This is a genomic window from Mucilaginibacter calamicampi (assembly GCF_042676765.1).
GTDB classification, from domain to species: Bacteria; Bacteroidota; Bacteroidia; order Sphingobacteriales; family Sphingobacteriaceae; genus Mucilaginibacter; species Mucilaginibacter calamicampi.
Map to the genome: position 1 here is coordinate 230,687 of NZ_JBHTHU010000021.1, position 57,671 is coordinate 288,357.

Sequence of the window (57,671 nt, forward strand, 5' to 3'; positions counted from 1 at the left end):
GGCTGTCAAGACGAGCAATATAGTTGACGCGTTGTATCAACAAAACATAGAACTGAAGTAAGGTTTAAGCCTTATCACAATTTAATTTTAGAAATCTCCGCAGGTTTAAATTCATTTAGAATTTAAGCTTGCGGGGATTTCTGTTTTATTGTTTAACGGTATTGTTATTAAGATTAATTTTATTACACCATGGGGGATGATCTTCGTACAACGCTCACACTAATATCAACACAGCTTGCTGCGATTATAAAAAGTGTAAACGATGAGCAGCTTAAAGCAGAGTTAGAAAGCGTTCTTGAAAATGCATTAATTGTGTTGGATAAGGTAAACGATTCTAATTTTGCTATAGTAAATGAACTGTGCTGCGGCGACAATGGGCCAACCTATGACCAGGAATTAATTGAACGCGCGCTTAAATTTGTAGATGATAATCTGCAGAATTCTTCCTACTCCGTTATGCAACTAAGTAAAGACATGAATATGGACCGGACCGGACTATATAGAAAATTAGTAGCGCTTACCGGCCATGCTCCAACAATGTTTATACGTTCCATTCGTCTTAAAAAGGCTGTTATGCTTTTAAACCAGAAAAGGTACAGCCAGGCCGAAATTGCCGAGAAGATAGGTTTTAGTAACGCCGCCTACTTTAGCAAGTGCTTTAAAGAAGAATATGGAGTAAGTCCATCAAATTATCAGCCTGATTAAACCCGGCATACGTTAGCCCGGTATCAAAACAAGCCTAAAAACTTTTTCCTTTTTTTCCTTTGCGGCTCGGGCGGGTTTTTTCTTGCATGCGCTGCTCTGGCCCTATCAATACTATCAAGCCGCGCTCTTATGGCGTGCTCACGCTCAGCCTTCATCATGCTATCAACATTATAAGGCTTAAAAAAGACATATGGCGATTGGTAACTATATGGATTTCCTCCTATGTGATCGTTAGCCGAGAAAACCTTATAAAGGAACAGCGACAGACATAGCCCTGCTATGGCAATTAGCCCCGTTATAGCTTTTTTAGGAACAATTGCCATTTTTGGGTCGCGCTCATAAACATCCTTGCTGTGATTGTAAAGCGTGCCGGCTGCGCCTTTAAACGAAGCCAATTGCTCAAGCAAACGGCTGTTCTCAGTTTCAAGGGCTACGGCACTTAAAGCTGCGCCCGGCCCGGCCGAGGCAGATATACTGCCGCTTATTATAGCATTGTGTAATTCAATGCCGTCTGCAAAGCGGTCTTCGGGCTTTTTTTGAAGGCATTTATAAAGTATTTCAGTAAACCATAACGGCACTTGCATCTCCAGTGCTTTTTTTTCTTCATTCCATTCAGCGGGCAGGTTGGCGCTGCGCAGGTTTAAAGCATCCGGAATTTCCTGCTCCATGTGGCTTAGCATCACCGCGTTGCGGCCGGTATCGCCATCACCGGCCAGCGCAAAAGGCACCTGTCCGGTAAGCAGTTCGTACAAAATAACGCCATAGCTGTAAATGTCAGTTTGCATCAGCATTTTACCTTCGTGCTGCTCCGGAGCCATAAATTCAATAGCCCCGGCATGGCGTATGCTGCTGCGGCGCTGTTCCTCGCTCATAATGGCCAGGCCAAAATCAAGCAATACATAATTGCCTGTATGTATGTTGTACTTTACGTTATTGCTTTTTATATCGCCATGTTTTACACCCACTTTATGGCAGTGGGCCAGCGCGAAGGCCAACTGGTCGGCAACTTTTATTAGTTCTTTAAGGGTAAATATTTTATCATGCGGCGGGTGCAGAAGCTCGGCAAGGTCAGGCCCCTCTATATATTCCATTTCTATAAAGGGGAATGAGCCGCTTTCGGTAATACCGGAGCTTAGTATCTTAACTACGTTAGGGTTAGGATTTTCATTAACCTTTTGAAGCTTGGTTACCTCATTTTGATAGTTGCGGTAGTTTTTATCGTCTTCGTTTTCGGTGTAAATAGGGGTGGGTATTAGTTTTACAGCAGAATAAATTGGTCCGTAGCGCCTGCCTTTGTAAACAGAACCCTGGCCGCCTGTGCGTAACGCGCCCAGGTTTTCCAAACCTTCAGCTATAGTAAATACCTTACTCATTTTTGAGGCTGATAGCTAAACTCAAGTACTGCCGATTCGCCTAAGATTATCTGGTCCCCTTCCTGCAATTGGTGGCCTATGTGAGTTGCATGCAGCTTGGTTATTTGCTCGCTGCTTTCTGACCTTACTTTAACTTTATTACGGGGCGGTACGCCTCCTTCGTCGGCAAATATCATAAAGCGGCCGGCATCATTGTTCCACTCAATGTGGGCATGCTGACGGCTGATAAATTTATTCTCTTTGCTTGCGCTGTCAGACGGGAAAGCAATATGGTTGGTACGGAAATAACCCTCGTCAGACTGCGCTTTTTTATCGCGGCCAATGTTGATCTTACTGCTGTCAGACTGTAGGGTGTATTCTGCTTCCAGCGTTTCGCCGCTTAGCGCTCTAATGTAAGCCGTTGCCGTTTGCTTTATAAAGTGCTTATCTGTTTTTACAAAAAAGGCCACATCAATATTGGGTGCGGCGGTGGCTTCTTCCGGTACTTTATCATCAAAACTCACATCAAGCGACCAGTTGGTTGGCAATTCAACCGCGTAATCGTCAGCAATACGTTGTATCTCGTCTTTTAGTTTTTGCGGTTCATCAGCATAAACGGCTGCTTCGTAAACATGTCTTTCTGCATCGTTGCTGGTAACGTACAGGCATACACCTTTTATGTTGCCGCCTTCGCCACCCTCGGCTTTTTGCAGTTGCTGCTTAACAAATAACAGCAGGGCATGCCGCACACCTTTAACATCAGCCGGACGCTCTTCGGCTTCGCTCTTAAAAAAATTTAATACCATGTCCGTTCAATGTTGACGAGATCTTCATCTGAATTATTTATTTAACCTTACTGCAATTCTTTTGTTTGCGATGTAATGTCTTTAATGTACCCTTTTTCTTTCAAATAGGGTATAACGTGCCTGCCCGCCAAATGCACCGCGTCCGAAGAGCCTTTAGTAGATTCTATCCGTATACAAACCACAATGTTGCCATTATATTTTGCCATAGGCGCAAAAAATACGTACCATCCATCATTTATCTGCTCTTTTTTCCAGATCCGCTCAGGCGTACCGGTTTTGCCCGCTACAGAAACGCCCAGCGTGTAGGCTTTGGGGGCGCTTTGTTCTATCATGTATTCGCGCAATAGTTTTGCATATTTAGGATCATTAGCCAGTTTTATTCCCGGGTTTACTTGAGCTAATGAATCGCTAACCTTTAACACATACCGATTACCTACCAACACGCCATTATTGGCTACGCTTGATACCAACCTGGCCACCGCCGCAGGCGAAGCTATTAACTCTCCCTGCCCCCATGCCATGCCCGATATACCCTTGGCGCGGGTACGCCTAATATTATTAGGGTTATAACGTGGCTTGGTATTAAATTCTGTTTTGCGCCAAAGTTCCTTCCATTTTTCTTCCTGCGCGGGGTTTTCATCGGGCTTGTTATAATAGTAACCGCCAACTCCATGTAAAAACATACCGCTTTTTAAATACAGATCGCCCATTTGCTCTTCCAGATGTTCCTGGTTAGCCAGTTTGATGAAGTATACGTTGTTTGATTTTACCAAACCGCGCCGCAGGTCTATCACACCTGTTTCGTCGGGCTCCAAACCTTTGGTGCGGATCCGCTCCCAGGAACTTACAGTGTAGTGTTTGTTAGCGGCTTCAACCCCCAATTTATTAAACGCTGCCATAGACGTTAACACTTTAGCAGTGGAACCGGGCTGAGTAAAGTGAGTAAAACCAAGATCAGAAGTTGTCATCCATTGCGAAAGCTGGTTTTGCTCTGCATAGCTCATGGTAAGTTTTTCCCAATTGTGTACGGGCGGCAGCGGGTAAACAGCTGATGTAAGCACATCGCCTGTATTGGCCTGCATAATTACTACAGAAACCCGGTTGTCATTTAACGATGTATCAGTAGCAATGGAGCGCTGTATACTTGTTTGCAGTCCTGCGTCCATCGTCAATTTAACATCCCGGTTGCGGCGTTTAAATGCTTCAACCTCCTGGCTGTTTATGCCAGCCAGCAGCAGTGGCGCAAGGGCCTTATAGTCCTTTTTTACCACGGTCATTTCTTTTACGCCGCGCGCCAGGTACCTGTTTTCGGCGTATCGCCTGGCTAAAACGGTAAACCGGGTTGTAGGCATGTTAAATCCGCGAAGCTCGGCGGCGTGCTCGTATTCGGCAAAATATCCGTTTACGCTGCCATTAAATACTCCCGTATTGGCATCACCCGTCCAAAAAAACATCTGGTCATCAAAAGGATAGTACCTGTCAACCCGTTTATGCATGGCAGAATCGAGATTGTAATTTTCAATTCCTGCTCCGTACAATTTAAAATGTTGCTTTTTAACTGTGGCGGCATCACTGGTTGCCAGCAGTACGCCATTACGGTCAAACAACGACCCCGCTTTAAGCTTATTCATTAAAATGGCAATACGCGGGTTATAGCTAAACATGCGTGCGCCGCTGCGGTCGGCTACGAGCGAGGGCTGTACAACCCAGGTTTTATTATTGAACAAATACCGGGATACGTTTACGGTTAACAGAATTATGCCCAAACACGCGGCAATTAAGGCCGGTACCAGGTTTTTATCGTGTTGTTTAGAGATGTAGCTCATTTGCACAGGTGTACCCTTTACGCACGATGCAGACATTAAAAACCCCGATGCCAGTAAATTGGCTACTAATGAAGAGCCGCCATAACTTTGAAATGGCAGCGAGACCCCCGACAGCGGTAGTGCCCCAGTTGATCCGCCCGCAATAAGCAAAAACTGCACAAATGTGGATATGCCGATACCGGCACAGAGGTAAAAGAGGAAAGGGGTGCCCGTTCGCCGGCCGATAATGATGGCGCGGTGCAGGTACAATAAAAACAAGACAAATATGGTTACAATACCCATCCACCCAAACTCTTCGCCCATTGATGGCAGTATCATGTCCGTATGCGCTTCGGGGATGGTTTTGGCATAGCCTTCGCCTACGCCCTGCCCGGTTATACCCCCGCCAGACATGGCCCACAAGCCATTAGCTACCTGGTCGCCGCCGTAAACCTCGTTGTTCCAGGCATCCTGCCAAATGGCTTTACGGTCAACCAGGCGTTGCACCGGACCGGGAAAAAGTTTGTCCAGATAGGGCACCTGGTCTATAGTTACAAAAGCAGCCATTATAACCAATACCATTATTGCCGATTCGCTTAGCTGCCTGCGTTGAAACACCATTAACAAGGCAACCGCGGCTAAAGTAGCTGCGGCAGATAGCCATACATTTTTAAGCACCCACGATGCTATTACATACAGCACCACAGCAATAACCATAAACATAAAGTCGCCGCGCGAAAAAGAGAATAAGGTTATAAATGTAAAGCACACCACCATTGCCGGACCTAAATCGCCCAACAGCAGAAATAACAGTAGCGTTACCAGGGTGGATACCAACGCGAATGAAAAGAATGACCAGCGCTTTTTCCAACTGGTGTATTCGCTGATGAGTTTTTCGTTGGCAGCGAAAAACCCTGCCAGGAAAAGTATAATAAGGTATTTTACTATCTCGCTGGGCTGAAAGCCAAACAGGTTAACCTTTACTCCGCTACCCTCGGGCCCGGTGCCAAATTTTATAGTTAAGGCTAAAAGGCCAATAGCCGTAATTACCCAGGGCCAGCCGTTGGCAGCAGATGGTACATTTTTAAATACCAGCATTCTGTATAACCGCGAGTCGGCATTGAACGTGCGCAATCTGATGAACAGCATAAGCAGCATAGCAGCAAAACCTATAGCCAGGTAAACCAAGCTGCCTTTCGCTAAAAATCTGTCACGCAGGGGGTCCTGCAAGCTTAACAGCGTTAAAAAGGAAAGCCCGGTAAGCAGCATAATAACAGGCAGGATAAATTGGTCGGCAGTACTGAACTTCCATGACAAGATAATGTGCATTACCACAAACGCGCCGATAAAGCTGCCCGCGATAATGAAAAACCATTGGTTAAACTCGTCCGGCGTGCGTATAATGAGGGATCTTTCCTTTTTTAGAATATTAAAGTCGCGGGTAGAGAACAGACGGATAGTGTGCGGCTTTTGTTGAAAATTGAACGAGGCGTCGTCGTCTAAATTTTGTACGCCTTGTGATGCGCCGAACTGATAACCCGGCTGCAAAGGCAAAACCTTAAAAGCTTTATTGGCAGGCAGGTTGGTAAATTCAAAATGCCCTGCTTCGTCAGTTCTGGCGTAAGCACTCAGTTCCTGTAAATGCTTTTTGCCCGCACTGTCTGGCATGTAAACGGTGGTAATACCCTTAGCAGTTGAGGTGATGAGTTTAATGTCTTCGGTTGGCTCATCATTATAAATGCTATCCTGCGGCAGCACCAATTGAAGCTTTACCAGCACACCCGGTACCGCTGCGTCTTTATTTAAAATGGTGCCGCTGATGCTATGGCTGCCCATATTCAGATCTGTAGTTTCAGGTAACTGTGGCGGGTTTTTCAGCTCCTGGTAGAAACGCAGAGAATCGTCTCCGGTATAACCTAATAACGAACGCGAAGCTTCAACGCGCGACTTAAAAGATTCACCGCCTTTTGCGTAAGCCTCATCGGCAGAAATATCAAAACGCCGTTTGTTCAATTCGCCAACGTTGTCAATTTGCTCGCCTGGTTTAAGAGCGCCTGCTACGGTAGCTTCTATCAGGTCAACGTCACGCTTATCATCAAAGTAATAGCCCTTTTCAAGCAGATCACGAACAGCCTTAGCCGGGTTCTTCGCGTTCAGGTTGATCATGGTGCCGTTCTTTAGCCGCGTATCCACGTCTGCAAACCGGAGCTGCAATACGGTATATAGCCTGAAAAAAAATAGCGAAAGCAGTACGGCTACAACTAATAAAAATACACGCTCAGTGTTTCTGGCTACAGTGGGAACAGAATTATCTTTTTCCATTTGCGGGCTTGGTGCGGGTAGTAACGGTATCAGCAGACATTAAAACAGGCACTCTGGCGGTAACATTGGTTTTTTTACCAAACGTGTACTTGTTTATTACAGGATTTACGCTGCCGTTAAAATGTGTGTTTTTTAAGACCAGCACGGAGTTATTAAGATAGATGGCCGTAGGAAAATCATTAAACTGCAGGCTGTCCAACAGCGTTATTTTTGCCGATGGCGATATTACTAATGCCGGGCCGTGATAGGCAGTATCGCGCTGTAAAATTATATTTCCTTTTGCCTTAACAAACAGACTATCGGCAGTAATAAATAAGGTATCTGTTATTACTACAGGGGTTTTAAATATACTGTCAGACAGTATTACGGTATCGCCTTTGGCATTGTTAAAAGCATCCTGCAATAAAATTTCCTGCTCGTTGCGTTGGGGTTTTGCGGTAATTACATTTTCAACCGGCTTATATTTTTGCCATTGCATAAAAAGCCACACTGTTGAAGCCAGCAACGCAAGGCAAACTATGCCTAATATCAATGTTAAGCTGCCTCCTTTTTTAACAGGCGCTGCAGATGTATTGTGTATGTGAGGGTTATTTTGCATTACAGGCTCAACTGGTTCAGTAGTTTTAGGGCTAGGACTTTTTTTTTCGGTGAATGCGGGCAGAGTGGCCTCGGCCATTTGCGGGGCTTTGTTGTTTTTTACCAATACAACGGTAATATTATCATTACCCCCGTTGTTGTTGGCAGTTTCAATCAACGCGGCTACTTTTTGTTGCAGTGTATCGTCGCCGGTTATTAAGTTGGTGATATCTTTTTTGTTTACCATGTCAGATAAACCGTCGCTGCATAACAGCAGCATATCACCGGGTAAAAACGGCGAGGCTCCCGTTTCAATGTAAGTATCATCCGTATCTATTTCTTCACTAAAACCCAGTGCCTTGTTTATCTCGTTACGTTTAGGGTGGTTCATGGCATCAGTTTCGGTAAGCCTGCCCGAGTCTTCCAGATACCCTACGAATGAATGATCTTTTGATATTTTTATCAACGAGCCATCGCGCAATAGGTATAGCCTGGTATCGCCTACATGCGCGTAGGTAAACTGATTGTTTTGTATGTCTGCAACCACCAACGTAGCCACACAGGCCATCTGGTCGTGCTCTTTATTATTCTGCCGTTCTTTGTAAATTTTAGCACTGGCTTGCTTCAATGCCGTTATCATTTCGGGTATCAGCTCACCATTACTTTTGCCCAGCACGGTCAATATTTCATCGCGCGCAATTTCTGCGGCAACTTCGCCACCGTGATAGCCTCCCACGCCATCAATTACGCAGGCCAGTATATACCGCTTGTTTAAAATAAATTGCGCAATAAAGGTATCCTCGTTATTGTCGCGAATTTTGCCGGTATCTGTCAGTCCGAAAAAGTTTTCAGCCATTTTGTTTGCCCGATTTTTTTATGTCGATAAAATGCGTTACCAATAAACCAACAACAAGCACTAATAAAGCTATTGATAAAATGTGCGACATGTTATGATTTAAAAAGATTAACACCAACTATTCCGTTTAACAACAGCCGCGAATTAACCGGTAGTTCTACCCAAACCGGTGCATTCACATCGCTGCGGTTAACAGTAACTTCGTTCATGGTAGTAACCTCGCCAAATGAGGCAAGGTAAAATTTGCCATCAGCCTTGTTGTATTTAATTTGCAGATGCGGCGCGTTAACCCAGTCTGATGGAATTACAAAAAGGTTAGCTTCTTCGCGCGTTTCATCGCTACCAGATATAATGATGTCGTTTTCCCGCATCAAATATTCTACCTTTTTACCGGCAAACTGCTTATCGGGTATGATAGTTTCAAGGCGTGCAATGATGTTATTATTACTATTTACGGCTTTATCATCAGTATACTCTAACTCTTCCTCGTAAGGAATCTCCATGTAGCCGTCGCTGTAATAGGTAAAGCCTTTTAAAATATCATTGTTAACATCAAAGGTTTGCGCGATACCCGTTTGCCGCGGAATAAAGGTTACCCGCAGGTTTTCTGTTTTTTGAGTGTTATTATTGTCAGGTAGTAATTTACCTATAAAGCCTTTATCGCCCCGCATATAGTCAGGGTGAGATACCAGCCTGAAAACCCATTTAGAGCCGGATGGCTCAACAGTTTTACCTGCCGCCCTGTGCTCCTTTAATATCTCGTAGAATTTTTTTACAGTTTCCTTAGCTATCAAACCAAAAATGCCTTGCTTGTTTTCAACAAAATCCCGGTAATCTTCGGCGTTAAAGCTGATGATAAACTCGTGGTAAAACACAACACGGTTACCAAAGGATAATTCCTTTACCGAGTCGGTAAATTTTTGAATAATATATTTATAAACAGCGTCAGGTGTAAGGGCAGGGGTTTTCCCGTTTATGCCCGATGTTTCGTCGGTTAAAAACCAATCCTGTATACCTAAGCGTTGCCAAAAATTTCCTTTAGTTTCCATTAAATATTAAAGTATGTGTACTGAACGTTTTACCGTTGCAGATGTTTTAGGTTGACTGTGTTGTTATTGACTCACCTGTGGCGCTAAACTTGTATCGGGCGTCAGATCTTCGCCGGTATCAGTATTTGCCGACTCCTCCTCCTCTTTAAGACGACGCCGCTCTTCCTGCGCGTCCCTGATAGAGTCTTGGTTACGGCGAAATGCCTGCTCTGTTAACTCGCGATCTTGTGCATTTGCCAAACTGTCTGCATTGGCTATACTATCTGCTTTAGCTGCATCCACATTCGCTGACGCATCCCTGATGAAAAGCAGGTAGCCCGACAGCAGCATAAATACGATCATCAGCGCAAACACCCCATTAAAAAATGCTTTAGATACAGGCGCGCCGGGCCTGTCAGATGATATTACCGTTTGCGGTTGTTCCGCCAAAGCCCGCTGCAACCTTTTGTTTTCTTCCTGCAAAGCAATTATTTCGGGCTGCATGCTGGCTAAAACATTCACCCCTACAGATACTGTCCCTCTTTCAATCGCCTGGTGCAGTTCTACACCACTATCATAACGATTTTCGGGAAGCTTTTGCAGGCATTTATTTAGCAGATCAAGCAGCCAGGCAGGCACCTGCATTTCTTCGTCTTTTTTTTCTTTGCTCCAGCTTTTAGGCAGATTGTCTTTTCTGAGGGTCATCACATCCGGAACGTCTTCTTCCAAATGCCCAACCATTACCGTGTTACGTCCGGTATCGCTACCATTATTTAAAGGGAAGGGTACCCTGCCACCAATTAACTCGTATAATATCACCCCGAAACTGTAAACGTCGGTTTGCAAAAGCATTTTTCCTTCATTCTGTTCAGGTGCCATAAACTCCACGGCACCGGCGTGGCGTATGCTGGTGCGGCGCTGCTCCTCGCTCATTATGGCCAGCCCAAAGTCAAGCAGTATATAATTGCCCGTGTTCGAATTGTATTTTATGTTATCGCTTTTTATATCGCCGTGCTTAACGCCCACTTTATGGCAATGAGCAAGCGCGCAGCCCAGCTGGTCGGCCAGCTTTAAAATTTCTTTTATGGTAAATATTTTCTCATTAGGAGGGGTAAGCAGTTCGCTAAGATCGGGCCCTTCAATGTATTCCATTTCTATGTAAGGGAACGAGCCGCTTTCGGTAACGCCCCAACTCAACATTTTAACCACATTGGGATTAGGGTTTTCATTTACCTTTTGCAGTTTAGCTACCTCATTTTGAAAATTGCGGTAGTTCTTATCCTTCGGGTCTTCGGTATGGATGGGGGTGGGTATAAGTTTTACCGCGGTATAGATAATGCCATTGCGTTTTCCTTTATATACAGAGCCTTGTCCGCCTGTGCGCAAAGCACCTAAATTTTCAAGTCCTTCTGCTATTGTAAATACTTTACTCATACTTAGTAAAATTACAGTTAATAGGGGTGTTTTGTTGTAAGGAAATAAAATTTCATTAAATCATAATCTTGTTTAATATGTTGTTGTGTTGATATTTTAAAATGCTATTAGTTAATTAAGTAAATTTGGTAACCGTTGCAGACATGCCTTTGAAAAAACTTATATACGCTGTTATATTTTTATTGTCGGTTAATATGGTGCGGGCGCAAGATTCAAAGCCCGATACCGTTATAGCCGGTGCCTACATCACCAGTATTCACGATATCGATTTTAAGGAAAAAGAATACTCGGTAAACCTATGGCTTTGGCTCAAGTACAAAAACAAAAAATACGACTTTGTGCAGAATTTAGAGATTCCGCAGGCAAAATCATTTACCAAATCGTATTCAACTATTGATAGTACCGGCGGGCGCATATACCTTTTAATGAAACTGCAATGTGTTATGAAGGATTCCTGGGCGATCGAGAATTTCCCTTTTGATAGTCAGAAACTGCGCTTCTCTATAGAAAACTCACAATTTGACTCACATGCGCTGGTTTTTTCGGCGGATACCCTGGGCAACCATTTTGATCCGCGTTTTACGTTGCGCGGATGGAACATTGACAGTATTAGTGTAACAACAGGTACCAAAGTGTACGAAACTGGGTTTGGCGATGAATCATTGGATAAACCGCATACCGAATACAGTAACTTTAAAGTGCTGCTGCGTATTAACCGCGATGCTACAGGCCTGTTCTGGAAAATGTTTTTGGGTATGTATACCGCATTTTTAATTGCCTACATGTGTTTTTATATCCATACAGATAGTATAGACTCCAGGTTTGGCTTAAGCGTTGGGGCGCTGTTTGCAGTTATTGGTAATAAATATATCGTTGATTCATCATTACCAGACTCAACTACATTTACACTTGTTGATACGCTGCATGGCCTTACGCTGCTGTTTATATTAACGGTTATAATAGCAACGGCCTACTCTTTAAGGTTGATTAAAAAGAACAAGGCTGCGAAAGCGCAAAAATTTGATTTTATTATAGCTCAGATCTTATTAGCAAGCTATGTAATATTAAACGCGTGGTTTATTTATAACGCAACCGCAGCAGCGTAGATTCTCTTTATGCCGCTAAATGCCGGTCTATTTTGCCATACAGTTGATCCAGATCAAATGGCTTGGCAATAAAATCGTCCGGTGCCCCCGGCAGATGTAAGGATTCCACCAGATCATGCGTGCCCGAGATCAGGATAACCGGTAACTCACGCGTCAAAGGGTCTGATTTAAGGCCCTTGCAGATCTCGCGGCCATCCATTTCACCCAGCATAACATCCATTAAAACCAGATGGGGTTGAAAATCACGGATGTCTTCAAAAATAGTTTCACCGTGATTTAATGCTTTAACCTCATAACCTCGTCCGGCGAGTAACAGGGTTACTATTTCCAGGATATCATTATCATCGTCCACAACCAGTATCTTATCACGTTTCATGTTACTCCCTTTCTATTAATATCCCCGGAATGGTAAAGCAAATGGTGGTGCCGGTGCCGGGCGTGCTTTCCACGTCTATCCTGCCGCCGTGCTGGGTAACAAAGTCGCTTACCAGCAAAAGGCCCAAGCCGCTGCCTTGTTCGTTATTGGTTCCTAACAATGACTTTTGCTCTGTATTATTGAATAACCGGGCCATGGTATCGGCGGCCATACCCACTCCCGAATCTGTTACAGAAATGCAGGCCATTTTCGCGTCCATTTTTGCGCTAAGCCGCACCAAACCGCCTTCGGGTGTGTACTTTATAGCGTTGGTAACCAGGTTTTGAACTATAGAACGCAGCATTAGCGGATCGGCCATTACCTCCATATCTTTTGGTATATGGTTTTCTAAGCTTATCTTTTTCTGTTGCGCGTTAGGTTTCAAAAGCTCCAGTGATTCTTCAGCACCATGGGCAAGCCTTACTTTTTGTGGGTTAAAACTGTTTTTTTGACTTTGCTTTTTGGCCCATTCTATCACCTCGTTCAATTGGTTGAGTAGTTTGTTTGATGTACGGTGAATGATCTGCGAAAGTTGTTTGATCTGGCCAGGGTTTAGATTTTCCGGATCTTCATTTAACTTACCCGACGAGGCCAGCAAGGCCGTGAGCGGGTTGCGCAGATCATGAGACATAACCGAAAGAAATTTATCTTTAGATATATTAAGCGCCTGGAGTTCCTGGTTGAGGTTTTCCAGCGCGAGTGTACGATCGAGCACCCGCTGTTCCAACTCTCTGTTTAAACGCAACAGATCAGCATTAATAGCCTGTAGCTTTTCTTCCTGTTTTGTTAAAAGTTGATTCTTGCGATAAAGCTCTGCAAAGACAGCCACTTTTGACCGTAACACATCCGCATTAAATGGTTTCCTGATAAAATCTACCGCTCCGGCCTGGTAGCCTTTAAACATGGCGGCCTCTTCATAATCGTGCGCGGTTATAAAAATAATGGGTATCTGCTTCAGCTTGTCGCGCTGGTAAATCAGTTCGGCCGTTTCGTAGCCGTCCATTATGGGCATTTTAACATCCAGCAGGATCAGAGAAAAATCTTCCTCATGCAGCAATATCCTTAAGGCCTCGCGACCCGAATTGGCGCGGAAAAAGAGATAGTCGCCTTTTTCCAGTGCCACTTCCATGGAAAGGAGGTTATTTTCGTTATCATCAACCAGTAATATCTTTATCGGCATCGGCTAAAATTTTATTTTATCAGCATCGGCTAAAATTATTTGATCAACCACACCCGCATCAGGGATAAAAGCTGATCGGTTTTAACCGGTTTGGTAATATAATCAGACGCGCCCGAGGCTATACATTTTTGCCTGTCGCCAATCATGGCTTTAGCAGTTACTGCTATAATAGGCAGATTTTTGTTGCGGGGTTCTTTTCGTATCATCTGTATCGTCTCGTATCCGTCCATTTCGGGCATCATAATATCCATCAGTACAATATCTACCTGCTTATCTTCATTGATGATATCCAGCGCCTCGCGGCCACTTTCGGCAGTAATAACTTCAATGTTTGATCTTTCAAAAACTGCCGTAAGCGCAAATAAATTACGTACGTCATCATCAACCACCAGCACTTTACGGCCATCCAGTATATCTTTGCTATCTCTAATCGTATCAATCATTTTAAGTTTGCTTTCGCTGATATATTTTTTATCGATATGCAGCAGCACCAATATTTCCTCCAATAAGCGCACATGCGAATCGGGGGTTTTGGTAATGATCTTGTGGTTCAACCGTTTCAAATGGATCAATTCGCCATGGGTAAAGTCACGCGCCGAATGCAGTATCATGGTAGTTTGCGGTTGTTTTAACAGGTTGATCCGGTTAATCAGATCAAGACCATTGGCATCAGGCAGTACAAAATCTACAATAATGCTGTCAAACACTTCTTTTTTTAATACCGATAACGCTTTTTTAGCTGTAACCGCGCCAAACACCTCTACCTTATCATTGGCTAACAATTCCGACAAACGTTGGAGTTCGTTCTCATTGTCCTCTATCACCAAAACCCTTTTTTTAGCGTGCTCGTGGAACCTCACTATTCCGCTGATCAGCTCATCTAACGAAGTATTTGACAATGGCTTCATGCTGAATGATCGCGCTCCCAGCTTAAGGGCTATGATCTTATTGTCTTCTCCGGAGATAACATGTACAGGGATATGACGCAGGTTGATATCGGTTTTTAACAGTTTGAGTATTTTCCAGCCATTTGATTCGGGCATGTTCACGTCCAAAGTAATGGCGATGGGATTATATTTGATGATACTGTCAAATATTTCCAGGTAGCTAATAGCTACCACAACTTTCACATCAAAATCATGGGCCTTGTCAATCAAGATCTTGGTAAACCTGAGGTCGTCCTCCACCACCAGCAGTACCTTGTCTTCTGCGGCAATACTGTGACGGTCGTCATCAATAACCAATTCCGAGCTATCAATTAGGGTATTAGACCTTAAATGCTGTGTAGGATAAGTTTCTTTAATTTTTACAGGTGCAGATTTCTCTTCCTTGTATTTTAAAGGTAAAAACAGGGTGAACACACTACCCTTGCCCAGCTCGCTGCCCACGGTAATGGTGCCGCCCAGCAACTCCGCAAAACCTTTACTGATGGATAAGCCCAGGCCCGTGCCGCCATATTTACGGCTGGTAGAACCCTCGGCTTGCTGGAAAGCCTCGAAGATGATACCCTGCGTGTTTTTAGAAATACCAATGCCCGAATCCTCAATAGCAAAGGCAATTACAGAATCCGTATCGCTCAGCGGGTTTTCCTGGCCCTGTAACGGTTTAAAGATGTGTAGTTTTACCTGCCCCTTTTCGGTAAACTTGAACGCGTTGGATAGCAGGTTTTTTAAGATCTGGTTTAGCCTTTGCATGTCGGTTTCCATCAATTCCGGCAAACCATCCTGAACTTCGATCTCGAATTTAAGGTTCTTGGCTTCCGATATTGGTTTAAATGTTGATTCGGCAAATGCTGTTATCTCCTTAAAGCTTACCGGCATAACATCTGCAGCAATTACGCCCGATTCGATCTTGGATAGATCCAGAATATCGTTGATCAACTGGATCAAGTCATCCCCGCAGGAGTGGATAGTTTTGGCAAACATCCGCTGCTTTTCTGTCAGGTTACCTTCAGGGTTTTCAAAAAGCTGTTGGGCCAGGATCAGCAAGCTATTTAAAGGCGTACGCAGCTCGTGCGACATGTTAGCCAAAAACTCTGATTTGTATTTAGAGGTCAGCGTTAGCTGCTCTGCTTTTTCCTCTAAAGAACGTCCCTTATCATGCAGCTCATCGTTAGCGCGTCTTAATTCTTCCTGTTGTGCAGAAAGCTCACCGGCCAATGATTGTGATTGCGATAACAGTTCTTCTGTACGGGTGTTTGTTTCAATATTATTTAGCACGATGCCGATACTTTCTGTCAATTGGTCCAAAAAGTCAATGTGCGTATCGCTAAAATTCTCAAAGCTGGCCAGTTCAATAACCGCCTTTACGTTATTTTCAAACAGTACAGGTAAGATCACCAGATCTATCGGGGCGGCATTGCCAATACCCGAACTGATCTGCAAATATTCGTTCGGTACATTAGCCAGCCTGATGCGTTCCTTATCAGTAGCGCACTGGCCAACCAAACCCTCGTTGAGCGAAAATTCCTGATCTATCAGCTTGCGGCTTTTTTGCGCGTAACCTGCAAATAGTTTTAATTTAGGTTCATCTGCAGATTCCGGCTGCTCCAAAATATAGAAAGCGCCATAACGCGCATTCACCAATTCGGCCAGTTCAGATAATACTTTGTTAGCTACCGCATTCCTGTCGCGTTGCCCCTGTAGCATTTGTGCAAACTTGGCCAGGTTTGATTTTAGCCAATCCTGCTCGTGGTTACGCAGCGTTGTGCCCTTTAAGTTGGCGATCATCTGGTTAATAGTATCCTTTAGGGCCTCTAACTCGCCTTTTGCTTCTACCCGGATTGTACGGGTAAGGTCACCCTTGGTTACGGCCGAGGCCACTTCAGATATGGAACGTACCTGCACAGTTAAGTTCTGCGCCAGCTGGTTTACGTTTTCCGTTAAATCCTTCCACGTTCCTGATGCGCCTGGTACACTTGCCTGGCCGCCTAATCGCCCTTGCACACCCACCTCACGCGCCACAGTAGTTACCTCATCGGCAAATACTGCCAGCGTGTCAATCATTTCGTTAATGGTATCTGTTAACTGCGCCACCTCGCCCAAAGCGTTAATAGACAAACGCTGTTTTAAGTTTCCTTTTGCAATGCCGGTTGCCACTTTAGCAATACCGCGGATCTGTCCCGTTAAGTTAGATGCCATCTGGTTTACAGAGTCGGTCAAATCCTTCCAGGTACCACCCACGCCTTTTACGTGCGCCTGGCCACCCAGTTTGCCTTCGGTACCCACCTCACGCGCCACCCGCGTTACTTCGGACGCGAAGGAGTTGAGCTGATCCACCATGGTATTGATGGTGTTCTTCAGGTCCATGATCTCGCCCTTAACGTCGATAATAACCGTTTTAGAAAGGTCACCGCTAGCTACCGCCTTGGTTACTTCGGCAATATTACGCACCTGCGATGTTAAGTTACTCGACATCTGGTTTACCGAGTCGGTTAAGTCCTTCCATGTCCCTGCAACACCCGGCACAAACGCCTGGCCGCCCAGGTTACCGTCTGTACCCACCTCACGTGCCACACGCGTTACTTCTGATGCGAAACCGCGCAGCTGGTCAACCATGGTATTAATGGTTTCCTTTAACTGCAGGATTTCGCCCCGGACGTCAACCGTGATCTTTTTAGATAAGTCGCCGTTGGCTATCGCGATGGATACATCGGCTATGTTTCTTAATTGGGCGGTTAGGTTACCGGCCATTTTATTCACTGAGTCTGTTAAATCCTTCCAGGTACCATCCACACCCGGCACATTGGCCTGGCCACCCAATTGCCCTTCCGAGCCCACCTCACGCGCCACACGCGTTACTTCTGATGCGAATGCCCGCAGTTGATCCACCATGGTATTGATGGTGTCTTTCAACTCCAATAGCTCGCCCTTGGCATTTACCGTGATCTTACGGGAAAGGTCGCCTTTTGCCACCGCCGTGGTCACCTCGGCAATGTTACGTACCTGCGATGTAAGGTTGTCCGCCATTTTATTTACGGAGTCGGTTAAATCCTTCCAGGTACCGCCTACACCCGGTACATTGGCCTGGCCACCCAACTGCCCTTCTGAACCCACCTCACGTGCCACACGCGTTACTTCCGAGCCGAATGAATTAAGCTGATCCACCATGGTATTGATGGTGATCTTCAGCTCCAGCATTTCGCCCTGAACGTCAACCGTAATTTTTTTAGATAAGTCGCCTTTAGCCACGGCCGTGGTTACTTCCGCTATATTACGCACCTGCCCGGTTAAGTTACCCGCCATTTGGTTTACCGAGTCTGTTAGATCCTTCCAGGTACCACCTACGCCCGGTACGTTGGCTTGCCCGCCCAACTGACCTTCCGAACCCACCTCACGCGCCACACGTGTTACTTCGGATGAGAAGGAGTTTAACTGGTCCACCATTGTATTGATGGTATTTTTAAGTTCCAATAACTCTCCCTTGGCATCTACCGTGATCTTTCGCGACAAGTCGCCTTTGGCCACCGCAGTTGTTACACCCGCTATATTACGCACCTGGTCGGTAAGGTTACTACCCATCTGGTTTACAGAGTCGGTCAGGTCTTTCCATACACCGCCCACACCTTTTACCCGCGCCTGGCCCCCTAGCTTACCTTCTGTACCTACCTCCAGCGCTACCCGCGTTACTTCGGAAGCGAAGGAGTTAAGCTGATCCACCATGGTGTTGATGGTCTTTTTCAGCTCCAGCATTTCACCTTTTACGTCAACCGTAATTTTTTTAGAAAGGTCGCCATTAGCCACCGCGGTAGTTACCCCGGCTATGTTACGCACCTGCGAGGTTAAGTTGCCCGCCATGCGATTCACCGAGTCTGTTAGGTCCTTCCAGGTTCCGGCTACGCCCGGCACTTTTGCCTGGCCACCCAATTTACCCTCGGTACCTACTTCCAGCGCCACCCGGGTTACTTCGGATGAAAAAGAGTTCAACTGATCCACCATCGTATTGATGGTGTTTTTTAATTCGAGTATTTCGCCCTTGGCCTCTACCGTTATCTTCCGGGAAAGGTCGCCTTTGGCCACCGCTGTGGTTACCGCCGCTACATTACGTACCTGCGCCGTAAGGTTACCCGCCATTTGGTTTACCGAATCTGTCAATTCGGCCCAAACGCCTGCCACACCTTTAATTTTTGCCTGCTCGCCCAGTTTACCTTCCGAGCCTACCTGCCTTGCTACCCGTGTCACTTCCATTGAAAACAATTGAAGCTTAGAAAGCATCTGGTTAGATTCTTTGGCAATACGAAGGAACTCGCCTTTAAGCGGGTGCCCTTTAATTTCCAGAGGTATATGTTTGGAAAGGTCGCCGTTAGCTACCGAGTTGATCATGCCCGCTATTTCTAACGTGGGCGAGGTAAGGTCCTCTATCAGGTTATTCAGTGAATTTATGCCACTGGCCCATTCGCCTTTGGCATCAGGCATTTCTATCCGCTTAGACAGGTTTCCTCTTTTTCCAATGGTGATCTCTGCCGATGATATCTCGGCCACCAGGCGCTCGTTCATTTCTATAATATCGTTCAGCACTTCGCATATGCGGCCATTTATGCCGGCCTGGGTAACCGGCATTCGGGCATTCAGTTTTCCGTTCTTTACAAGCGAAAGAACGTTCAAAAGTTCTTTTACATCAAGATCATCGGTATGCCCGTTAACCTGGCGTTCCTTTTTTTGTTTAGGTTCAAATAGAGCTTCTTCCATAGCTTTATAAGTTGTAATAAGTAACACGTTAGGTAGTAACCTGCGGCACCTGCCGAAAGCTTAATATATCTTTTATGAAATTATTTTTTTATGGATATGAACGGAAACGAAGAAACAAGGGAGGCAGCAAAATGTTTTGCCAAAAACAAAATTTTAAAACAAAATTAACGCGCAATGTACTGACCTAAAATAATGTTGGTAAAAATCCTGCACTTTAGTATCTTGTGTGTCCAAACCACCCTAATCATGAGAAGACCAATAGCTATACTTAAAGTATTCTTTTTTTTATTAATAAGCGGTTCTGTATTTGGCCAGGCAGGCACAGGTAACATCGTTATTAGTAAAGCTGATATTGAAAAGGCAGGGCGTTCCATCCCCGCTTCAGCAATCGGCGAGCCTGTTGGCTCGGTAGTACTTTATGAGCCCCGCTGGGTTGAGGCCGCAGGAACAACGCCTGCACATGGCATTGTTGAGGGTTCTATAATGCCCGTTGATCCTAAAAGCTGGCCCATTAATTTCAGGGTGATACTACCGGCAAGCTGGTCGGCAAGGGGTATGCAGCAGGGTGGTGGCGGAATGAACGGTTCACTTGGCGTAAGTGCCAGAGGTGCTGCATTGGGTAAAGGTTTTGCACTTTATGGCAGCGACGGCGGCCACCAGGCCGGCGGTATGGGGCCTGCCACCGGAGCCAACAAACCTTTGGCAACGGGCCCAAGCGGCGGAGACGACTGGGCAGTTAACGACGAAGCCATAAAAAATTTGGGCTACATGCAGATGAAAAAAACACATGATGCAGCCATAGTTATTATGGAGCGTGTTTATGGAAGAAAACCTGCATTCAACTATTATGTAGGGAGTTCGCAGGGAGGACGTGAAGCGTTAACTGTTGCGCAGCGTTACCCGGCAGATTATGATGGCATTATTGCCAATGTTCCTATCCTTAATAATTCAACCCTTATGCTGGCCCCTGTTTTGGTGCGTATACAGGAGAAAGCTGCAACCAACTGGGTAACACCTGCCAAAGTAAAAGCTATCACTGCTGAGTTTCTGAGACAGACCGATGCGCTTGATGGCGTTGCCGACGGTATGATAAATAACTACATGGCCGCCCGCGCCATATTTAACGTAAAAGACGGCATTGGGCCCAAGGATCCATGGAAGGCATTAAGATCACCAAACGGTATAGATCCAAACCCTGCAGATGCAACAGAGAACGCCAAACTTACCGACGGGCAAATAAAAACGCTTGAGTTTATGTACAGCCCGTATACATGGAAAACGCCTTTAGCCAATGGCGTTAAATCATTCGGCATGTGGTTGCCAAATACATCGCCGGCAGATTTTGGGCTTATTGCCAATGCCCGTTTTAAAGGACAGGAAGGGGCACCGGAAAATGCCCGCCCGTTCACTCACCTAGGTATAGCAGGTGCTACCGGAATGCTGATGCAGGACCTTAAAGCAAATTCGCTTGATTATGTGGAAGATGGCCAGTACGCAAAGCGCAGAACGGAGATCTCAACCTGGTTGGATGCTACCAATCCTGATCTTTCAGCATTTTATAAACGCGGCGGAAAAATGATCATTACAAGCGGTTTGATGGATAATTTGGCATCAGACGGGGCTCAGTTGGATTACTATCAGTCTGTGATTGATAAAATGGGAAGAGCCAAAGTAGACGAATTTGCCAGGTTATTTGTAGTGCCGCATGGCGGCCACGGTTTAAGTGGTAAAGGCTACGCTGTTAATGGTGAAGGAAAACCGGTAACCCCGAAAGCTATTGCCGGCCCCAATGGCGACGATAATTTAGATTTATTGGTATTATGGGTTGAGAAAAAGCAAGCGCCCGCTAAGACACTTGTTGTAGATGGTAAGGGCCGCATAGGCACAGATACAAAAGTGAAAGGATATCTGCTTTGTTCTTATCCAAATTATCCCAAATATACAAGCGGAGCTGTGGAAGATGCTTCCTCTTACGTTAGTACCACAGCCGACCTAAAATTGCTGAAGTAAGCAGCGCTATTTTTTTTAAATGAATAATAAAAAAATAGTGATTGCCGGTGGGGGTATCGGTGGATTAACTGCCGCCCTGAGTTTGCATAATGCGGGTTTTGACGTATCGGTATATGAATCTACCCCGGAGATAAAACCGTTGGGTGTAGGCATCAACCTTTTGCCGCATGCCGTGCGCGTGCTTACCAATTTAGGTTTGCAGGAAGCTATGGCTGATGTAGCCGTTGCTACCCGCGAACTCATCTACTTCAACAAGTTCGGACAGAAAATATGGGGCGAGCCACGGGGGATGTTCGCCGGTTATAATTGGCCGCAGTTTTCGGTGCATCGGGGCACGTTTCAAATGCTTTTGCTGCAAAAGGTAAAAGATGTAATTGGTGCTGATCAAGTTTTTACCGGCCACCATTTGCAGTTTTGCGAGAACACATCCAGAGGTATTTCTGCTGTTTTTACCGATAAAAGAAGCGATAGGCAGGTAACCGTTGAGGCAGATGCCCTGATAGGCGCAGATGGCATCCATTCGGTGGTGCGTAAACAGTTTTATCCGGTAGAGGGGATACCCAAATTTTCGGGTATCATTCTGCATAGAGGCACCACTATAGCAAAGCCTTTTCTTTCCGGATCTTCTATGATTATGGCGGGGAGCCGAAGTAAAAAGTTTGTAGCTTACCCCATAACAAAGCCGGATAAAGACGGAAATCAGCTTATTAACTGGATAGCCGATCTGCAGGTTGGCGAAGAGGAAAACATAATGGTACGCGATTGGAACAGGCGGGCGGATAAAGAAAAGCTGCTAAAGCAATTTCAATCATGGGAGTTTTCATGGTTAAATATTCCATCGCTGATAAATAATGCCGAAGCCGTTTACGAGTTTCCGATGTCGGATCGTGACCCTTTGCCGCGGTGGACGTTTGACCGGATCACCTTATTGGGCGATGCCGCGCATCCCATGTACCCTATTGGTTCCAACGGGGCTTCGCAGGCTATATTGGATGCGGAATGTTTAACAGAATGTCTTCATCGGAACGATGAAATTGAAACGGCATTAAAAGAATTTGAAGGCATCAGACTACCGGCAACCAGCAACATCGTATTGCAAAACCGCAAAATGGGCCCTGAAGAAGTAATGCAGATAGTTGAGGAAAGGGCGCCTGATGGTTTTGAAAATTTGTATGATATTATTTCGCAGGATGAACTTGACGCTGTAGCTGCACGGTACAAAAAAATAGCAGGATTTGAAATGGAAGCGTTAAATCAAAAACACTAAACCTACATAAACCCAACCAAGCCAATGCGCACGAATTACCGATACACCATACTGGGATTGCTTTTTCTGGCAACTACCATCAATTATATTGACAGGCAGATCATAGGTTTATTAAAGCCGATACTGGAAGGAGAATTTAAATGGACGGAGAAGGATTATGCCGATATCGTATTCTGGTTCCAGGCTATGTATGCGGTGGGTTTTGTTTTGTCGGGCAGATTTATTGATAGGGTAGGTGCCAAGATAGGTTATGGGCTTGCTGTTTTTGTATGGAGCCTTGCGGCTGTTTTTAATGGATTTGTAAAAACCACAACCGGCTTTATGTTTGCAAGGGGGGGCTTAGGTTTTGCCGAAGCGGCCAGTTTCCCGGCATCTAATAAAGCAATTGCAGAGTGGTTTCCCATAAAAGAACGCTCGCTGGCCACTGGTATTATGGTTAGCGGTTGTACGGTTGGGCCTTTATTGGCTCCTGCCTGCGTGCTTTGGATAGCCAATAATTACAGTTGGCAGGCAGCCTTCGCTGTTACCGGGTCGTTGGGTTTTATATGGGTTATAGCCTGGTATTTTTTATACAGCAAACCCCAGCAAAGCAGCCGTGTAAACAAAGAAGAACTCACCTTTATTACGGCCCACCAAACTGCTAATACAACAGTAGAAGAAGTGAAAGTATCTATACCCAAACTGCTTACAAAGAAAGCCACGTGGGGGTACTTTCTGGCTAACTTTTTAACAGACGCTGTATTTTGGTTCTACCTGTTCTGGATGCCTTCGTACCTTACCAGCAACGGCATGTCAAAAACAGAGATAGCTCTCCCTATTACCGTTGTTTATGCAATTACAGCCGTTCTTACCATTTCGGGCGGGTGGCTGTCTTCTTATTTTATAAAAAGAGGGCATACAATAAACAGCAGCCGCAAAACCACTATGTTTATTTGTGTGGCATTGGTGTTACCGGTAGTGCTTATTCAATATAGCCATGATGTATGGGTGAGTGTTTATATAGTTGCTTTTGCCGGAGGCGCGCATACGGTATGGAAAGGCGTTTTGCTAACCACTGTTTCAGATCAGTTCCCGAAAGCGGTAGTAGGTTCGGTATCAGGTATTGGCGGTTTTGGCGGCGCGGTAGGTGGTATGCTGGCAGCCAAGGGTGTAGGTATTTTGTTAGATGGTTACAAAGCAGCCAACAATTTGCAAGGTGGTTATAATCTTATTTTTATTTGCTGCGGGATGGCTTTTCTTACGGCAACGGTAGTGTTTCATCTGTTGTCACCAAAGCTTTCAAAAGTTGAATTTAGTATCAAGTAGATGCTATCTTCTTGATACTCATTTAAATAAATAAATCATGCAACCCTTACTTGAATTTTGTTTTCGCATTAGTGTAGATGTAACCGCAGGTATACAGGAAGTAGGGACGACCGCTAAAGGCATTCGTAAGATTGTGCCTATAACGGGCGGCAGTTTTGAAGGGCCCAATATAAAGGGCAAGGTAGTAGCTGGTGGTTACGACTGGCAGCTTCTTCGCTCTGATGAAGTAGTAGAAATTGAGGCGAGATATATGCTTCAAACCGATGATGGCGATTTGATCACTATAACGAATGCCGGTTTGCGCCATGGCCCACGGGAAGTAATGCAACGGTTGGCTAAAGGAGAAGAAGTAGATGTTTCTGAATATTACTTCCGTTCAATACCTGTGTTTGAAACAGGCAACCCGGAATACGCATGGTTAACACGGTCTGTTTTTATAGCAACGGGGACACGCAAACCAAAGCAAGTGTTAATTGATGTTTGGCGGATAGTATAATAAACCTGATTTGCGCGTAACCCGAACGTTTTATTGTAGATCTTATCTGGCTTTGTATGGGCGAAAAGTTGTTGTATCTTAGACATAGAAACTAAACTTAAATCACACATGCCACCAAAACGTATCATTACGTGTAGCGACGGTACCTGGGATAAACCAGGCGACAAAGACAAAGACGGAAAACCCCTGGATTCAAATGTATGTTTGCTGTATAATGCTATAGCGCCTGTAGGTAATGATGGCGTGCTTCAATTGAAAGCATACGAGACCGGGGTAGGTTCCAGCTATAGTTTGCGTGATAAGTTGCTGGGTGGCGGCATTGGCTTGGGGATAGATCAAAAGATCAAAAATCTTTATAGTTTCCTGGTGATGAGTTATGAACCTGGCGATGAACTTTATCTGTTTGGCTTCAGTCGGGGCGCTTATACGGCCCGTAGCCTGGCGGGATTTATTCGTACGTGTGGAATACTTAAGCCCAACAATTTGCACTTAGTAGACAGGGCCTATGAATTATATCGCGACCGTAATGATTATACCGAGCCACAGAGTGATCTGATGACGGCCTTCCGTCGCAATTATAGTCAGGAGGATATTACCCGCATAAAATTTATTGGCGTTTGGGACACGGTTGGGGCACTCGGTATCCCGCTGACTGCCTGGCGCGTCTACAATTTTGCCCGCTACCGGTTTCATGATGTTAAATTGAGCAGCACCATTGATTATGCCTACCATGCACTTGCCATTGACGAGCGTCGTAAACCTTTTGATGCCACCTTGTGGGAAGCCAGCACAAATACCACTGCTACCGTACGTACCAAAGATATGGAGCAGCGTTGGTTTGCGGGTGTGCATTGTGATGTTGGCGGAGGATATGAAGAGCGTGGTTTGAGCAACGGCCCGCTGCACTGGCTGGTACGGAAAGCAGTGGCGTGCGGCCTTGTATTCGACGAAAGCAAGCTTAGCGGCCTGGACCTCAATCCCCTGGGTGTTAAGCATAACTCTTTTATTTTTCTATATTGGTTTACCGGTAAGCTATGGCGTAAGATTGAAGATGCTAAATACCCCAACCAGGTAATAGACGAATCAGTTTTTGAACGCCTGGAAAAGGATAAAACTTACCGCCCTGCTAATTTGAAAAAATACTTCCCCCGCGGTTAGACCATTGCGCTGTTACTCCCTGCAATGTCTCGCCGAATGGTGCGTAGCATAAGTAAAAACCCGGCAAAAACACATCAGCACCAAACGCGTTGCCATAACCTTTGATGAATTAGCCGTATGTTAATAATGGCTATTACTCAGGCGAGCATCCTCTTCCCCACCAACACAATTGCAATAAATCATCAATAAATTGTTAGATATACATTTATTCAACAATTATTCAACATTAACTTAGGCACGCACATATCAATATGTTTTTTTTACAAAAGTGTTCTGCTATTTTTAGCAAGTATTGAAGAATATAGAGTATTTTTAGTTTATGTAATTTTGCATTAGTTTGTTGCCTAAAAGTTGCCTAAATTTCCGGGCTACTTATATCGTGATATCTTGAAAGCTAGCTGCCGGTTGATATGTATAAAGAGAAAGAGTTATGGGATCGTTTTTTAGGGGGTGATGAGGTTGCTTATGCTCAAATTCTCAAGCAGTATTCTGACAGGATGTTCGGCTACGGATGCCGTATGTGCTCTGACGAAGACCTGGTGAAAGACTGCATTCAGGAAATTTTCTTAACGCTGTGGAACAATAAAGCCAATTTAAGTTCAACTGATTCAATTACGTGGTATTTGTTAAAGTGTACAAAGACAAGCATCATCCGCGAACAGAAAAAATGGCTAAAGAACGAAGAGCTGGCAGATGAATATTTTTTCGATGTTGAATTTGATATCGAAACGAAAATAATTGCAGATCTGGATAACCTTAAAGTTGCCGATAAAATAAAGTCAATAATTAACCAACTGCCACCCCGGCAAAAGGAAATACTTTATTTAAGATTCTACGAGAATTTTACCTTAACAGAAATTGCAAAGCTGATGGATATCAGTTCTCAATCTGTTTATAATTTACTTCAAAAGGCTTACAAAAATTTTAGAGCAGAGTGGTTGCCACTGGTTGCGGTGCTCTTTAAATTTTTAAGTGTCTGATTAACAGTTATTTTTATTGAAAGTTCAACTATTTTACATTTTGTAGGGTAGATTTTCAGAAAAATTGTCTTTTACTGTTAAACCAATTATAATAAATGAATAGTTACCGGGATTTCGAGGTCGAAGACTTTGTTTGCGACGACTCTTTTATAGAATGGGTATTAAATCCGCAAAAAGAAAATTCTGATTTCTGGGATAAGTGGCAACGCGAAAACCCTGATAAGGTAACACGCTTACAAAATGCGCGGGCTATTTTAACGGCTATACGCGTTAAAGATAACAACAAGCATCTTACCGAAGATGACATATCTGATATTGTTAATTACGTTAACAAACACGCAACAGGTATGCCAGAGGCCGAGGTGGTACAAATGCCTCGCCGTTCTTATACCTGGCTAAAAGTTGCAGCAAGTATTGTTGTATTGTTTACTCTGGCAATTGGTTACAGATATATTATAAGCAACGTTAATAAAAAGGCAGATAACGTAACAGCTTTACCGGCACCCTTCGAAACCAATCTAACCAGGATAAAAAATCAGTCAAAAGAGAGTTTGGTTGTTGAACTTTCAGACGGTAGCGTAGTGGTTTTAAGTCCTAATTCAAACTTGGCATATCCAAAACATTTTTCAGCACCAACAAGAGAAGTAACTTTAGAAGGTAAAGGCTTTTTTGAGGTAAGAAAAAATCCCAACAAACCATTTTTTGTCCATACAAAATATCTTACTACAAAGGTTTTAGGTACAAGTTTCATTGTAAATGCAGCTGAAAATCAAGTAAGCACCGTTGTAGTAATCACCGGTAAAGTAATGGTTAACCGCACCGATGATCAGCAGGAAAGCAACTGGATTACTTTAACACCCAATACGCAGGTAGCCTACGCTCCGTCAACAGAAAAAATTAAAACAGATACAGTTGTTAATCATCCAACTTTATCTGCCGATGTGGCGTATAATGCATTCGTTTTTAAGGAAACTCCATTTTTTAATATTATTCAAAAACTGGAAGAGGCTTATCATATAACGATTGACTACAATAACGATAAATACGGAAAAACTTCGGTAACCGGAGACATTAGTAAGCTGTCTCTTGACGAGAAGATAAAGTTTATATGTAAAGCAGTAAACGCTAATTATCAAATAGAAGCGGGCCGTATTAGAATATATTAATTAGAAACCAATTAAAGCTATATAACCGATAACCCTAAATTTTGAAGATATGATTAGAAAAATTACTTAACAAAAAACGGCCGTATAAAATACCGCCGTTTAAAAATCCCACCAATAATGGCTTCTCACACACATTAAATCACCGCAAGGTGTTACGGGATTTTTTTTGACATGATCAATAAAACTTATTAACCATAAACCAAAAGTATGAAATTAAAACCTCTGCTAATAACTTTTATGAGGATTACTTTTTTACAGTTAGCGCTCATCTTAACAATGATAGGGTCTTCTCTCGCAAAGGATGGAAAGGCGCAAATTGCATTACAACAAATCGTCACTATAAACGAGTCTAACGTTCAGCTGATAAATGTATTATCGCAGCTGGAGAAGACATATAAAATCAGTTTTTTTTACAGCGATCAACAAGTAGACGTTAAACAAAAGGTAAATGTTTTTGCAAATCAAAAACAGCTTTCTTCTGTGTTGCTGGATCTTCTTGAGCCATTGAACTTAACTTTCGAAGCAACCGAAGGTGTTATAGTTTTAAATACCAAGGGCGACGCGCCGCCGCAATCAATACAAATTGCCGGTAAAGTTATCGACGAAAAAACCAAGACCCCTTTACCCGGGGTTACTGTAAAGGTTAAGGGAACTACCATAGCTGTTGCAACAGATGGCGAGGGATCTTACAAAATCAACGTGCCTAATTCGTCAAGCATATTGGTTTTTTCATCATTAGGCTATGATGAGATTGAAAGGGCCGTAGGCACCAACAGAACCATAAATGCTACACTTAAAGAAAAGCTAAGTAGCCTTGAAGAAGTAATTGTGGTAGGTTACGGAACGCAGAAAAAACAAAGCGTACTTGGCGCAATTTCGCAGGTAGACGCGACCGTATTGCAAAGAGCCGGAGGGGTATCAAATATAGGTGCTGCCTTAACCGGAAATATTCCGGGTATCACCACTATACAAAGTACAGGCGCGCCAGGCCTGGAAGATCCTACTATAACAATTAGAGGGCAAAGTACCTGGAACAACAGCAGCCCGCTTGTTTTGGTAGACGGAATCGAGCGTTCTATGGCTGGCCTGGATATTCAGTCAGTACAAACTATATCAGTATTAAAAGATGCATCGGCTACCGCTGTATTTGGGGTGAAAGGTGCTAATGGTGTAATACTTATAACTACTAAAAGAGGAAGCGCGGGTAAAGCAAACATAAATGTAACTATGAATGCTACTATGAAAGCGCCGTCGAGGCTTCCGCCTAAGTACGACTCTTATGATGCATTAAGAATAAGAAACTTAGCTATTGAGCGTGAGTTGGGAACCCTGCCTGCTTCGTGGAGTAAGTATGTACCATTTGCAGAGCTTGACAAATACCGCAACCCTAAAGATTTAGCCGAAGCAGAGCGATATCCAAACGTTGACTGGATTAAAGAAACAACCAAAAAAACGGCGATGTCTTATAATCCTAACATCAGCGTATCAGGCGGAACGGACTTTGTTAAATACTTTACGTCTGTAGATTACCTTAACGAAGGTGACGTAATGAAAATCTACGAAAATAATAAGGGATACAGAGCCGGCTTTGGTTATGAAAGGATAAACGTACGTAGCAACCTTGATTTTAAAATAACAAAAACCACCACGCTTTCTGCAAATTTAGCGGGCCTGTTTGGCGACAGACAGAGTACAACCAGTGGTTTTGAATATACGTTATGGCAGGCAGCATATGTTAACCCGCCTGATATTAATCCGCCAAGATATGCTAACGGAAATTGGGGATATTACGCGCCCGATAACGTTTCGGTAGCTAACTCTGTATACCTTTTAGCAAACGGAGGTGTAAGAAGCACCAAAACCACCCAGTTTAATACTGACTTTACCTTAAGGCAAGATTTGGGTATGTTAGTAAAGGGCCTTAGCTTGAAAGGAACAATATCGCTTGATAACACTTTTGTGGGCTCAGGAGGTATTAATGATGGTGGCGAGGCGTTCCAGCAGTATATATACCCTGATGATGGGCGGATATCTTATAAAAGCACAACTAATGGCACCAGGGATATGTTTGATTACATTGTGGCGCCCTGGACTTATGCGCCCGATGCCATGCAAAACGGCTCAACAAGACGTCAATTATTTTACCAGATGCAGTTAAATGAGGACCTGAAAATTGGAAATCATAATATTACTGCGATGGGTATGTTTCAGCGTAGTGAGGCCGCTACAGGTAGTGAGTTTCCAAACTACCGGGAAGACTGGGTTTTTAGAACTACTTATGATTTTAAGAGGAAATACCTGCTTGAAGTAAACGGATCATACAACGGTTCCGAAAAATTCAACAACGACCATAGATTTCAATTTTTCCCTTCAATAGCAGCCGGCTGGACGCTGAGTGAAGAGAAATTTGTTAAAGATAAATTGCCTTGGGTGGATGTTTTCAGATTCCGCGGTTCATACGGTTTAGTGGGTAATGATAACATCAACGGGCGATGGTTATATATGTCGCAATGGGCTTATGGTAACGTAGGCCGTTTAGGTGAACTCACCAACACCAACAGCCCTTATACCTGGTACAGACAAACCAGTATAGGCAACCCCGATGTGAAATGGGAAACTGTAGAAAAAACTAACGTTGCCCTTGAGTACTCGTTTTTAAAAGGTCTTGTGGCGGGTTCGGTTGAGGTGTTTAGAGATAACCGGAGAGATATTTTGATTGCGGGCAACCAGCGGGCAACACCGGCATATTTTGGTGGCGTGCCGCCAACAGCGAACCTGGGTAAGGTAACAACTAAAGGTTACGAACTGGAAATAAGGTTAAACAAGCGCTTTGGAAGCAATTGGAGGGTGTGGCTTAATGCCAACATGACGCATGCTGTAGATAAAGTTATAGATGCTGATGATCCGCAATTGTTATTTGATTATCAGAAAAAAGCAGGGTTTCAAATCAACCAGTACAAATCAATACTATCAAACGGATTTGCCAATAGCTGGGACGAGATTTACGGCAGCACAAGGCATGATTCTAATGATGGTGACAAACTTCCGGGAAATTTTAACCTTGTTGATTTTAACGGAGACGGTGTTGTTAACACTTTTGATAATGTGCCTTACGCTTACCCTGAAAGACCTCAAAATACCTACAATGCAACCATTGGTTTTGAATATAAAGGGTTTAGTGCATTTGCACAATTCTACTCTGTAAACAACGTGATAAGAAACGTGCAGCAAACCAATTTTGCAAACAGCTTAAACGCGGTATATCCACAGGGCGAGTACTGGTCATTACAAAACCGTAACGCCGATTTACCGGTTCCGCGCTGGAATACAAAAAATTACGATGGCGGCCTGGGTACTTTTTATGACCTTGATGGCTCATACATACGTTTAAAAACAGCCGAAGTAGCCTATTCATTCAGAGGCGAAATATTAAAAAGGATAGGTGTAAAATCTCTGCGTGTGTTTTTAAACGGAAGTAACCTTATACTGTGGTCAAAATTACCAGATGATCGTGAAGCGAATTTTGGAACAAGCGGTGGTCAGGGTGCTTACCCAACCGTTAAGCGTTACAACTTGGGAATTAACATGAGTTTTTAAATAAAAGAAACTAAGAACATGAAAATTAATACAAAAGCGATACTTATTACAGCCGTAGTGCTGATGAGTTTTGGAGTAGTATCTTGTAAAAAATATTTAGACAGGTCTCCTGCTGCTTCTATTTCAGACGAAGAAGCGTTTGTTAACTTCAGAAACTTCCAGGGCTTTACAGAGGAATTATATTACTGCGTACCCGATATGTCGCACCCGGATTGGACCGGCGACTGGAATTGGGCAGATGAGATAGTTCCAAGTACAACTTCTTTAAACAGATTGAGCTGGCAATTTGACCAGGGCAATTATTTGTCATGGACATCAGGTGCTTCCTGGTTAAATGAGTCATCAGCAAACACTGATCCCGGAGAAGGTAAAAACAAAGGTTTATGGCCATTAGCCTGGTATGGTATACGTAAAGCCAACCTTGGCCTTGCCAACCTGGATAAACTGGTGGATGCTACACAGGAAGAAAAAGACATAATTAAAGGTCAATTATTGTTTTTCCGCGGGTTTTTCCATTTTGAATTAATGATTTACTGGGGCGGGCTTCCTTACATTGACAGAGTTTTGCCTCCAACAGAAAAATTAGAACTACCAAGGCTTGGTTACAGGGCAACCGCGCTTTTAGCAGCAAAAGATTTTGAAGCTGCTGCTGCATTATTACCTGCCGATTGGGATAAAACCACAGTTGGCCAGGCAACGCTTAATAATAACCAGTTAAGAGTTACCAAATCTGCAGCATTAGCATTTTTGGGTAAAGATTATTTATATGCAGGTAGCCCGTTAATGAACGAAGTTAGTGGAGGCCCTGCTGCATATGATCAGGAAATGTGCAAAAAGGCAGCCGATGCATTTGTAAGAATGTTAAAACTGTCAGACAACGGCGAGGCTGTTTATAAGCTAATGCCATTTGCCACCTGGAGTAATATATGGTACATAGTTAGTAATCCTATCAAAATTCCGGGGTACCCTGAAGTTATTTTTGGCCCCCCTGTATTTAATGCCAGTAATACACCATTTGGTATAGCCCGTCAGTATATCCCTGCTGCAGGTGGTTACGATGGAGACTTAGGTACTGAGGCACCAACTGCCAATTATATTAATAATTTCGGCATGGCTAATGGTTTGCCAATAACCGACCCTGCATCTGGCTATACAACTGCCGACCCATGGAAAAACAGAGATCCCAGATTTTATAAATCGATTATAACTGACGGTGAAAGATTAATACAGGGAAATGGCGGAACGCTTGAATATCGTTACGCAAGCCTTTTTACCAACGGACTTTTGCGAAGCGAAAGTGGTGGCAGCCGCACAGGTTATTTAGAGCGTAAGTTTACCGCGCCAGGTAATAACAAGTTTGATGGTGATTGGGATAGAATGGCTATTAGAATGCCCTATATACGCTTAGGTGATGTATACTTAATGTATGCCGAAGCGGTGTTGCAGGGTTACGGAACTCCTCAAAGCAGCTTCCCTGGTTATATGACAGCGGTTGACGCAGTTAACGTAATTAGAAACCGCGCAACTGTGCCTAATATTGATCCTAAATTTACAGTGTCTAGCCAGGCTTTTATGGGCCAGCTTATTCGCGAAAGAGCGGTAGAGCTTGCTTACGAAGGACACAGATGGTTGGATCTACGCAGATGGAAGCTAGCCGGTAACCCTGAGTATTTGCAAAAAACCGGAGCAGAGTATGACCGTGGACCAGATGGAAAACCGCTTAATTATCGCGAGCGTCTAATTATAACGCGCACGTTTGAGAAAAAGCATGAGTGGTTACCATTGCCACTTAGCCAGGTTAACCTTTATCCTACTTTCGGGCAAAATCCAGGATGGTAATTTGAGCTTTAAACATAGGATTATATAGGTAACACTGCCATAAATTGTATGGCAGGAGGTTTAACTAATTCAAATTTTTAACAAGAAACTATGAAGTATATAAAAACATTACAAATGTTGCTTTTAATGCTAACGTTTGTATGTAGCAACTTATACGCGCAAAGTACCGCTGAAATAAGCGTAAGCACTACCGTTTACGATCAATATAGGCAGCCGGTATCTGGTGCTACCATATCATTAAACAAGGGCGCTGTTTTAGGAAGAACAGACACAACGGGCAAATTTAGTGTAAAGGCGTCTCCATATGCGCTCATCAGCATTAAAGCTAAGGGATTTAAAGAAGAGTTTTATAAAGCTAACGCCGTTCCAAGATCAATTTCATTGCAAAATGATAACAGTAATAAAAATTATACAGTAAACTTAATTAATCGCGAGGTAAATGTTAAAGATCTTCCGGGCGCTATAACAGTAATAAATCCAGAGGATTATATAGACCTCGATTACAGTCTTACTGTAGTAAACGGAACAGCGGGGCGTCTTGCCGGCCTGTTAGGTGCAAATAATATTTGGGGTATGGAAAATGCCTTAATACTTATTGACGGAATTGCACGTGATATAAATGATATTACATTTAATGAAGTTGGGCAGGTAACTGTTTTAAAAGGGGTAAACGCCGTAGCACTTTACGGACCACAAGCTGCAAAAGGAGCAATTTTAATAACCTCAAGAAGAGGAATAGTTGGTCCGGCGCAAATAAAAGTTCGTGCAACCCAGGGCATTTCTACTCCAACAGCGCTTCCAAAATTTCTTCAATCTGCAGATTTTATGACCTTGTATAATGAGGGTCGCCGTAATGACGGTGTTCCTACATTATTTACTGATGCGCAAATAGCAGGTTCCAGATCAGGCAACAAATACCGTTATCCAAATGTTGATTATTACTCATCTGAATTTATCAAAAACAGTACAAACAGTACAGATGTAAACGCAGGCTTTACAAGTGGTAATGAAACTGCGAAGTTCTATTCAAACATAGGCTGGTCTTCTAATAACTCGTTACTTAAGCTGGGCGAAGGCAATAACGAGCAAAACAACCGCTTTCACCTTAGAGGCAACGTAGATATCAAACTAAGCAACAGAATTACAACATCTATTGATGTTGCTGCCGTACTTAATGATAATCGTACCGGATTAGGTAATTACTTCGGTATAGCAGCTACTGCTTTACCTAGCAGATACTCTCCGCTTATACCAATAAGCAGCGTTGCTGCCGGCCCTGCCCGTGTTGTTGCCAACCAAAGCAGGAATATAATTGATGGAAAATATATATTGGGTGGAGCGCAGGATATTTTGACTAACCCATTTGCTGATCTGTTAGTTGGAGGTTATCAAAAATCAATTAGGCGTTCATTCCAGCTTACGCAAAAAATCAATGTTGATTTGAGTGGTATTTTACCGGGCTTGTATTTAAAAACCAGGTTGAATGTTGATTTTGTAAACACTTATCTTCAGTCTATTAATAATACTTATTCGGTTTATGCGCCTACTTGGAATGCTACACAGGATAGTATTACTGCGCTTACCAAATATGGTAATGATAGCCGTACCGGGGCAGAAAACATTAATAACACTGCCCAAACCATGAATAAAGGCCTTTTAGTGCAATTAGGCTATGATAAAACTGTTAATAGCGACCACAACATTTCGGCAGTTGTTGTTGGCTATGGTAACATGGGCACAATTAGCGGAGTAGCGCAGGCTTTAACGTATGCTAACGTAGCTTTGGAAGGTAAGTACAACTACAAGCACAAATACTGGGCAGATTTTACCGCCGGGGTTTCAAATTCTACCAAACTGGCCGCGGGAAGCCGTTCAGGATTTTCACCAACGGTGAATTTGGGCTGGTTAGTAAGTTCTGAAGAATTTATGGCTAACGCTAAATTTATTGATATGTTAAAACTGTCTGTTTCTGCAGGTAGTTTGAATACCGATTTGGATATTAATAACTACTATTTATATGATAACCCCTATCAGCAGGGCGCAGGATTTACATGGGCCGACGGAGGATTCTCTAACAATGCAACCGCGTCTATATATGGTGCTAACCCGGGTCTTAAATTTTCAAAACGGAAAGAAATAACGGCAACATTGCAAGGATCGTTTTTTAATGAACTTATCAGCTTGCAAACCACTTATTTCAGAACAAATATGGAAGGCCTGCCAACACAAAGGTTTTCGCAGTATCCCAATTATTACAGCACATTAACTCCATATTCAAATTATAACGCCAACCAATATACCGGCGTAGACTTTGCTGTAGGTGTTAATACCAAGGTAGGGCCTGTAAATCTTAACATCGGTTTGAACGGCACATTTGTAAAAGCCACAGCTATTAAACGTGATGAAATAAATGCTGATGCTTACCAAAACAGAACAGGAAGAGATGTTAGTGCAATTTTTGGATTAGTAAGTAAAGGTTTCTTTGCTAACGCGGCTGACATTGCAGCATCCCCTTCACAAGCTTTTGGCGCGGTACAACCCGGCGATATTAAGTATGTTGACCAAAACGGCGATAATATAATTAATGAGCGCGATGAAATACAAATAGGTCGTACCCTTTCTCCATTTAACTATGGTTTAAATATAGCCGCATCATATAAAAACTTTACCTTATTTGTTCGTGGTACCAGTTCAATAGGCGGAAGCGCAATTACTAACAGCAATTATTTTTGGGTAGACGGAGACGATAAATACTCTGAGATTGTTTTAAACAGATGGACGCCGGCAACAGCAGGTACGGCAACATTCCCTCGTTTAAGCTCACTTACAAATAATAACAACTTTCGTAATTCTGACTTTTGGTTATACAAAACAAACAACATAATGTTAAATAAGGTGCAGATCACGTACCGTTTACCATCAAAATTAATAGATGGGTCGTTTGTTAAAAATCTAAATATTTATGTAGTTGGATCCAACTTATATAACTTCTCTGCTAAAAGAGATATTATGAATTTAAACGTGGGGTCTGCTCCTCAAATGAGAAGCTTTTTCCTGGGATGTACAGCTAATTTTTAAAGGATAAATCGTACCAAATAAATAAACTTAGTATGAACAAGAAACTAACAATACTTTTTATACTGGCAGCTGTGTTTGCCGGATGTAAAAAACTCACCATTCCGTTAGACGATAATCATCGGCTTTTGGAAGATACCTATCAAGACCCAAGGTTTGGAGAAGGCTTGCTGATGAATGGATATACCAGGTTGCCTACAAATAGCTATAACTTTAATGATGTTGCTACAGATGACGCCGTTACTAACGATAAAGGAACCTCTGCTTTTGCCACATTTCAAAGAATAGGTACAGGGCAGTGGTCTGCACTAAATAACCCATTAGACAGGTGGAACAATGGCTACACGGCAATTGTTTATATCAATAAATTCCTGGTAAATACAGATAAAATAACCTGGTCTTATCTGAATAAAAATGTAAATCAGATGTTTAACGACAGGATGAAAGGTGAAGCCTATGCACTGAGGGCATACCATATGTATTACCTTTTGCAAGCCCATGGCGGCGTTGGAGCAAACGGTACTTTATTAGGTGTTCCTATTGTTACAGAAGATCTGAGTGAAACTTCTGATTTCAAAAAACCGAGAGCTACTTTTGAACAGTGTATTCAACAAATTTACTCGGATTTAACTGAGTCTGAAAAGTATCTTCCGCTTGATTACAATGATGTTACAAGTCCGGCACAAATTCCGGCAAAATATGCGGGATTTGACATAGTTGACTATAACCGCGTGTTTGGAAAAGTTAACAGACAACGTATATCTGCCAATATTGTAAAAGGCATACGCGCAAAAGCAGCGTTTTTGGCGGCCAGCCCCGCGTTTAGCGCAGGCACAACAACAAACTGGGCAAAAGCAGCAGATTTTACTGCACAGGCCCTGGCTATTACAGGCGGTGTAAGCGGTATTGACCCACAAGGCGCATTATGGTATTTAGCAGCGAATGTTGATGCTTTAAACGTAAACACCGGCAATGTTGACCAAAAAGAAATGTTGTGGAGAGGAATTAACAGTAGTCAAACTAACACCATTGAAAGGGATAATTTCCCGCCTACCTTATTTGGTAACGCAAGGGTAAATCCAACCCAGAATTTGGTGGATGCTTTCCCAATGGCTAATGGTTTCCCAATTACTGCTGCGGCCAGTGGTTATAACGCAGCAAACCCATATGCAGGTCGCGATCCGAGGTTGGCAAGATACATTGTTACCAACGGTGCAACCATGTCAAGCAAAACCATTTTGTCAAGACAAGAAAGTGGTAATGATGCCGTTGACTTTCTTCCAACATCAACCAGAACCGGTTACTACATGCGTAAATTATTACGCGAAGACGTGAATTTAAATCCGGCTTCAACATCATCAAGAAGGCATTATGCTGTACACATCAGGTTTACAGAGTTGTTTTTAAACTATGCCGAAGCAGCTAACGAGGCTTTTGGCCCGGATGGTGTAGGTACTGCTACTTACTCTGCACGTGCTGTTATTGCCGCTATACGCAAAAGAGCCGGGATAAGCCAACCCGATGCCTATTTAGCTACAATAACTGACAAGGATAAAATGAGAGAACTTATAAAAAATGAAAGACGGTTAGAACTTTGTTTTGAAGGTTTCAGATTCTGGGATCTGCGCAGGTGGAAAGATCCGCTTACTGAGCCGGCTAAAGGTGTTCTTATTTCACCTACAAATGCTTTTACCTATCGCACGGTTGAAAACAGGGTGTATGGCAACCACATGTACTATGGCCCATTACCTAATGCAGAAGTGTTAAAAGCAAACCTGGTGCAAAATCAAGGCTATTAATTATTTGTATCTAATAAATAAAAAATGAAAAAAAATATTTTCGCTTTGTTGGCAGCCGCGGTACTGCTGGCTTCCTGCACAAAAAATAACGACTGGGAGTTTCCGGACTTTGATTATTCAACGGTATACTTTCCATATCAATCTCCTGTCAGAACCATTACATTGGGAGAAGACATCTATGATAATACTTTGGATAATCAGCATAAAAGCTTAATTATGGCAACGCTTGGCGGTGTTTATAGCAATAAAAAAGATGTAGCCATTGACGTAGTTGTAGATAATACCTTAACACAAAATTTGAAGTATTCACTTCCTACCGGTGTTGCCGGGAACGTGGTGGCTATGCCAGCCAATTATTATTCATTGCCGGCAAACATGAAGATTGTTATACCTGAGGGTAAAATGTCGGGTGGTATTGAAGTGACGTTAACCGACGCGTTTTTTGCAGATCCGCTTGCTGTAACTAATAATTATGTGATCCCGTTAAGAATGACCAAAGTTTCGGGTGCCGATTCAATTCTCAGAGGCAAAACTTCTTTAAGTAATCCTGATCGCAGAATAGCGCAGAATTGGAGTATTGTACCCAAAGATTATATACTTTACGCGGTAAAATTTATTAATCAGTACCATGGCAATTATTTGCGCAGAGGGGTTGATGACGTAAAAGGCAATGGCGGCAACACCGCGCTTGATACCAAAATAAGCTACCACAAACAGTATGTTGAGCAGGATGAAGTAGTTAGTTTAACAACCAATTCGTTAACAGACAACACCTTGTCTCTGTTTGCCAGGAATAAAGACAACAGTACAACCGCATTTGCGGTTAGGATGAAGTTTGACAATGCCGGTAAATGTGTAGTTTCTGCACCTGCAGCTGCCGGGTATACCGTATCCGGAACCGGTGAGTTTGTAAAAAAAGGCGACATGTGGGGTAATGAAAAACGCGATGTGCTCCGTTTAAAATACCAGGTTGCCTTTGCGGCATCAACACATAACTTTACTGATACTATTGTAATGCGCGACAGAGGTGTGAAATTAGAGACCTTTAATTTTGTAGTTCAATAGTCCGTATTTAATTTATTAAAAGCTATTAGTGGCATAATTAAACTTAGGTTTAATTATGCCACTTTTTTTATAACGGTACTTTAGTAAGCATGTGTGGGGGTGTTGCAAGAATATATGCAACAATTTGCAACACTTGCAACAGCGTTTTTTGTAACTAATTGATCTTTAGTTGTATATAACTATTGCGCGTTTAAACATGCAACACTTTGCAACACACTTATTCGTCAGGAAGTTTAGCTGTAAAATTGAGCTAGTATATTGATTATAAGGCTATTGAAAATCAACAAAAGTTTACATTTTCTTGCAACACTTTCAGGCGGGTAAAACAACCAGGCGGTCATACTCCACGAGGTTATAGGCTCGCAGTATTCCAAATGTCAGTAACCCTCAAAAACTCCTTCCCCGGGGAAGGGTGGGGCAGACTGCAGAGTGGCGGGTAGGGGTTTCTCCCGCAAAAAAGCCCGTTAACCCCTTCCTACACCTTCCCCAGGGAAGGAATCGCACCACCCACCGCATCTTTTTAATAATCCTGTAGAAAAGGATAAGCCACAAAAAAAGCCCCTGATCTTCATCAGAGGCTTTGATCCTTAACGTTATCAGCAAATCGCTTAAATCAACACTATTTAATTTTTAGCTCTTTGCCTGCAATATCTTCCCAACGGTAATAATGAAACGTCTTATCATCGCTCATGGTAACAAACAGGCCGTGTTTAAAAGTATCATTTAAAGGCACATTTACTACGTCAGAGCCATCGCTTTGGCGGGCAGCAACATTAACTATTTTTAATAGCTTGTGCTCGGTCGGGTTTTGTTTAGTACCCTCGCGACTAAAGATCTGAAACCTGTTGGCACCCTGATCTGATACTAAAATATAGCCGGTAGAATCCGTCAGTTTATAGATAGAAATCCCTTCATGATCTGCCTTAAATCCGGTTGTGCCGAAAATGGCCAGCTGCTTATCGCCTTTATCAGGGTCGGCATCGTACTGGCGCACACCCACCTGCTCGTCAGAGTAGTAAATGTGCTTCAATTCATTATCAACCGCTATAGATTCAATCTCCTTTTTGCCGCTATACTGGCCAAACTTGCGTACCAACGTTGCTTTAACATTGCCTGTGCCGTCATCACCTAATAAATATTGCCACAAGTAACCGCCTGTTTTTGGTCCGCTTTTACGCCCTGCAATAGCGTACATTTTACCATCTGCAGCGCTGTAAATGGAAATGCCCATCAGGTCGCGATACTCAGGCCCTGTTTCGCCTTTAAAAATTTCTATGCCGCCCTTATCCACCGGCTTCATATCCGGCAATGAGAATATGCGCAGCTTATGCGTAATGCGCTCGCTGGCTATGGCAATGTCTGTAGGTTTACCGCCCAGCATAAGGCCATAAGCAAGGTCAACATTGTTAGGCCTTTTTAAACCACGCACTACCTTATCCTGTACTATTTTGCCTTGCAGATCAAATACATATAAGGCACCGTCGGCGTCTTTGTCTGTACCAATAACCAAACTTTTAGCCGGATCTGTTTTGTTAACCCATATTGCAGGGTCGTCTGTATCATATTTAACAGGCTCTGTAATTATTACCGGCTTAACCTCTGCAACCGCGGGCGAATCTGTTTGTGCAGTAGTTGCTGATGAACCGGTGTTTTGCTGACAAGCACTACCGGTCAGCATAATGGCCAGTGGTGCTAGGTAAAATATATTTAGTTTATTCATTAATGGTTGATCTTAAAATTACAATTTCGCTCCATAAGCGCCAACAAATGCTGATGGTGCAGGCGATACATAAGTTATACCGTTTACAACTATACCGCCCGCGTGGTTACGGGTAAAGCTGGTGATGCCTTTGGTTAAAGCAGGCGAATTACCCTGCAGATGGAAATCCCATGTTGTGTTAAAATCAGGGCTGGTCATTGAGTTGCTTAACGGATAGTTTACAAATTTTGGATCGTTAGCTCCGGCAACGGTGCTAATAACATCATTTACACCGCCTACAATCTCGCTGTTTGGCTGAAACTGGTTTACTGTGGCTTGGTCATACCCGTAATACCAGTTATTGCTGTATTTAGAACGATTGTCTTCCGGTTTCTTGGTATCGCGTTTTACACCAAAGCGGGTGTTGGCAAAAAGGTTGTTATAAAGCTCGGTGCGTACGCTGGCTTCTATCCAAACAGAACCACCTTTAGCGGTAGGCCTTCTCCAGCCGGTGTTTACCATGGTGTTGTTGTAAGCTATAATGTAAGCCTGCGGAATCCTGTCGCCGCTGTTTGATAGTTTAAGCGCGTTAGTGTTAGTGCTGTAAACCAGGTTATAAGCAATATCGGCAATACAGCCAGACTTAAAGTTCATGGCCTCGCCACCGCTTACGCCTGTAGTGTAAAATATGTTGTTGGCAAAAATGCTTTTACCACCTTCTATATAAGTACAATCTTCCTGAAAATTGCGGATAGTGCTGTTAACCACAATCAGTTTACCGTTAATGTTAGAGAACCATAGCGCAGGTAAATTCTCGCCTGCTGTAGCTTTGTATAAACCTTGTTTAACCGATGTTGAAGCATCAGAAGTAGTAGCGCCGCCGTACTCTAAAATGGTATGATCAAGTACCAGTTCATCGCAGGTGGGCGATGCAAGAAGTCCTCCCCAAAGTTTACCAAACTTGTTAGCGTCGGTTTTGTAAACATCGCTTACGGTAAATTTAACCGGATTGTCTGCCGTACCTAACGAGTATAGCCTGCCTTTTATCACCACTTCAGGCTTTGCTGTTACATCCATCAATACAGTTACACCCTCTTCTATAGTAAGGGTTTTTCCCTGCGGGATAATAATGTCGCCTTTAATTTCGTGCACGCTTCCTTTGGTCCATACACCTGATACCTCGCCTGTTGCTGAGCCACTCTCGGGCGTAGTGTCAACATCTATATTTGCTTTTTCGCAAGCTGTAAAAGCCAGCGTCGCTAAGCTTAATACTGTAAATAACTTTCCAATTTTCATATCTTTTTGATTTAATATATATGATGATTAATTCAGTTTGTAACGTATGCCAATCAGGTAGCTCTGCCCGTAGTAATCGCTACGAATTAGAGTTTGACCGTTTGATACAATGTTTTCTTTTATAACAAGGTTGGCCGGGTTGGTGCCTTTAATAAACAATTTAGCAGGAGTGTTCAGCAAGTTGTTGGCTTTAATAAATATGCTGATACCGCTTTTAAATCTTTTCTCTGCTGATGCATCCATCTGTACAAAGCCTTTTTGCCAAAGGTCATTGTCAAGAAATTGCGATACGGTATTAATGCGCTCGCCGGTATAAGCACCCGCTAATTGCAGTTCTAAACCGTTTTTGGTGTTTTTGTATAATAATGACAGGTTGCCAATATGCTCAGACTGGCCATATAAAGGTCTAACCTGGTCAACCAAAAACGGCTCTATGTTGCCGGTGGTAGCGTTTATGCGTCTTGATGTTTTTGGCGTAGTAATGCGCGAGTGGGTGTAGGTGTAGTTGGCCTTGATACCAATTTTGTTAATAAACTTAATGTAATCAACCTCGGCACCGTAGTTATTGGCTGTACCAAAGTTACCCGGCAGATAGTATATGTCCTGACCACGGGTAGCATCCGGCTGGAAGGTATACTCAATCGGATTCTTTATTTTTTTGTAGAAAACGCCCACCAAAAGTTGCTCTGCCGCACCCGGGAACAATTCATAGCGCAGGTCGTAATTGTCGGCAAGTGCACGTTTCAGATCAGGGTTACCACGTTCAACATATTCTTCGTTTACTACTTTGCTTGGTACAATCTCATAAAAACCCGGGCGATTAAGCGCTTTGTAGTAGGATGCATGCAATTGTGCCTTTTCGGTTAAGTGATGTTTAACGGTTAAGCTCGGTAATACATCAGTATACACCTGGCTGCCAGACGGCCTGGTTTCACCCGCCGGGAACAACAATGCGTATCCCTGGTCGGTATGTTCAATCCTTACACCACCGGTAATTTCGGTTTTGCCTGATACTACTTTAAACATACCGTAACCCGCGGTAGTTTTTTCGCTCGCGTTATAAGTTAGCGGGTTTTGTACAGCGCCTGTTGGGTTTGATACCAGCAAATTCAGATCGGTATAAGTTTTAAAATCCACACCATAAAGCGGTGCGGTACCGTCAGATTTTAACGGAGTGTACAGGTTGTATTTGTTAAAGAAACTGGTTCTTTGCTTATCGCGGTATAAACCACCTGCCATCACATCAAATTTGCTTTTGCCGTTTAAAATATTGTAGCTCAGATCAAGGTAGCCTGCTTTATCTTCATCTGTATTACGTTCCCAACGGCGTTCAACCGGGTTGGTGTTCACTAATGATAAGCGCTTGTCTACATTGTTCTGGCGTATACCGTTTAAGCTGATAGTTGTATTATCAGGCACTTCGTTTTGTGCCGACGAATAAACTGCCGACCATTGAACTTTAAACTTATTATCAAAAAATCTATGGTCGCCATGCAATGTGCTGTTATAGATCTGCTGCTCGGTTAACCTGCTGCGGGTTTGGTAGGTCAGTTCCGCGTTACCTGCGGCGGGCTGGTAAGTGCTGCCGGTATAGTTGGTACTAACGGCATCGCGCAACTGTTCATTTACCAGGTTAACATATACATTGTATAAGCTAATTTTATGGTTATTGTTAAACGCGTAATCAATCTTACCATGTAAACCTAAACGCTTTTGCTGTTCTGAATACTGGCGATAGCTTTGGCTGGTTATAACAGCGTATTGGTCTGTACCGGCAACAGATGAGTTGTAAAACGTGCTGTTGCTGCCGCGGTAGGTGTTTTGATAACTACCTGCCACTACCACGCCCAATTTACTATCCAGAAAGCGCTGGCCAATTGATAAACTGCCTGTCATGTTTGGGGCAGGTTTTTTAGATGTATAATCTAATGTTCCCTTGGCAAAATCATTCGCGGTAGCGTTGTAGCTACGACCATTCGTTTCATATGGCGATTTGCTGTGTATGCCTGATGAGTTAAAGCTGGTGAAGTTGCGGTCAAGAAACAATTGGCTATAACCGGTGGATAGGTTAGCGTTGATCTGGAAGTGATCCGGCGCGTTTTTCATCACCATATTTACTACACCGCCAACCGCATCGCCTTCCAGGTTAGGAGTAAGCGTTTTGTAAACCTCCAGCCTGTCTAACAGGTCAGAGGGGAAAAGGTCAAGCGGTACATAACGATACTTATTATCCGGACTTGGAATTTTTACACCGTTAACCAATGTGTAGTTATAGCGTTTATCCATGCCACGTAGAATAGCGTACTGGCCATCGCCATTGCTATTACGCTCAACAGATACACCTGATACGCGCTGTATAACGTTGGCAACCGTCAGATCCGGCGATACCTCTATTGCCCGGGCCGATACCACGTTCATTACCTGCAAGGCATTTTGCTCAAGGCGGCGCGCGTCGCGGTCAGATACACCATTTGATCTGCCGGTTATGGCTACTTCCTGCAGATCCTTACCCGCATGCTCCATATAGATCTTTAAATGGGGCGTGTCTTCGTTTAACACAGTGAATGCCTGTACAACGGTTTTGTAGGAAATGTAGGTAATGCGTACACTGGCAGGCCCGGCAGACAAGCCTTTAAACTCAAATTTACCATCCAGCCCGGTGCTGGTTGATTTGCCTGTGCTTTCAAGTATTACCGTGGCGCCTACCAGCGGCTCGCCGGTCTCCTTGTCGTACACATGGCCTTTTACAGTGGTTGCGCCGGCTATACTGATACTAAAAAGCAGCGGCAACAAGATTTGGAAAATTTTATTCATCGTGATATTTGTTTGCGTTTTTTATTGTTGGCGCAAAAGTGGGAAGGCCTTGATTGCAAAAAAAATTTGTGGAGTTACATAAAGGCAACACCGTTACAAACAGCATATATTAAAAAGCAACACGGTTATTTATTTAATTGATTATCAGTTATTTATAATGATATAAAAACGCCGTTATCATTTTATTACCGTTACATTGCCTTAATGTTAAGTGGTGTTTTTACGCCAAATTGTGCTAAAAATGGCTGTGCGTGTAACGCTGTTAAAGTGCCTGTATAAACGCGGTGAGGTTGTCGCCCTGGGGGATATTGAGCTTTTTACGCAGGCGATAGCGAGAAACACGCAGACTATCCGGAGAAATGCCAAGCAGGGTTGCTATGTCGGCAGAGTCAAGATTAATTTTGAGCAGCGTTATCAAACGCATGTCGGCCGAAGTAAGATCGCTGCTGTGGGTTTTCAGGTTATCAAAAAAGCGCTGGTGCACTTGCTCAAAGGCGGTGGTAAACTCCTTCCAGTGCTGCTCGTGGTTAAAGCTTTCGTTAATCTGCAATATTATCTGTTGCATTTGTTTTTTCTGATCGCGCTTATCCTCTTTAACCATGGCTTGCAGCGTGCTGCGCAAATGCTCTAAAAAATGGTTGTTTTTTATCAGGTTAAGGGTATGGGTAGATAACTCTTTACTTTTTAATTCCAGTTGCTGCTTCAGGCTATCCTCTTCCAGTTTCTTTAATTCGTGCTGCGCCTGCTGATCTTTTATTTTTAAGCGTTGCCTGCTAAATATTACAATGCCCAATATCCCTAATAACACCACCACTATGGTAACAATGCGATTGATATTCCGGTTGTTATTTAACCGGTTTATCTCGTCGCTTTTTTTACTCATATCATACAGCACCTGTAAAAACACGGTTTGGTTGGCGGCGTCTTTTGAGTATACATCCAGGTAATATCTGCGGCTCAGTTCTGAATAATGATAGGCGCTATCCATCCTGTTCATCAAAGCGTAAGCTTGCCCGATATCTTTAGTGCACGATGCCTGTTGGTAGATATTTCCCGTTTGCGATGCCAATTTAAGCGCCTTGTGCGATTGGATAATGCTTGCCGCATATTTCCCGGTTTTGCGCAGCATATCGCCAAGGTTGTTTAATACCTCTATGCTTGCAATTTGGTTATTATCAGCTGTGTAAAGTTGTAAAGAGTGGTCAAAACAGGTATAAGCCGAATCATACTTGGCCAGATCCTCGTAAATGCTGCCCAGGTTTTCGTAAATTTTAGCAGCGCCCCGTTTATTGTTGATGTTGGTATAGCTTTTCAGCGCCAGGCGTTGATAATAAAATGCGCTATCGTAGTCGTGTTTTTTCTCGTACAGATGACCGATCTTGCCAAACACATCCGCTTGCCCTTGTTGGTTATTGGTTTGCCTGTAAAGCCCAAGCGCTTTATTATAAGTTATACGCGATTGATTAAGCTGCTTATTGTAATAATAGAGCAGGCCCAGATCGGCCAGGTTTGCGGCCGATAGGTTTTTATCATCCAACTCATTAAACACCTTATCGGCATGCAAATAAAAATCAAGCGCTTGCGCGTAGTGACCCTGGGTATAGCATATCTGCCCCATTTTTTGCAGGCAAAGGCCTTCTGTTGCCACATCTTTACCATCAACCGCCTTAGCGTGAATTTTTTTAAGGATAATAAGCGCGGAGTCCGGATGTTTTTGGCTCAAGGCATTAACATCCGGGAGCTGTGCTTTCGAGTTAAATGATAACAAAGTTAACAGCGACACTAAAAAAAAGACACTTCTCATTTACAGGGGTTAACAAATAGCAAATTAACCACTATAGTGTTAAGATATCGTTAAGTTATGCAGGGTGGCAATTTTACTGTATTAAAAAGCCTCTGATGAAGATCAGAGGCTTGTGCAATTATTCTACTTTTAAAATGGTGAATTCCGTCCGTCGGTTCATTTGCCGGCCTTCGGGGTTGTCTTGTCCATTAGGTAGCGTATTTGGCGCAATGGGTCGGGTTTTGCCGTATCCTTTCGCAAATATCTTTTCTTTGTTAATGCCACGGCTTATTATGTAATCAACACAAGCCTTTGCCCGTTCCTGCGAAAGCTTGTTGTTGTAAGCATCGCTGCCTATGCCGTCGGTATGGGCAGAAAGCTCAATTTTAATCTTTGGATTATCCCGCAATAGCTTTACCAGCTCATCCAATACTGCTTTTGATTCCGGCCGTAATCCGGCTTTATTAAAATCATACAGTACATTTTTTATAACAATGGGCTTGTTAACTTCAAAAGGCTGCAGGCAAATATCTGCATTAAGCAGGGTGTCCTTCGCCATTCTGCCTGATAGGGGTACCGGTAATACTTTAGTAAAATACCCGGATTTTTCAACCACCAGGTTATAAGGGCGTTTGGTATTAATGTTAAACAGGTATTTCCCACTTTGAGCTATCTTTACCTTGTTCAGAATATTACCTGAGAGCGAATCTTTTAAACTAACCGTTGCGCCTAAAAGGGGTTTCTGGTTAACGCAATCAAGCACCTGCCCGGCCACAAAGTAACGTTTGTCATAAGCTTCAAAAAGCTCCAGGCAACAATCTGATTGGCGATCTGAACTTAGATAGAACTTGTTTTTATCCGTGTTATCCGGGTAATAATACATGTCATCTTTTGCAGAGTTAATAGGGTAGCCCATATTTTTTGGCGTGGCCCATACCCCGTTGTTGTTAAAACTCTCAAAAAAATCATACCCGCCTAAACCTAAAAACCCCTTTGAGCTATAGATCAATCTTTTTTGCGCCGAATCAAAATAAGGTGCCTCTTCATCAAAACTTGAGTTGATGGCTGTGCCCGCATTGCGCGAGTTTACAGGGTCGCCGTCTGCATTTAGGTCTGCTACCCAAATGTCCTTGCCGCCGCTTCCGCCCGGTTTATCAGAAACAAAGTACAGCTGTTTCCCGTCGCCGGTAATAAAAGGCTGTATAGCCGCGAAACCTTGTGCATTTACATTGTTATTTAGCTTCGTTAATGCTCCCCATTTGCCATTTTGCCATTCGCTTTTGTAAATGGCATAGGTGGTTTGGCTGCCCGATTTAAACCAGCGCGTAATATACATGCGCTTACCTGATGGCTCAAATGCAGGCGCACCGTATTCTGCTTCGTTTTTACCGGGTTCGTTATCATCAAAATTGAGCATCTGCGCTTTGCCGTCGGTTATTTTGGTTTGATAGATTCGGTTCAACGCGTTTTTTTCATCCTTTATTTTCCGCGATGAGGTAAAAAAATAATTGTCATCTCTTTTTACCAGCGCGTAATCTGATCCGTTAGAACTGAATGCTCCTTTTATAGTCGCGAGGTCAAGCAATGCAGGATATTTATATTGCTCGCGGGCGAATCTGCATGTGGCAATTTCTTTGCGTGCAAGCTCTATGTTTTTGCTGTCGCCTTTGTAGGAGGTAACAAATTGCTGTAACTGTTTTTCCGCCTCGTCAAAATGCTGATTGGCTCGTAAACATACGCCGTACCAAAGCCGGGCAAGGGGATACTGCGATTCATAATTATCATTCAGCACCTTATAGTACCAGGGTTCGGCCTCCAGGTAATTTTGATACAGGCGGTATGATTCGGCCAACTGGTAGCTTACGTATTCCTGATCAACATTGCTTGCATCTTTTTTTGAGATTTTACTGCCCGGTTGATAAGGCACCTGTTTTTCGCTGATCAGGTTCATGCCTGTAGCTGCCTTTTTGTAATAAAATGCAGCCTCATAATAATCTTTGTTTTTGAATGCTTTATCGCCCAGTGCTTTTGGCGATGTATTTACTTGTGCACCTGCACCGTAAAACAGCAGCATTATTATCCATGTAAAAAATGTCCTTTTCATATCCAAACAATTAAAGGCGTGGACAAATAGGTTCTGGGTCGCTTATGCGTTTTCTGAACAGGTAGCTTATAGATAGCTCAAAACCTCCGCGCGAGTTGGTGGCCCTGTTAAGCGATGACGTATTAAAATCATAACTGGCACCTATAATAAGGCTGCTAAGATGGTAACCTACGCTTGCAACGGCAGCATCATTAAAGCGGTACATGCCCCCGAAGATGATACCCTTATCGCCATCCATTTTAAACTCTGAGTAGGCACCAACAGCCTTTTCCTGAGCTTTTTGCTGCTTTATGTAAATAGCATGGGGTATTACGTCAATATACTCGCTCGCCCTTATGCGTACCCCGGCATGTACCGTGTATCGCAGCGGAAGTTTGGAATTGTCCCCTTCGGCGGCGAATGGATCGCGCGGGCGCGACAAGTGGCCAACGCTTATCCCCCCAAATAAATTGGCATTGCTCATAGGGTTACCATCATAGTAAAATACACCGGCTCCTGCATCAAAAACCGTTGTGTTGGTATTCAGAAAGCGTTCATTTGATGGTATAGACGGATCAAAACCGCCTTCGGGATTAAACTGGTTGCCGAACTGTACTTTGTTGGGATCAAAGCTTCGGTTAATGACACCCGCCTGCAGGCCAAAGCTCACCTTCTGGTTACCATCGTTAGATACAGTGATGCTGTAACCAAATGTTCCGTATGCCGAGAAATAATTGAACCCGGCATCGCCTGCGGCCTGGTTAAGCACGTTAATGCCTAAAGCCACATTGTTATTCGTCCGCATATCGGCAGATAGGGCCGTGGTTTTATAGGCGTTATTTAACTGAGGATATTGATTTTTATAGTTGGCATTTATCCTCGCATCGCCATTTATAACACCGGTAAGTGCAGGGTTTAACCATAACGGGTAAGCATAGTACTGTGAAAAATGTGGATCGATCTGCGCGCTTGTTTTCATATAAAGCACCAGAGATAATATAATGAGTATTAATAGTTCCTTTTTCATCTTAATAAAGTTATGGTTCCTTTTTTCTTAACTAATTGTCCGTCATTCATGGTGGCTTCAACATAGTAAACGTACACGCCTACAGGTTGAATGCGGCCCTTATAGCTGCCGTCCCATCCGCTGTTAAGTACATTTGTGCGATAGATCAACTCGCCCCACTGGTTGTATACCGTAAATACTATGCCTTTAACCGCGGTACCTTGTACAAACACCATGTCATTGTTGCCATCTCCATTGGGCGTAAACGCGTTGGGTACAAACAAACCGTTAGCAAACGGATTGGCAGTTGTGCCTGTTACCAAAGCAGAGTTTAAACCGGGTTGGCAAGTACCGGTAGCCCGTATAATTACCGCCGCGCTTTGATTGGCCTGTAGCCCGGTAACAGTATAACTGTTGCCTGTGCTTATATCTGTAAATGATGTGCCATTATTGGTACTAACCTGGTAACCTGTCGCGCTAGCTATGCTTGTCCATTGAAAAGTGATAGACGAGGTGCTTGCCGAAGCAACAGTTACAATTGGGGCAGCCAACTGCGGTATAATTGTGACGGTTACAGTAGCCACCGCCGATTTATTCCCTGCCGGATCTGTTGATTGTACATAAAAGGTAGTATTGGCATTTATAGTACTTGTAGTAAAAGTATTGCCTGTTGCACGCAGCGTTGTAAGGGCAGCTTCGGCATACCACCTTACTGTCAGATCCGGATTAGGATTGCTTATTGTTAAGGTGGTTGTGTTGCCCGGACAAACAGAAGTGCCGGTATTGGCTATTACCGGTGTAGCCGGCGGCACGGCCGTAACAGAAACCACACCACTGGCCCGAGAGGCGGAAGGGGTATTTGTAGCATCAACCACCGCCTCGGCATAATAGGTTGTGTTTGAATAAACGGGCGGCGAGGTATATACAGCACCGGTGAAAATAGGCGAACCTCCTGTTGGTGTGGTATACCATTTGAACGAGGTGCCGGGTGTAGTAGATGATGCCGTAAACGTTGCTGTTTGGCCCGAATTGATATTGCGTACAGGTGGATTTACAGCCACATCAGGAACAGTGTTAGCATTTATTACAACCACCCCGCTTGCTCGCGAAGATGATGGTGTGCCGGTGGCATCAACCACCGCCTCGGCATAGTAGGTTGTGTTGGTAGTTAGCGGCGGCGATGTAAACGTTGGCCCGGTAAATATGGGTGCGCCACCTGTTGGTGTAGTATACCAGTTAAATGAAGTGCCGGGTAGGGTAGACGATGCGGTGAAAGTAGCTGTCTGGCCCGAATTGATGTTTTGGCTCGGCGGCGTTACCGCTACATCCGGAACAATAACCGCTACATTTACTGTGCCGGTTGCACGTGTTGCAGACGGTATGCCTGTAGCGTCAACTACAGCTTCGGCATAATAGGTGTTATTGCTGAACACCGGTGGCGTTGTATATACAGGCCCGGTATATATTGGCGACCCACCTGTTGGCGTAGTATACCAGTTAAATGATGTACCCGGTGTTGTAGATGTTGCTGTAAACGTAGCCGTTTGCCCCGGATTAACAGATTGTGTAGGTGGCGTTACGACTATATCCGGAACTGTGGCCGCGTTAACCGTAACTGCTCCGCTTGCCCTTGTTGCCGAAACCGCTCCGCTGGCTGTTACTACAGCTTCAGCATAATAAGTTTTATTGGCTGATAAAGGTGGTGTGGTATAGGTTGGCCCGGTAAACAAAAGTGTTCCGGCGGTTGGCTGGTCGTACCAGTTAAATATAGTACCTGGTGTGGTTGACGAGGCAGTCATGCTGGCTGTTTGCCCTGAAGTAATTGTTTGCGTTGGCGGGGTTACGGCAACGTCTGGTATAACCACCGCCTGCACAGTAACTTCAGCCGGTGTTCTATCTACAGAAGCACAGGTGCCGTTGTTGGCTTCGGCATAATATGTTGTATTAGTTGTTAACGGTGGGGTTGTAAAGGTTGTTCCGGTAAATACCAGTGTGCCGCCCGTTGCTGCGGTATACCATTTAACGGTGGCATTACCTACAGGTGTGGCTTTAAACGTAGTTGTTTGGCCGCTGTAAATAGTGGCACTTGCAGGCTCAACAACCGGTTTAAGCGGCACATCATTAGCCACTATGGTAATTGGGTACCTAACAGGGCTTGTGCAGGTGCCACGTGTGTATTCAACATACAGAGTGGTGTTACCTGTTATCGGATCGGTAGTTATATTACTGCCGGTATAAACAGGTGTGCCGCCGGTTGGTGTTGTATACCAGTTAAATGTTCCGTTTCCGGGCGATGTAATAGAAAGCTGCGCAGGGCTTCCTTTGCAAATTTCCGGATTCGCGTTAGCAAAAACAGGCGCGGGATATTGCTGCGCGGTGTAAAATAACTGAACAGAAGTTAGCGCCGTTACAGCGCCAGAGCTTAAGCGGATACCTACACCGTCATAACCTGCTGGGGCGGGTACTAGCACTACATAACGGTTACCGCCACCACCAAGTAGCCTTACCTGTACTGTAGCGTTATTAAGTAACACCGTGTTAACAGGTGTGGCACCGTTGTAAATAGTTACCTGTATTTGTCCGAGCAAGGCAGCGTCTGTTAAACCTACCGGGCTTTGTATTACCAGTTTTATCATATCCCCCGCAAAACCCGGCTGCTGATATTGCAGCAATTGTTCTGCATAAGCACCTGCCAGGCCCGCGCCAACGCTTATGGTTGATGCTGTGGTAGTGTCCGCGTCAACAACAAATGTGCTGTTAGTTACGGTACACCCCGCGCAAAGGCCATTTATATTGGTTGTTTGCTGGTTGGCATAAGTACAAGGTGCGTTAGTATCTGCATTTACGTTGATAGTTATGGCCGTGCGGGTTGATGATTGGCAACCTGTGCTGTTAGCCGCGCTTACATAATAGGTTTGCGAGGTAAACAAAGCAGGCGTGGTATAACTTGCGCCGGTAAAAAATGGTGTTGTAGCGCTTGCAGTAGTATACCAGTTAAAAGTGACGCCAGGTGTGGCCGAAGTTGCGGTAATAGTCGCTGTTTGCCCGGCATTTATAGTTTGATTATTTGCTGTTAAAGTTGGCGCGGCCGGTTTGGGTTGTACAGTTATTACTGCTTCTGCCCGTGTTGCGCTGCTACATCCGCCAGAATTAACGGCCTCCACAAAATAGCTTCTGCCGGTATTAAGCGCCGGGGTGGTAAAGCTGTTGCCGGTAAATACCGGTGCGCCGCCTGTCGCGGCATCATACCATCTGTAAGTAACACCCGCCAATGGCGATGCAACTGTAAGCACGGCTACATCGCCCGCGCAAATGGTTGGGTTAGCAACCGTTAAGGTTGGTGTTGCAGGGGCAGCATTTATGGTGATGGTTACCGGCGTGCGGTCAGACTCGTCTGTACAGCCAACCCTGCTGGCTGCAACGTAATAGGTAGTAGTAGTGGTTAATAATGGGGTGGTATACGCTGCCCCGGTAAAGACAGGCGCGCCCCCGGTTGCAGCTGCATACCAGTTGAAAACCGTGTTAGGTTTTGCCGCGGCAGTAAGCGTTACAGAACTGTTACCGCATAGCTGCAGATTAGAAACCACAACATTGTTATTTGAAATAACAGGCCGCGGTAAAACCCGCTGAACTTCGTGCAGATTTAATGAAGTGAGAACATTAGCAATTCCACCACCTAAAGTAAGCTTTACCCGGTCGAACACATTTGGCGGGGCGTAGGTAACAGTTACCCTGCGGCTTGTGCCCGAAAGATCAAGCAGCCTGACGGTAAGCAACGCAGAGCTTAATGTTCGCGAGTCGCCATTGTCTGTATTCCCATTAAAAGTATTAACGGCAATGCGTGTTAGTACGCCGGCATCAATAAGTGCCTGCGGTATTGACAAAGTAAGCCTCACTGAATCGCCCGGTACGGAGAGTGACGAGAAAAGTGCTGTTTGTTGCGTAGTAGCACCAACCGCGCCAACTGATGCATTTAAAGTTGAAAATGTATTTAAGTTACCATCAATGGCGTTTAGCGGGTTGGCCACACCACCCACATCAACACCCAGGTTTAACAACCCTGCCGATATGCCATGCAATTCATCAATTGCGGTATTACAGGCAACCGCGCCGGGGGAATTATAAAATCCCTCGTACAAATAAATGCTGCTTAAAGCACCAACTAACCCGCCATTTAAAGTTACTCTTACCCGGTCGTAGATCTGTGTAGGGGTAAAAGTTACCAATATCTGGTTGTTGTTGCTCGCGGCTGATACAAGTGTTGAAGCAGCAAGTCCGGGTGCAACCGGCGTATTCCCATTATAAGCCTGTATGAAAATGCCACCCAGCGCGGTCAGATCAAGCAAATTGTCGCCACTGCCCAGTTTTAAAGAAACCGGCGTGTTGGCCGCAACTTTACCGGCCGCCGGAAAAATGAGCTCCTGGTAAGTGCTGGCAGCAATACCTACCGCAACGTTGATGGTTGAAAATGTTTGTGGGTTGCCATCAGAGGCATTGTTAGGATTGTTTACTATGCAATTAAGGCATAGCAAACCGTTTGCCCCCACCCGGTTGGTAGTTGCGTAGTTACGCTGGGCATATCCATTTAAGAATGTACAAAGCAGTAAGCATGCAGCAACAATGAAGCTGGTAGCTAAAGTAGAGATTTTCATAGTGATGATTTATTAGTTGGTAAACATCACTTAGTACAATAATTTATTAACTATAGTTTATAAACACTTCGTTCATTGTTTATCAAACAATTACAAAATGTTCATTTTATTTTAATTTGTTCATTTTGTTCATTCCTATAGGTTTTACAACCTGAAGTATGTACCTTAACGTATATTTCGATATCTATACCCCAAGTGATATTAAAATATACTGATTTGCGACTACCCAATTCCCCTGAAAATGCTTAGTAAAAAAACAAACAACAGAATTCGCTATCTAACCTATGAGTCCATTTTTACCAAGTCACCTGGAAGAATTAAAGAGCTGCGTACTTGCTACGGCGGGTATAAAAAATCCTATACCGGCTGATTGTAAGTTATTATCAATATTAATTAATAAGAAAACGCGGCAAAACGTAAGCGAAACTACGCTGAAGCGCATATATGGGTTTGCGCACAGTAAGTTTAAGCCATCTCTGTTCACCATAAATACAATGGCGCAGTTTTGCGATTATGGTGATTGGCAGGATTTTCATGAAAAGAAAATAAGCCATGTAAAAGTTAATGAAACCGTTAAAAACGTAAGCTGGAAACAGCTGCAGCAAAAGGCTGCAACTGTAACTAATTTTACACTTCAGGCGCTAAAAAACAAGTCTGTAATTCCTTATAGCAGGACTATAAAGCGCGAGTTTATTGATTACCATATTAATGAATTTGTGGCATCCGCCAGTTCCGGAACAGTATTAGCCGCGCCGGCCGGTTATGGTAAAACCGTGGCAATATGCCATTGGATAGACGAGAAGCTGGCCGCTGATGAAGCAGGTAATAGCGGTGATATTATATTGCTGTTTAGCAGCAACGCGGTAGTGAGCGCCGTGCATACCGCCGGTAATATTAGTAACTGGTTACTGTCTTTATTAGGTTATAGTACTGATAATGATGTTAAAACCGCACTGGATGTTGCACAAAGAAAAAACGGGAAGTTTTTCTTAATTGTTGATGGGCTGGATGAGTTTATGTTTAAAAACGATCAGTTTAGAACTATACTTAACCAATTAGTAGATGTATTCGCGTTTTATCAGTCGCACAGTTGGTTTAAGCTGATATTAACCACCCGCACATCAACATGGATAAATAACCGGCATTATGTTGAGTTTAACAGCGATACCTGGTACACCGGTTTTCATAGCAATTCAAACTACATAAATGTACCCTTATTTGATCTGCGCGAAATTAATGCCTTGTGCCACAAGATAAATCCCGAAGCGCACGAAACTATAAACCCTGAGCTGGCCGAGATATTTAATCACCCGCTTTATTTCCAGGAGCATTATAAACTTCATAAAAATAATTTTTCGCTCAGTTCGGCAGATCATACATCCTTGTATGAATTAATAGCAGCATTTATTTTAAATAAGGTTTATTTAAGCTCTTTCTCGTCAGAGAAAATAGCATTTATAAATGCCATTGTTGGGCATCTTGATATTAAGAACAACAATTATAGCGTTAACAAGCTAAAAATAGAACACCTTATAAAGCAATATCCGCATGCTTACCTTGAATTGATAAGCCTTGGGTTTTTACGGGAACTTAATGAAAGCAGCGCCTTTCAATATAATACACACGTCCAATTTGGCAACTATAACTACCTGGAATATAGTATAGCGCAGGCGTTGTTATTTGATAACGATGAAAGGTTTGACAGCAATTTGATGACCGCTATAAATAAGTTGCTTAACCATAACCCGCAAAAGGTTAATGTGTTAAAATGGTGTGTTATACACGCGGTTAAAGTTGACGGATTAAAAGGGTTGGAGCATATTACAGAGGTGGAGTTAAATCCGAACGAAAAAACCAGCCTGGTAACATTTATTGGCGAATTACTTGAACGGGAATACAGCCTGCTACAACAAAGCGGGCCGTTAATGCAATATTTTAGACAACCGCTTAGTGATAAAATATTTCAATACTTTTTTGGGCTTGAGCTTATCAATCCTCACTACAGAAAAACGTTAAATACGCTGTTAAAGCTGGAGCTTTCTAACAAGCGGCGTATAATTATTCTTACTGCGCTGGGCATTATAGCGCTTGTTGAACTTAATTTAGACGAACTGCACAAAATTATTGATAAGCTGGAGACTTTTCCTGCTGACGACTTTAATACCTTACCTGTAAACCCGTTAAATTGTTTTGACACTTATTATCATTGCCTTAAATACAACATTGTTAAAAAAGATGCTATAAGGGAATTAACCCATTTATATTTTAATCCTCCTGAAGATAAAGGCAATTTACGGCAGAGCGCATGCAATGATATGCTTTATTTATTGGGAGTACATACACTGCTGTTGTGCCGCAACCCCAGGAAGATTTTACGCCTTGTAAATTTTCTGATGAAAAATTACAGAGCTGATAGCCTTGATGATTATACCACTCAATACGGTTATTTTATCCAGGTGCATAAGGCCAGCATGCTTTTTGAGATGGGTTGCAGGGATAAGGCGGGAATAGTTTATAAAGACTTGTCGGCTGCCTTTGCTAACAACCGAAGCGTGCTAACGCCGTTTATGACCATTCTTTTCCACTTCCTGCGTATAAGAACAATGATGGATACCCCGAAACAATTATCCATTTTAAATGAAGTTAAAAGCATTACCGCTATAGCAGAAAAATCGGGCTATAAATATTTAAAATTGCGCACAATGGTAATGTTGATGCATAATGAAAATTTGCGTAATTCGGCGCCTGAATTTTACCGGCATATAGCCTACGAGGTAAATAAAATATGCAGAGAAAATGGCTTAAATGTAAATATGTTTTTAGTAGAACCGCTGCAAACGGCGCAAGCCAAAGACGACTAGGTTGGATATAATTTGTTAACCCTTAGCAAAACATTGCTAAGGGTTAACAAATTAATAATATTGGCTAAACCGCAAATGCACAGGTGATGTTCAATTTTGTGCCCGAACTGCTACCCCACAGTTTAAGCAGGCGATGTCAACTTACAAAGGATCCGGTATAGCGTTAAAGTTACATTGGAATGCTTTTATTGCAGAAGGAGATCAGGATGTTTTTTATTCCTTGTATTCGCATTATCATGATTATCTGATATACATCGGCAACCTGAAAGGAGCCACGCTTGACAGATCAAAAGATTGTGTAAATGATCTGTTCCTGTATGTATTTGAAAACCGTGCCCGCTTACAGCATATAAATAATCACCATAATTACCTGGTAACGGCGTTTATCCGCAATCTTTTCCGTAAGCCGCATTTTAATGCCGAAGAGGGCGTGGAGTTGCTGGATTTA

33 protein-coding genes (2 of these 33 running past the window's edge) are annotated in these 57,671 nt (G+C 43.5%); 17 read left to right on the forward strand and 16 right to left on the reverse strand.

Annotated elements, in window-relative coordinates:
• Both ACFQZS_RS16885 and ACFQZS_RS16890 read left to right on the forward strand, forming a co-directional pair.
• On the forward strand, window positions 1-61 hold the final stretch of the coding sequence (locus ACFQZS_RS16885; RefSeq protein WP_377102125.1) for a DUF3823 domain-containing protein. 701 nt of this gene lie to the left of the window's left edge; only the last 61 of its 762 coding nucleotides appear in the window; its start codon lies beyond the left edge, outside the window; it ends in the stop codon at window positions 59-61.
• 128 nt (window positions 62-189) lie between these two features.
• Complete coding sequence (locus ACFQZS_RS16890) at window positions 190-705, forward strand: helix-turn-helix domain-containing protein (protein ID WP_377102126.1); 516 nt, start codon at window positions 190-192, stop codon at window positions 703-705.
• 23 nt (window positions 706-728) lie between these two features.
• Here the strand turns inward: ACFQZS_RS16890 and ACFQZS_RS16895 are convergent, their stop codons facing one another.
• The 6 genes from ACFQZS_RS16895 to ACFQZS_RS16920 all read right to left on the reverse strand — a co-directional run bounded on the left by ACFQZS_RS16895 (window position 729) and on the right by ACFQZS_RS16920 (window position 10,884).
• Window positions 729-2,078 carry a serine/threonine protein kinase gene (locus ACFQZS_RS16895; protein WP_377102128.1) on the reverse strand — a complete coding sequence of 450 codons (1,350 nt, stop codon included), beginning with the start codon at window positions 2,076-2,078 and terminating at the stop codon, window positions 729-731.
• Window positions 2,075-2,863 carry an FHA domain-containing protein gene (locus ACFQZS_RS16900; RefSeq protein ID WP_377102130.1) on the reverse strand — a complete coding sequence of 263 codons (789 nt, stop codon included), beginning with the start codon at window positions 2,861-2,863 and terminating at the stop codon, window positions 2,075-2,077. The genes ACFQZS_RS16895 and ACFQZS_RS16900 overlap by 4 nt, the downstream gene beginning before the upstream one ends.
• 47 nt (window positions 2,864-2,910) lie before the next feature.
• Window positions 2,911-6,990 carry an FtsW/RodA/SpoVE family cell cycle protein gene (locus tag ACFQZS_RS16905; RefSeq protein WP_377102132.1) on the reverse strand — a complete coding sequence of 1,360 codons (4,080 nt, stop codon included), beginning with the start codon at window positions 6,988-6,990 and terminating at the stop codon, window positions 2,911-2,913.
• Window positions 6,977-8,422, reverse strand: coding sequence for a PP2C family protein-serine/threonine phosphatase (locus ACFQZS_RS16910; protein ID WP_377102133.1), 1,446 nt, complete (start codon window positions 8,420-8,422; stop codon window positions 6,977-6,979). The genes ACFQZS_RS16905 and ACFQZS_RS16910 overlap by 14 nt, the downstream gene beginning before the upstream one ends.
• Window positions 8,423-8,514: 92 nt before the next feature.
• Window positions 8,515-9,471, reverse strand: coding sequence for a hypothetical protein (locus tag ACFQZS_RS16915; RefSeq protein ID WP_377102135.1), 957 nt, complete (start codon window positions 9,469-9,471; stop codon window positions 8,515-8,517).
• Window positions 9,472-9,534: 63 nt separating this feature from the next.
• On the reverse strand, window positions 9,535-10,884 hold the full coding sequence (locus ACFQZS_RS16920) for a serine/threonine protein kinase (RefSeq protein ID WP_377102137.1): 1,350 nt from the start codon (window positions 10,882-10,884) through the stop codon (window positions 9,535-9,537).
• Window positions 10,885-11,033: 149 nt separating this feature from the next.
• Here ACFQZS_RS16920 and ACFQZS_RS16925 point away from each other — a divergent pair, with 149 nt between their 5' ends.
• On the forward strand, window positions 11,034-11,990 hold the full coding sequence (locus ACFQZS_RS16925) for a hypothetical protein (protein WP_377102139.1): 957 nt from the start codon (window positions 11,034-11,036) through the stop codon (window positions 11,988-11,990).
• Window positions 11,991-11,997: 7 nt separating this feature from the next.
• Here ACFQZS_RS16925 and ACFQZS_RS16930 read toward each other — a convergent pair whose 3' ends face one another.
• Genes ACFQZS_RS16930 through ACFQZS_RS16940 form a run of 3 tightly spaced genes read right to left on the reverse strand, consistent with a single transcriptional unit; the run spans window position 11,998 to window position 19,272 of the window.
• On the reverse strand, window positions 11,998-12,366 hold the full coding sequence (locus tag ACFQZS_RS16930) for a response regulator (protein ID WP_377102141.1): 369 nt from the start codon (window positions 12,364-12,366) through the stop codon (window positions 11,998-12,000).
• A gap of 1 nt (window position 12,367) precedes the next feature.
• On the reverse strand, window positions 12,368-13,585 hold the full coding sequence (locus tag ACFQZS_RS16935; protein WP_377102143.1) for a hybrid sensor histidine kinase/response regulator: 1,218 nt from the start codon (window positions 13,583-13,585) through the stop codon (window positions 12,368-12,370).
• Window positions 13,586-13,620: 35 nt separating this feature from the next.
• Entirely contained in the window at window positions 13,621-19,272 is a 5,652-nt protein-coding gene (locus ACFQZS_RS16940; RefSeq protein WP_377102145.1) for a HAMP domain-containing protein, read from the reverse strand.
• 246 nt (window positions 19,273-19,518) lie between these two features.
• On the opposite strand from ACFQZS_RS16940, the gene ACFQZS_RS16945 reads away from it, so the two are divergent.
• From ACFQZS_RS16945 to ACFQZS_RS17000, 12 genes are all read left to right on the forward strand, one after another.
• Window positions 19,519-21,282 carry a tannase/feruloyl esterase family alpha/beta hydrolase gene (locus ACFQZS_RS16945; RefSeq protein WP_377102146.1) on the forward strand — a complete coding sequence of 588 codons (1,764 nt, stop codon included), beginning with the start codon at window positions 19,519-19,521 and terminating at the stop codon, window positions 21,280-21,282.
• 19 nt (window positions 21,283-21,301) lie between these two features.
• Window positions 21,302-22,549 (forward strand): flavin-dependent oxidoreductase, encoded by a 1,248-nt coding sequence (locus ACFQZS_RS16950; protein ID WP_377102147.1) that lies wholly within the window; start codon window positions 21,302-21,304, stop codon window positions 22,547-22,549.
• A 24-nt stretch (window positions 22,550-22,573) separates the two neighbouring features.
• Window positions 22,574-23,854, forward strand: a complete 1,281-nt coding sequence (locus tag ACFQZS_RS16955) for an MFS transporter (RefSeq protein WP_377102148.1) — start codon at window positions 22,574-22,576, stop codon at window positions 23,852-23,854.
• Between the two features lie 37 nt (window positions 23,855-23,891).
• Complete coding sequence (locus tag ACFQZS_RS16960) at window positions 23,892-24,350, forward strand: DUF3237 domain-containing protein (protein WP_377102149.1); 459 nt, start codon at window positions 23,892-23,894, stop codon at window positions 24,348-24,350.
• A 108-nt stretch (window positions 24,351-24,458) separates the two neighbouring features.
• Entirely contained in the window at window positions 24,459-25,508 is a 1,050-nt protein-coding gene (locus ACFQZS_RS16965; RefSeq protein ID WP_377102150.1) for a DUF2235 domain-containing protein, read from the forward strand.
• Window positions 25,509-25,918: 410 nt separating this feature from the next.
• Window positions 25,919-26,488 (forward strand): RNA polymerase sigma factor, encoded by a 570-nt coding sequence (locus ACFQZS_RS16970; RefSeq protein ID WP_377102151.1) that lies wholly within the window; start codon window positions 25,919-25,921, stop codon window positions 26,486-26,488.
• A gap of 95 nt (window positions 26,489-26,583) precedes the next feature.
• Window positions 26,584-27,654 (forward strand): FecR family protein, encoded by a 1,071-nt coding sequence (locus ACFQZS_RS16975; RefSeq protein ID WP_377102153.1) that lies wholly within the window; start codon window positions 26,584-26,586, stop codon window positions 27,652-27,654.
• 237 nt (window positions 27,655-27,891) lie between these two features.
• Window positions 27,892-31,251 (forward strand): SusC/RagA family TonB-linked outer membrane protein, encoded by a 3,360-nt coding sequence (locus tag ACFQZS_RS16980; RefSeq protein WP_377102154.1) that lies wholly within the window; start codon window positions 27,892-27,894, stop codon window positions 31,249-31,251.
• Between the two features lie 18 nt (window positions 31,252-31,269).
• Window positions 31,270-33,090, forward strand: a complete 1,821-nt coding sequence (locus ACFQZS_RS16985) for a RagB/SusD family nutrient uptake outer membrane protein (protein ID WP_377102155.1) — start codon at window positions 31,270-31,272, stop codon at window positions 33,088-33,090.
• A 90-nt stretch (window positions 33,091-33,180) separates the two neighbouring features.
• On the forward strand, window positions 33,181-36,168 hold the full coding sequence (locus ACFQZS_RS16990) for a SusC/RagA family TonB-linked outer membrane protein (RefSeq protein ID WP_377102156.1): 2,988 nt from the start codon (window positions 33,181-33,183) through the stop codon (window positions 36,166-36,168).
• 32 nt (window positions 36,169-36,200) lie between these two features.
• Window positions 36,201-37,964 (forward strand): RagB/SusD family nutrient uptake outer membrane protein, encoded by a 1,764-nt coding sequence (locus ACFQZS_RS16995; RefSeq protein ID WP_377102157.1) that lies wholly within the window; start codon window positions 36,201-36,203, stop codon window positions 37,962-37,964.
• Between the two features lie 24 nt (window positions 37,965-37,988).
• The gene (locus ACFQZS_RS17000) at window positions 37,989-39,029 is read left to right on the forward strand and encodes a DUF5627 domain-containing protein (RefSeq protein ID WP_377102158.1); all 1,041 of its coding nucleotides are present in this window, start codon (window positions 37,989-37,991) and stop codon (window positions 39,027-39,029) included.
• Between the two features lie 619 nt (window positions 39,030-39,648).
• Here ACFQZS_RS17000 and ACFQZS_RS17005 read toward each other — a convergent pair.
• The 7 genes from ACFQZS_RS17005 to ACFQZS_RS17035 all read right to left on the reverse strand — a co-directional run bounded on the left by ACFQZS_RS17005 (window position 39,649) and on the right by ACFQZS_RS17035 (window position 54,362).
• Window positions 39,649-40,749 carry a phytase gene (locus ACFQZS_RS17005; RefSeq protein WP_377102159.1) on the reverse strand — a complete coding sequence of 367 codons (1,101 nt, stop codon included), beginning with the start codon at window positions 40,747-40,749 and terminating at the stop codon, window positions 39,649-39,651.
• 18 nt (window positions 40,750-40,767) lie between these two features.
• Window positions 40,768-42,024 (reverse strand): right-handed parallel beta-helix repeat-containing protein, encoded by a 1,257-nt coding sequence (locus tag ACFQZS_RS17010; RefSeq protein WP_377102160.1) that lies wholly within the window; start codon window positions 42,022-42,024, stop codon window positions 40,768-40,770.
• A 27-nt stretch (window positions 42,025-42,051) separates the two neighbouring features.
• Window positions 42,052-44,838, reverse strand: coding sequence for a TonB-dependent receptor (locus ACFQZS_RS17015; protein ID WP_377102161.1), 2,787 nt, complete (start codon window positions 44,836-44,838; stop codon window positions 42,052-42,054).
• Between the two features lie 262 nt (window positions 44,839-45,100).
• Entirely contained in the window at window positions 45,101-46,642 is a 1,542-nt protein-coding gene (locus tag ACFQZS_RS17020) for a tetratricopeptide repeat protein (RefSeq protein WP_377102162.1), read from the reverse strand.
• Window positions 46,643-46,760: 118 nt separating this feature from the next.
• On the reverse strand, window positions 46,761-48,725 hold the full coding sequence (locus ACFQZS_RS17025) for an OmpA family protein (protein ID WP_377102163.1): 1,965 nt from the start codon (window positions 48,723-48,725) through the stop codon (window positions 46,761-46,763).
• A gap of 10 nt (window positions 48,726-48,735) precedes the next feature.
• A complete protein-coding gene (locus ACFQZS_RS17030) occupies window positions 48,736-49,731 on the reverse strand; it encodes a PorP/SprF family type IX secretion system membrane protein (RefSeq protein WP_377102164.1) in 996 nt (331 codons plus the stop codon).
• Window positions 49,728-54,362, reverse strand: coding sequence for a gliding motility-associated C-terminal domain-containing protein (locus tag ACFQZS_RS17035; RefSeq protein WP_377102165.1), 4,635 nt, complete (start codon window positions 54,360-54,362; stop codon window positions 49,728-49,730). Before ACFQZS_RS17035 ends, ACFQZS_RS17030 begins: the two co-directional genes overlap by 4 nt.
• Window positions 54,363-54,646: 284 nt before the next feature.
• Here ACFQZS_RS17035 and ACFQZS_RS17040 point away from each other — a divergent pair, with 284 nt between their 5' ends.
• Together ACFQZS_RS17040 and ACFQZS_RS17045 are read left to right on the forward strand one after the other, a co-directional pair.
• On the forward strand, window positions 54,647-57,223 hold the full coding sequence (locus ACFQZS_RS17040) for a hypothetical protein (RefSeq protein ID WP_377102166.1): 2,577 nt from the start codon (window positions 54,647-54,649) through the stop codon (window positions 57,221-57,223).
• 133 nt (window positions 57,224-57,356) lie between these two features.
• Window positions 57,357-57,671 carry the start of an RNA polymerase sigma factor gene (locus tag ACFQZS_RS17045; protein ID WP_377102167.1) on the forward strand. 321 nt of this gene lie beyond the right edge of the window, so only the first 315 of its 636 coding nucleotides appear in the window; the start codon lies at window positions 57,357-57,359; its stop codon lies off the right edge, out of view.

Coding starts and splice junctions, on each gene's coding strand:
- ACFQZS_RS16890 (WP_377102126.1), top strand. CDS start 190: ATGGGGGATGATCTTCGTACAACGCTCACACTAATATCAACACAGCTT.
- ACFQZS_RS16895 (WP_377102128.1), bottom strand. CDS start 2,078: ATGAGTAAGGTATTTACTATAGCTGAAGGTTTGGAAAACCTGGGCGCG.
- ACFQZS_RS16900 (WP_377102130.1), bottom strand. CDS start 2,863: ATGGTATTAAATTTTTTTAAGAGCGAAGCCGAAGAGCGTCCGGCTGAT.
- ACFQZS_RS16905 (WP_377102132.1), bottom strand. CDS start 6,990: ATGGAAAAAGATAATTCTGTTCCCACTGTAGCCAGAAACACTGAGCGT.
- ACFQZS_RS16910 (WP_377102133.1), bottom strand. CDS start 8,422: ATGGCTGAAAACTTTTTCGGACTGACAGATACCGGCAAAATTCGCGAC.
- ACFQZS_RS16915 (WP_377102135.1), bottom strand. CDS start 9,471: ATGGAAACTAAAGGAAATTTTTGGCAACGCTTAGGTATACAGGATTGG.
- ACFQZS_RS16920 (WP_377102137.1), bottom strand. CDS start 10,884: ATGAGTAAAGTATTTACAATAGCAGAAGGACTTGAAAATTTAGGTGCT.
- ACFQZS_RS16930 (WP_377102141.1), bottom strand. CDS start 12,366: ATGAAACGTGATAAGATACTGGTTGTGGACGATGATAATGATATCCTG.
- ACFQZS_RS16935 (WP_377102143.1), bottom strand. CDS start 13,585: ATGCCGATAAAGATATTACTGGTTGATGATAACGAAAATAACCTCCTT.
- ACFQZS_RS16940 (WP_377102145.1), bottom strand. CDS start 19,272: ATGGAAGAAGCTCTATTTGAACCTAAACAAAAAAAGGAACGCCAGGTT.
- ACFQZS_RS16945 (WP_377102146.1), top strand. CDS start 19,519: ATGAGAAGACCAATAGCTATACTTAAAGTATTCTTTTTTTTATTAATA.
- ACFQZS_RS16950 (WP_377102147.1), top strand. CDS start 21,302: ATGAATAATAAAAAAATAGTGATTGCCGGTGGGGGTATCGGTGGATTA.
- ACFQZS_RS16955 (WP_377102148.1), top strand. CDS start 22,574: ATGCGCACGAATTACCGATACACCATACTGGGATTGCTTTTTCTGGCA.
- ACFQZS_RS16960 (WP_377102149.1), top strand. CDS start 23,892: ATGCAACCCTTACTTGAATTTTGTTTTCGCATTAGTGTAGATGTAACC.
- ACFQZS_RS16965 (WP_377102150.1), top strand. CDS start 24,459: ATGCCACCAAAACGTATCATTACGTGTAGCGACGGTACCTGGGATAAA.
- ACFQZS_RS16970 (WP_377102151.1), top strand. CDS start 25,919: ATGTATAAAGAGAAAGAGTTATGGGATCGTTTTTTAGGGGGTGATGAG.
- ACFQZS_RS16975 (WP_377102153.1), top strand. CDS start 26,584: ATGAATAGTTACCGGGATTTCGAGGTCGAAGACTTTGTTTGCGACGAC.
- ACFQZS_RS16980 (WP_377102154.1), top strand. CDS start 27,892: ATGAGGATTACTTTTTTACAGTTAGCGCTCATCTTAACAATGATAGGG.
- ACFQZS_RS16985 (WP_377102155.1), top strand. CDS start 31,270: ATGAAAATTAATACAAAAGCGATACTTATTACAGCCGTAGTGCTGATG.
- ACFQZS_RS16990 (WP_377102156.1), top strand. CDS start 33,181: ATGAAGTATATAAAAACATTACAAATGTTGCTTTTAATGCTAACGTTT.
- ACFQZS_RS16995 (WP_377102157.1), top strand. CDS start 36,201: ATGAACAAGAAACTAACAATACTTTTTATACTGGCAGCTGTGTTTGCC.
- ACFQZS_RS17000 (WP_377102158.1), top strand. CDS start 37,989: ATGAAAAAAAATATTTTCGCTTTGTTGGCAGCCGCGGTACTGCTGGCT.
- ACFQZS_RS17005 (WP_377102159.1), bottom strand. CDS start 40,749: ATGAATAAACTAAATATATTTTACCTAGCACCACTGGCCATTATGCTG.
- ACFQZS_RS17010 (WP_377102160.1), bottom strand. CDS start 42,024: ATGAAAATTGGAAAGTTATTTACAGTATTAAGCTTAGCGACGCTGGCT.
- ACFQZS_RS17015 (WP_377102161.1), bottom strand. CDS start 44,838: ATGAATAAAATTTTCCAAATCTTGTTGCCGCTGCTTTTTAGTATCAGT.
- ACFQZS_RS17020 (WP_377102162.1), bottom strand. CDS start 46,642: ATGAGAAGTGTCTTTTTTTTAGTGTCGCTGTTAACTTTGTTATCATTT.
- ACFQZS_RS17025 (WP_377102163.1), bottom strand. CDS start 48,725: ATGAAAAGGACATTTTTTACATGGATAATAATGCTGCTGTTTTACGGT.
- ACFQZS_RS17030 (WP_377102164.1), bottom strand. CDS start 49,731: ATGAAAAAGGAACTATTAATACTCATTATATTATCTCTGGTGCTTTAT.
- ACFQZS_RS17035 (WP_377102165.1), bottom strand. CDS start 54,362: ATGAAAATCTCTACTTTAGCTACCAGCTTCATTGTTGCTGCATGCTTA.
- ACFQZS_RS17040 (WP_377102166.1), top strand. CDS start 54,647: ATGAGTCCATTTTTACCAAGTCACCTGGAAGAATTAAAGAGCTGCGTA.